Here is a 57671-nt window from a genome sequence, read left to right as displayed (position 1 = left end):
GGGGCCTTCTACGGCACCCGCACCCTGCTCCAGCTACTCGCCCGGAGCGACCGCGTCCCGGCCGGGCGCACCGTCGACGTGCCGCGCTACAAGGAGCGCGGCGTCGGAGTCTGCGCCTGCTACATCAACATCTCCACGCCGTGGCTGGAGAACCTGGTGCGCGACATGGCGTATCGGAAGCAGAACCAGCTGCTCCTCGAGCTGAAGGTGAAGAGCGAGCGGCACCCCGAGGCCAACTCCTGGGGCTACTACACCAAGAGCGAGATGCGCCGGCTCGTCGCGCTCGGCGAGAAGTACCACGTGACGATCGTTCCGGAGATCAACTCCCCGGGCCATATGGACCCTTGGCTGGAGAAGCGGCCCGATCTCCAGCTCACCGACTCCGACGGCAAGCCCCAGCCCTCGCGCCTCGACGTCACCAAGGACGCCGCCTTCGCCTACTACACGAGCCTCGTCGACGAGTACGCCGAGGTCTTCCCCGCGACGTCCTGGCACATGGGCGCCGACGAGTACATGCTCGGCTCCGACTTCGCCAAGTACCCGCACATCCTGGAGTACGCGAAGAAGAAGTACGGCGAGAACGCCACCCCGCAGGACGCCTTCATCGACTTCGTGAACCGCGTGCACGCCTACGCGCGGAGCAAGGGCAAGGACCTGCGCATCTGGAACGACGGTCTCACCGGCGACCACACCGTCCCCGTCGCCCCCGGCGCCACCGTCGAGCACTGGCTGAACGTGAAGACCAAGCCCAGCCGACTCATCGCGCAGGGCCATCCGTTGATGAACGCCGCCTACTCCCTCTACCTCGTGCGCGGCGGCTTCCACACCGACACCGAGAAGCTGTACGACCAGCGGTGGGACCCGCGCAGCTTCGAGGGCGAGAAGCTCGCCACCGGCGACGGCATCACCGGCGCGAAGATCAGTCTGTGGCCCGACAACGGCCGCGGCGAGACGGAGAACGAGGTCGCGGCCTCCATGGCGCTGCCGCTCGCCCACATCGCACAGGTCACCTGGGGCAACGCCCACCCCGACACGACGTACACGGAGTTCACGGAGCGCGCGAAGTCCGTTGGTCACGCGCCCGGTTGGCGTGACCTGACGAAGATCCCCGTCGCCGAAGGGGCGTACATCCTGCGCGACACCAAGGGCCGTGCCGAGCCCCTCGACGTCGAGGTGAAGCGCACCGCCGACGGATACGTGACGCTCGCGTCCGCGGCGAACGGCACCTGCCTGGAGACCCGCAGCGGCAGGCTCACCCTCAACGTGCCGCTCCAGCCCGGCACGGCCGTCACCGAGGAGACCTGCGACGCCGCGAACACGCTGCAGCGCTGGCAGCTGACGAAGGTGCCCGGCGGCCACCGGCTCACCAACGCCATCACGCGCATGGCCGCGCACGTGACGCGGGGCGGGCGGATCGTGCAGTACCCGCAGGACCAACGCGCGCCAGCGGTATGGACGTTGACCGCCTCCTGACCCCGACCACCCGGCCTCCTCGCCCTGACCGCCTCCTGACCCCGACCACCGGGCCTCCTCGCCCTGACCGACTTCTGGCCCCGACCCGAGGGAGACAGAACCCCCATGACCGTCAGCAGGCGCCTCTTCATGGTCGCCGCCGTCACCACGGCCGTCGCCGCGTCGAGCACCTCGCTCGCCGCGGCCGCCCCGACCGCCGTCGGTACCGGCGGCACCCAGCCGCCCCACCGCATCCCCATCGGTCCGGGCGACTCGCCCGAGACCCTGGTCACGAAAGCCTCCCAAGTCAGGCCCACCGCACGGCAGATCGCCTGGCAGAAGCTGGAGCAGACCGCGTTCCTGCACTTCGGCGTGAACACCTTCACCGGCCTCGAATGGGGTACGGGTGACGAGGACCCGGACGTCTTCCAGCCGTCCGGCCTCGACACCGACCAGTGGGCGCGCGCCCTGCGCGACGGCGGCTTCAAGCTGGCCATCCTCACCGTCAAGCACCACGACGGCTTCGTCCTCTATCCCTCCCGCTACACCAAGCACAGTGTGGCGAGCGGCAGTTGGCAGGCGGGCGAGGGCGACGTCCTGCGCTCCTTCGCCGACTCGATGCGGCGCCACGACATCAAGGTGGGCGTGTACATCTCACCCGCTGACGAGAACCAGTACCTCGACGGCGTCTACGCCAACGGCAGCAAGCGTGCCCCGCGCACCGTCCCCACCCTCGTGCCGGGCGACGACCGGGCGGGCGGGAAACCGCGCTCCTTCACGCTCGACGCCACCGACTACGGCGCCCACATGCTCAACCAGCTCTACGAAGTCCTCACCGAGTACGGGCCCGTCGACGAGGTGTGGTTCGACGGAGCGCAGGGCCGTATCCCGCCGGACAAGGTGGAGACGTACGACTGGGACAGCTGGTACATGCTGATCCGCGCGCTCGCTCCGGACGCCACGATGGCCGTGCGCGGCCCGGATGTGCGCTGGGTCGGCAACGAGGGCGGCCTGGCGCGCGAGAACGAGTGGAGCGTCGTCCCGGTCAAGGACTCCGGCAACGGCAGCATCGACTACGCCCTCAAGTACGACGCCCCCGACCAGGGCAGCCGCGAGGCGCTCGTCGAGGCCCGCTCCGCCGCCCAGTACCTGCAGTGGTGGCCCGCCGAGTGCGACGTGTCGATCAGGCCTGGCTGGTTCTACCACGAGGACCAACAGCCCAAGTCCGTCGAGGAGTTGACGGACATCTGGTTCCGGTCGGTCGGGCGCAACTCGGTGCTGCTGCTCAACATCCCGCCGGACGAGCGGGGCCTGTTGCCCGACGCGGACGTGGCCCGGCTGCGGGAGTTCCGCGAGCGCATCCGCAAGGAGCTGCCGAGGGACCTCGCGCGCGGCGCACGGACCCGGCACGACCGCGCCGCCGGCACCGTCACCGTCGACCTCGGCAAGCCGCGCGAGGTCGACCGGATCCGCCTCGCCGAGGACATCAGGCGCGGCCAGCAGCTGGAGCACGCGGTGATCGAAGTGCGGGCCGAAGGGCAGACCGGCGACGGCTGGCGGACGGTGGCCGAGGTCGACACGGTGGGCGCGAGCCGCGTGCTGGCCCTGGCCGCCCCGGTCACGGCGCGGGTGTGGCGGCTGCGGGTGACGCGGTCGCGGCGGACCGTGCGGATCGCGGAGTTCGGTCTGTACCGCTCCAGGGTGTGAGAGCGGCCCCGCGTTGACATCCGGGGGAGTGGGTGACTGTAATGGTGCTCGTGCCGCGTGGCGCCGACCAAAGAGCAGTGGGCAGGTCGGCGATCGGGCGAGCACCTTCACTCAAGGACGACGCCGATGAACACGTCGTGAGTTCACACCACAGGGCTTCCGCCTGATCCGCGCGCCTTCGCGCGCTCCCGCCATGCCTCTCTCGCGTGGCGCTCCCTCACCGTCACCGCGCCCGGCGCGGTCCCGAACACCTTGTACGGAGATTGCACACCGTCATGCCCACGCCTTCCACGCCCACGCCTTCCACGCCCACAGACCCCACGTCCTCCACGCCGACCACCTTCAACCAGTCCGTGATCGACGAGTTCCGCGCCAACGCGGGCAAGGTCGGCGGCCCCTTCGAAGGCGGCGACCTCCTCCTGCTCACCACCACCGGCGCGAAGTCCGGCAAGGAGCACACCACCCCGCTCGGCTACGTGCGCGACGGCGACCTGCTGCTTGTCGTCGGTTCGAACCTCGGCGCGCCGCGGCATCCCGACTGGTACCACAACGTCCTGGCCCGCCCCGCGGTCCGTGTGGAGCTCGGTGCCGAGGAGTTCCAGGCGATCGCCGTCCCCGCGGAGGGGGAGCGGCGCGACCGCCTCTTCGAGGGCGTGGTGGCCGCCGAGCCCGGATACAGCGACTACCAGGCGCGGACCAGCCGCGTGTTGCCGGTCGTCGTCCTGGAACGCCCCGCGCACGAGGCCGACATCCCCGCCGAGACAGGCAACTTCGCGGACAAGATGGTGCAGGTGCACCTCTGGCTGCGCGGCCAGCTGCGGCATGTGCGGGACGAGACCGAGGCGCACTTCGCGGCGCTCGCCGCACACCAGGGGTCGGGGGTGCCGCCCGCCCCGGGGCTCGGTCTGCAGATCCGGCAGCACTGTCTGGCGTTCTGCGACGCCCTGGAGTTCCATCACACCAGCGAGGACGTGCACCTCTTCCCGGCGATGGCGGGCTACCACCCCGAGCTGCGCGAGACCTTCGACCGGCTCGCCGACGAGCACCGGACGGTGGCCCGCATCCAGGGCGAACTCGCCGCGCTCCTCGCCGACATCGGGAGCGCGGACCCCGACCGGTTCCGCACCGAACTCGCCCGCATGTCACAAGAGTTGACGGCCCACCTCGACTACGAGGAGGAGTCGCTGCTCCCGATTCTCGCGGAGCTCCCGTGGCCTCCGGGACCCCCCGGTGGCGCGGGCGGTGCAAAGGACTGACCCCGTACCATCCCCGTACTCTCCCGCTCGATGAGCCGCGGCAACGGCACCTGCACCGTCGCCGCCGGCCCGTCGTCCAGGAGGGCGAGCAGTTCCCGGGCCGCGGTGCGGCCGAACGCCACCGTGTCCCGGGACAGGGCCGTCAGCCACGGGTGCACCATGCGGCACAGCGCCGAGTCCTCCCAGGCGACGACCGAGACGTCGCCCGGGACCGCGAAGCCCAGGGATCTCGCGGCGGCGACACCGGCCACGGCCATCACGTCGTTGTCGTACACGAGAGCCGTCGGCGGCTCCGCGGACTCCAGGACCCGCCGGGTCACGGCGGCGCCCTCCGCGTCCGAGTAGTCCGTCGGCACCGAACGCACCCCGGACAGACCGCGGCTGTCCGCCTCCGCGCGCAGGGTGCGGATGCGGCGCTCGGTGTGCGCGAGGCCTTCGAGGCCCGCGATGTGCACGATGCGGCGGTGTCCGAGCGCGTGCAGATGGCCCACGACCGACGCCATGGCGCCCGCGTCGTCCGCCCACACCGTGGACAGGCCCGGATGCTCCGCGTCCGGATCCGGCACGCCGCCCGTCACCACGGCGGGCAGGCCCAGCTCGTCCAGGAGCGCGGGCCGTGGGTCGTCCGTGCGCGGGTCCACCACCAGGACGCCGTCCACCCGGTGCTCGGCCCACCAGCGGCGGTAGACCGCGCACTCGGCGTCCACGTCCTCCACCACCTGGAAGAGCAGCCCCAAGTGCCGCTCCGCGAGGACCTCCTGGATGCCCGAGATCAGCTGCAGGAAGAACGAGTCGACGCCCAGCGTCGCCGCGGGGCGCGCCACCACCAGGCCCACCGTCGCCGAGCCCTCGCCGGACAGGGCGCGCGCCGCCGTGCTGGGCCACCAGCCCAGCTGCTCGGCGACCCTGCGCACCCGGTCACGGGTGATGTCGGAGACGCCGGGCCGGTCGTTGAGCGCGAAGGAGACGGCGCTCTCGGAGACCCCGGCGCGGCGCGCGATGTCCTTCATGGTCGGCCGGCGCGCCGGTGACCGCTTGCCTTGCACCCGTTGCCCCTTTCCTGGCTGTCCCGGCTCTCCTGGTCGCCGGTTTCCTGGCTCCCGGATACTAATGCGCTTGAGCTGCCTGACTCTAAAGCGCATTAGTCGCTTGCCGCAAGGACCTCAATGCACCCTTCTGACCTGGGCAGTTGTGGCCCCTTGACAGGGATCATCGCAAGGGATCACGGAAATTCGCCCGCCCGAATCCATTGACTTCTCCCGGCCGTTCCATGCAGGGTCTGCCTCGGCGTGGATTGCCCGGCTTCGACGGCGGCGGTCACCGCCGTCTCACGCTGGGCCGAGCAAAGGAGCCGTTTCACCGTGCGTATCTCCCGTATCCCCCGCAGAGCGGTCGCCGCAGGCGCCGTCCTCGCCGTCCTGCTGCCGTTGAGCGCCTGTGGCGACGGAGACGGCGGCGGCTCCACGGACGCGTCGGGGAAGATCGAAGGCAAGATCACCTTCCAGACCTGGAACCTGAAGGCCAACTTCAAGCCCTACTTCGAGGGCCTCGTCGACGAGTTCGAGAAGAAGTACCCCGGCACGGAGGTCAACTGGGTCGACCAGCCCGGCGAGGGCTACGCCGACAAGATCAGCGCCGACGCCGCCGCGGGCACGCTCCCCGACGTCGTGAACGTCTCGCCCGACCTCGTCGCCCCGCTCGCCAAGGCGGGCATCGCCCTCGACCTCGACAAGGCCGCGGGCAAGTACGAGAAGGAGTACCTCCCCGGAGCCTGGAAGAGCCACCAGATACCGGGCACCGAGGGAACGTACGCCTTCCCCTGGTACCTGAACACCGGACCGCTCTTCTACAACAAGCGGCTGTTCAAGGACGCGGGCCTCGACGAGAGCAAGCCCCCGAAGACCTACGAAGAACTCTTCGACCAGGCACTGCAGTTGTCGAAGAAGAGCGACGGAAAGATCGCCACGCTCGCCAACGTCCCCACCATCGAGGACTTCGGCCGCTACGGCGTCCCCCTGATGAACGAGGAGGGCACCGGCTTCAGCTTCAACGACGCGAAGGGCGTCGAACTCCTCACCGAGTACAAGAAGTTGTACGACGCCAAGGCGCTCGACGGTCAGGCCCTGACCGCCACGCCGGAGTCGACGGGCAAGAAGTTCCTCACCGAGGCCGTCGCCATGAACCCGGGCAGCGCGCTCGACCTGGAGAAGTTCAAGAAGGAAGCGCCGAAGCTCTACAAGAACATCGGCATCACCCCGCAGATCAGCAGCACCGGCAAGGACAACATGTACGTGATGGGCGTGATGGTGAACGCCCGTACCAAGCAGACCCCGGCCGCCGTCGCCTTCGCGCACTTCGTCACCGACGCCGAGCACCAGATGGAGTTCGCCAAGCAGGTCGCGATCTTCCCGAGCACCGAAGGCTCCCTGGACGACCCGTACTTCACCAAGCAGGACGGCAAGGAGGAGACCCGGGTCCGTGTCGCCGCCGCCAAGTCCATCAAGACCGCGGTGAACTACACGCCCGTGCTCTTCAGCGAGCAGATGAAGGTCGAGCTGCGCAACTCCGTGGCCAAGGCCCTGCAGGGCAAGGAGAGCCCCAAGGAAGCACTTGACAACGCTGTCAAGAACTGTGACCGGCTGCTGAAGCAGAGCTGAGCTGCGGCGCCGTGCCGAGCCATGACCAGGGAACGTCAGCCATGAAGACCCGTACTGCCCCAAGCCCTCCGGACGCGAGCCGCGCCGCCGCGGAAGCCGCGGACGGCGGCCGGCCCGCCGACCGGGGCCCCGCCAAGATCAGGCGTCAACTGCCCACCAGTCCCTGGCTGTTCGCCGCACCCGGGCTCGCGATCGTCGCCGTCTTCATCCTCTATCCGTTCATCAGCACGCTCAACAACTCCTTCACCGACAAACGGACGTTGATGCCGGGCGAGTACGTGGGCCTCGCGAACTTCCGTGAGCTGCTGCACGACGACATGTTCTGGATCGGCCTGCGCAACAGCACGCTGTACGTCCTCGTGGTCGTCCCCGCGCTCGTCCTGCTGCCCCTGCTGCTCGCGATGCTCGTCCAGAAGCACCTCCCCGGCATCACCTTCTTCCGGTCCGCCTTCTACACGCCGGTGGTCGCGTCCATCGTCGTCGTGGGCCTGATCTGGGTGTGGATGCTCGATGAACGCGGCCTGGTCAACGCGGTGTTGGAAGCGGTGGGCGTCGGCAGGGTCGGCTTCCTCAGCGACCAGTGGCTGCTCCTGTTCAGCGCCATGGCCGTCACGGTCTGGAAGGGCCTCGGCTACTACATGATCATTTATCTGGCGGCGCTCGCCAACGTGCCGCGCGAGCTCCACGAGGCGGCGGCTGTCGACGGCGCGGGGGCCGTGCGCCGCTTCTTCAGCGTCACCGTGCCCGCCGTGCGCTCCACCATGGTCCTGGTCGGCGCGCTCTCCTCGGTCGCCGCCTTCAAGGTGTTCTCCGAGGTGTATCTGATGGCAGGCCCCACCGGAGGACCCGCGGGCGAGGACACCACCCTGGTGATGCTGGTGCAGCGCGTCGGCACCGGCCTGACCGGACGGGTCGGCTACGCCTCGGCGATCTCGGTCGTCGTCTTCGTCGTCACCGTCGCGCTGATGCTGCTCGTGCTGCGGGCGGACCGGAAGGAGGACGCGTGAGCATCGCCGAGAACGAGACGCGCCCGAGGCCCCGCCGCCGACCGCGCGTCACCGACGAGAACGGCCGCCGGATGCCCGTGTGGGAGATCGTCCTGCGCTATGTACTCCTGCTCGCCGTACTGGCGTTGATGATCGGGCCGTTCCTCTGGCAGCTGTCCACCTCGCTGAAGGGACCGCACGAGGACATCTTCAGCTCACCGCCGAAGTTCCTGCCCTCCGACCCGACCTTCCACAACTACGAGCGGGTCTCCGAGACCATCCCCGTCTGGGACTACGCGCTCAACTCCCTGAAGGTCGCCACCGCCAACGTCGTCACCAACTGCGTGGGTGCCGCCCTCGCCGGCTACGCCCTGGCGCGTCTGCGCTACCGCGGCCGCAGAGCCGCCACGCTCGTCTTCGTCCTGGCCATGCTGGTGCCCGTCGAAGGCATCATCATCGCCCAGTTCACGACCATGCGTGAGCTCGGCCTCAACAACACCCTCGTCGGTGTGCTGCTGCCCGGCTGCGTCTCCGCACTCAACGTCCTGCTGATGCGCAACGCCTTCCTCAACGTGCCCTACGAGATCGAGGAAGCCGCGTTCGTGGACGGAGCCAACGTCTGGCAGCGGTTCCTGCGCATCGCGCTGCCCGCGGTCAAGGGCACCCTCGCCGTCGTCGCGATCTTCGCGTTCATGGGCGCCTGGGACGACTTCCTGTGGCCGCTGATCGTGCTGAGCGACCCGGACCGGTTCACGCTCACCATCGGCCTGAACTACCTCCACGGCACCTTCGCCAACGACGAACGCCTCGTCGCCGCGGGCACGGTCATCGCCGTGCTCCCGCTGATCGTCCTCTTCGCCTGCCTGCAGCGGTACTTCTTCCGCGGCGTCGGCGAAGGCGGGGTCAAGGGCTGAGCGCCGCCTCGACCTCTCCGGGTCCTCCAGAACTCTGCGGGTTCCCCAACTCTCCGGGGCCCCAGAACCCTCCAGGGCCACCCCCGAACCCTCCAGAACCAGGATTCGACTTGCCTTCTGCATCGCCCTCCTCGGCGCCGTCCGGCGCGCCGCGCTTCGGCGCCAACTACACGCCCAGCCACGGGTGGTTCCACCACTGGCTCGACTTCGACATCGACGCCGTCCGCGCCGACCTCGACTCCCTCGCCGCGCTCGGTCTCGACCACATCCGGGTCTTCCCGATCTGGCCGTACTTCCAGCCCAACCGCACCCTGGTCCGGCCGCGCGCCGTCGAGCAGCTGGTCCAGCTCGCCGACGCCGCCGCCGAGCGGGGTCTGGACGTCAACGTCGACGGTCTCCAGGGGCATCTGTCCAGCTTCGACTTCCTGCCCGCGTGGACGCAGACCTGGCACCGGCGGAACATCTTCACCGACCCCGAGGTGGTGTCCGGACAGGCCGAGTATCTGCGCACCCTCGCCGCCGCGCTCGCCGACCGGCCGAACTTCATCGGCATGACCATCGGCAACGAGATCAACCAGTTCTCGGCGGGACCGCACCCCGACCCCGACCGCATCACCGAGGAGCAGGCGGACAGCTGGCTGCGGACCGTCCTCGCCGCCTGCGAGGAGGGCGCCCCCGGCAAGCTGCACGTGCACGCCGAGTACGACGCCGCCTGGTACCAGGACGACCAGCCGTTCACCCCGGCGCAGGCGGCGCGGCTCGGTGGGGCGACCGCCGTGCACTCGTGGGTGTTCAACGGCACGGCCCAGCGGCACGGGCGCACGGGGACGGCCACGCGCACCCATGCCGCGTACATGATCGAGCTCTCCAAGGCCTGGGCGGACGATCCGCGCCGGCCCGTGTGGCTGCAGGAGGTCGGGGCGCCCGCGCCGCTGATCCCCGCGGAGCACGCCGGGCGGTTCACCGAGGAGACGATCGCCGCCGCGCTCGACTGCCAGGACGTGTGGGGCGTGACGTGGTGGTGCTCCCACGACGTGTCGCGGGACCTCGCGGACTTTCCCGAACTGGAGTACAGCCTCGGTCTGTTGACCAATGAGGGCGAGGTCAAGCCGACGGGTGCGGCGATCGCCCGGATCGCGAAGGAGTGGCGGGGGCGTGCGTACGTGCCCGCGCCGCGGACGACCGCGGTGGTGGTGGACGAGGACGTGGCGCGGCGTTCGGAGTGCGGGCCCGGGGGAGCGGTGTTCGAGGCGTACGCGCGGCTTGTGGCGGACGGGGTGCGCCCCGCGGTGGTCCTCGCCGGACGGGCGGCCGACGCGGGGCATCTCGCCGCGCGGGGCATCACGGAGGTCGTGCGGCCGGGGGAGGTCCGCTAGCCCCAAACGCGCTTCCCTCCCCAACCCCGCCCCTTCCCGAACCTGGGGCTCCGCCCCGGACCCCGCTCCTCAAACGCCGGAGGGGCTGAAAGAAATCAGTGCCGGACGGGCTGGAAAATTCGCCCCGTCCGGTGTTTGAGGACGAGCGCGGAGCGCGATCTACCGAGCCCCGGGCGGCGGAGCCGCGACTTTCGGGAAGGGGCGGGCTCGGGGAAGAGAACCCGCCCTACCGCACCCCACCCCACCCCGCCCCACACGACCCGTACAGAAGAACCCCCTTGGAGACCCCTCATGCATGACGACCGCACCCTCGTCGAAGCCCGGCTCAAGCGCGTTCTGGACGAGCGCATCAGGCCCGCCGTGTACCCCACCTCCGTGCCGCTCGACGTCGCCGTGTGGAACGCCCCGGACGAACCCGTCCCCGTCGCCGAAGGACTCGCCGCCGACGCCTCCCCGACCGCTGTCGGGGAGAAGTGGGGCGTGCCGTGGGGCACCAGCTGGTTCCGCGTGACCGGGACCGTACCGAAGGAGTGGGCGGGTAAGACGGTCGAGGCCGTCCTCGACCTCGGCTTCGACGAGAACATGCCGGGCTTCCAGTGCGAGGGCCTGGTCTACCGCCCCGACGGGACCCCGGTGAAGGGTCTCAACCCCCGCAACCAGTGGGTGCGGATCGCGGCCCCCGCCGAGGGCGGCGAGGAGGTGCGGCTGCACATCGAGGCCGCCTCCAACCCCGTCATCCTCGATTACCACCCCTTCCTGCCCACGCAGCTGGGCGACAAGGAGACCGCGGGCAGCGAGCTCCAGTACACGCTGGAGCGGATGGACCTCGCCGTCTTCGACGAGACGGTGTGGCAGCTCGTCCTCGACCTGGAGGTGCTCGGCGAGCTGATGCGGGAGCTGCCGCAGGACTCCGGCCGACGCTACGACATCGTGCGCGCGGTCGGCCGTGCGCTCGACACCGTCGACCTGCAGGACGTGAACGGCTCGGCCGCCGCAGCCCGCGCCCGGCTCGAAGGCGTGCTGACCACCCCCGCCGAGCCCTCCGCGCACCGCATCAGCGCCGTGGGCCACGCGCACATCGACTCCGCCTGGCTGTGGCCGCTGCGTGAGACGGTGCGCAAGGTGGCGCGTACGACGTCCAACATGACCGCGCTCCTGGAGGACGAGCCGGACTTCGTGTTCGCCATGTCCCAGGCGCAGCAGTGGGCGTGGATCAAGGAACACCGGCCCGAGGTATGGGCGAAGGTCAAGAAGGCCGTCGCCGACGGGCGGTTCGTGCCGACGGGCGGCATGTGGGTCGAGTCGGACACGAACATGCCGGGCTCGGAGGCGATGGCCCGTCAGTTCGTGCACGGCAAGCGGTTCTTCCTCGACGAGTTCGGCGTCGAGAACGACGAGGCGTGGCTGCCCGACACCTTCGGTTTCGCGGCCGGGCTTCCGCAGATCATCAAGGCCGCCGGATCCAAGTGGCTGCTCACACAGAAGATCTCCTGGTCGCAGACCAACCGCTTCCCGCACCACACCTTCAACTGGGAGGGCATCGACGGGACGCGGATCTTCACGCACTTCCCGCCCGTCGACACCTACAACTGCTCCATGAAGGGCAGCGAGATCGCCCACGCGGCGAAGAACTTCAAGGACAAGGGCGTCGCCCGGCACTCCCTGGCACCCACCGGCTGGGGCGACGGAGGCGGCGGCACCACCCGCGAGATGATCGCCAAGGCGGCGCGGCTCAAGGACCTCGAAGGCTCGGCGACCGTCCAGTGGGAGACGCCCGAGCAGTTCTTCGAGAAGGCCGAGGCCGAGTACCCGAACCCGCCGGTCTGGGTCGGCGAGCTCTACCTGGAGCTGCACCGCGCCACGCTCACCAGCCAGGCGGGCACCAAGCAGGGCAACCGGCGCAGTGAGCACCTGCTGCGCGAGGCGGAGCTGTGGGCGGCCACCGCGGCCGTCCGGTCCGATGAATTCTCGTACCCCTACGAGCAGTTGGACCGGATCTGGAAGACGGTGCTGCTCCACCAGTTCCACGACATCCTGCCCGGCTCGTCGATCGCCTGGGTGCACCGCGAGGCCCGCGCCACCTACGCGGCGCTCGCCCAGGAGCTGAACGGCATCATCGACAAAGCGCAGCGCGCGCTCGCCGGCGAGGGCACCGGCACGCTGGTCTTCAACTCCACCCCGCACACCCGCGACGGCGTGCCCGCGGGCGGCGCGCGGCCCGCAGCGATCGACGGCCAGTCGGCGATCGCCTCACGTGCGGAGGGCGGCTTCGTCCTCGACAACGGGCTGCTGCGGGTGGAGATCGACGCGCGCGGTCTGATCGTCTCCGCGTACGACCTCGTGGCCGACCGGGAGACCGTCGCGCCCGGACAGGCGGCGAACCTGCCGCAGCTCCACGCCGACTTCCCGAACATGTGGGACGCGTGGGACGTCGACGAGTTCTACCGCAACACCGTCACCGACCTCGTCGACGCGGACGAGGTCGAGCCGGGCGAGGGCGCGTCGGTGCGGGTCGTGCGCACCTTCGGCGGCTCGCGGCTCACCCAGGTGCTCTCGCTGGCCCCCGGCATCGGCCGCCTCGACATCGATACGGAGGTCGACTGGCACGAGACGGAGAAGTTCCTCAAGCTCGCCTTCCCTCTGGACGTCCACGCGGAGCGGTACGCCTCGGAGACGCAGTTCGGCCACTTCTACCGCGCCACGCACACCAACACCAGCTGGGAGGCCGCCAAGTTCGAGGCCTGCAACCACCGCTTCGTGCACATCGAGGAGCCGGGCTGGGGCGTCGCCCTTGTCAACGACTCGACGTACGGCCACGACGTGACCCGCACGGTCCGCGCCGAGGACTCCGGCACGACCACCACGCTGCGCGCCTCGCTCCTGCGCGCCCCGCGCTTCCCCGACCCCGAGACGGACCAGGGCGTGCACCGCTTCCGGCACGCGCTGGTGCCGGGCGCGGCGATCGGCGACGCGGTGCGCGAGGGTTACCGGATCAACCTGCCCGAGCGGCGCCTGACCGGCGGCTCCGAGGTGGCACCGCTGGTGACGGTCGACGACGACGCCGTGGTCGTCACCGCGGTCAAGCTCGCCGACGACGGCAGCGGCGACGTGGTCGTCCGCTTCCACGAGTCGCGCGGCGGCCGGGCGAAGGCCAGGCTGATGGCCGGGTTCACTGCGGGGTCGGTCGCGGTGACCGACCTCCTGGAGCGGCCGCTCGACGGGGTGGCGGCGCCGGAGCTCGCGGACGACGCGGTCACCGTGTCGCTGCGGCCCTTCGAGCTGGTGACCCTGCGGTTCACGCGCGGCTGACTCCGGCGCCCGGCGCCCGGCGTTCAGCCGTTCCCGTCGGTCCGCAGCCATACGCGCAGCGGGCCGACGGGGGCGAAGCCCTGGCGGAGCGCGGCCGCCAGGTCGTCGCCGTGCTCGTACCCGACGAGAGCGACGTCCGGCCACAGGCGGGCCGCGGCCGCGAGGCAGGAGCGCCAGGCGGTGTCCAGGTCGTCGTCGGCGGCGAAGAGGTTCGAGATGCCGATGACATCGGCTGCGGGGTAGGCGACGGCGCCCGCGGTGATGCGTCCCGCCTCGGTTCGCGCGAGGAAGACGGCGCCGTCGTCGAGCAGCCGAGGAAGGAAGATCCGCTCGCCGCCCTCGCCGCCCTCGCCGCCCTCGCCGCCCTCGGTGTCACCGGCCCAGGCGGCTTCCCAGGCGGGCAACTCGGCGGCGCCCACGAGCGGTTCCCAGCGGGGCCCCGGCGCGTCCTGCTCCCCGGCGGCTCTGTGGATCCACTGGGCCTCGAACAGCACCTCGAAGCCGTCCCCGGAGAGGTCCAGCGTCGCGAAGCTGTCCTTGACGGAGGCGCCGGGGGAGGCGACGTCGATACGCGCCACCACGTCTTTAGGCGCCACGTCCGGGAAGAGCGTCACGGCGTCGGGATACAGCGGGGGAGTGCGCCGGGGACTTGCCCACACGCCTTCTTCGACCGCCCCCGCCACGTGCTGGGACGCGCCCTCTCCCACCGCCCCCGCCACGTGGTGCGCGTGGCAGACGGCGTCGCACCACTGGGCGTTGTTGCGTACGGCGGCGGTCAGGTACGAGGTGGTGCGCGGGTCAGTGATCACGTGGGGATGGTGCCAGAGCCGTCCGGCCCCCGTCGCCCGTATTTCTCCCCTGCCCAGGTGCGTCGGGCTTCAACTGGCTGACGCAGCGGCCCAGCCTCTGCCACGCTGGTGGACAGACCCTCACACCGGGGAGTCCCCATGGCCCAGCGGCGCTCGGTTTCGCCTCAGTGGCGAGAAGACCGATTCAGGCAACTCCACGGATATGTCGGACAGTTGGTCGCTTGCCTCATCGGAAGGGCCCTTGAGGAGCACCGCGACCACATGGCGGATCCCCGGCTGCCGCTGCTCACCCGCAGGGGCTGGATCCCGCGCGAACCGCTTCCGCTCGACAACATCGAACTGCGCTACTCCGCGCCCCGTGCGGATCGCTTCGACGCGGCCAAGAGGCTGCTTGCGCCCTACTGGCCGACGGCCGAGGGGACGGCCGTTCCCACGTATTCCGCTGCCGTCGACGCGTACGTGTCGCCGCCGCTGTTCTTCAACGCCCCTTCGTTCCGGCTACTGGGTCTGGACCCCTCGGTTCCGGACACGTCCCTGCACATGACCATGGGGTCGTACTTCGACTGGTACGACACCGGCGAGGCGCTCGGATACGAAGCCGCGAAGCGGTACGCGGAGACCGGAGGAGCCACGATCGCCGGCCCCTATCGACAGTGGTTGGCGGACCCCTTCAACTTCGTCGGCCGCTGTGCGACACCCGGCGTGAACACCCTCACCATCCGTACGTCACGGCGTGGAGCCGTCTTCTACTTGCACCGACGCACCAAGGTCGCCACCGCCCGCGGCACCGTCCACGTGGTCCCGGCGGGCGAGTTCCAGCCGTCCGGCGGGCCCAGCAGCGGGCACGCCACCGGAGGCGAGGACCTCGACCTGCGCTCGACCATCATCCGCGAGTACGCCGAGGAACTCCTCGGAGCCTCGGACGTGAACAACCCGACGGAACGCGTCACGCCGGTCGACTTCATGGCGGATCCGCTCAACGCCGCCGTGGCGTCCGCGCTGCGCGGCGGTGGTGCCCGCAGTCACTACATCGGGACCGGGCTCTACCCGCTGACCTGGAAGCCGGAGATCCTCACGGTCTGCGTCTTCGAGGAGCGCCTCTTCGACCGGGTCTTCGCCACCATGAAACGGACCGTGATCGAGGGCGAATTGGAGGGCAGGGGCGGCCGTCCGCTGAGTGAGGACGATCGTCTGCCGGGGATGCTCGACGACTTTCTGTTCGGCCACAAGAAGCGCCCCTACCAAGGGCTTCCGTTCGACGAGGAGACGGTGCAGACCTACGCGAGCGATCCGACCACCCTGCCTGCCGCACGCGCCTGCCTGGCCCTGGCCTGGCGGCACAGGGAAGCTCTCGGAATCCGCACGGGCTGAAGGGGATTCATGAGGAACGCGTCCGAGCCGGATCACCCCGTCTGGCTGCTCAGCGACTTCGCGGGTGTACTGGGCCGGCACCAGTCGGAGGCGGACCGCCGCCGCATGGCCGCCCTCGCCGACGCCGAGTTCGGCGCGTTCTGGACCGCCTACTGGGCCGAACGCGTTGCCTACGACGCAGGGAGTGTCTCCCGCGACACGTACTGGACGAAGGTCGCTGCCCGGCTCGGCGCACGGTGGTCTCCCGGCCTGATCGCGACCTTGGACAGGCTGGACGTGGACAGCTGGTTGTACCCCGACCACGAGACGCTGTCCGTCGCCGCGGACGCGGTCGCGGCGGGGATGCGGCTTGCCGTGTTGTCCAACGCGCCGCTGTCGCTGGCCGCCGCTTTGCGGGGCCTGACCTGGCTGGCACCGTTCGAGCACGTGATCTGCAGCAGCGAGATCCGCGCGGCGAAGCCGGACGCGGGCTGCTTCAGGACGGCACTCGGCGTCTTGGACGCAGCTCCGGGAGACGTCGTCTTCGTCGATGACCGTGAGGTCAATGTGGCGGGCGCCAGAACGCTGGGAATCAGGTCCGTGCTCTTCTGCGGCGCGAGCGTTCTGGGCCGCGATCTGTTCGGGTGAACGGCCACGGGAACGGATGATCGCCCAGGGAGCGTTGTGGAGCGTTCCTCAACTCTCTGGTCCGCACCAGGAGTTCAGGGTCGCCCGCCAGGTGGCGCGGTGGCGTCGAACGTTCCAGGAAGCAGGCCTCCAGGAGCTGTTCCAGGACCAGCCCCCGACTGCTCTCCAGATTCACGTCCCGCAGCCACGCCCGGGTGAGAACGGCGTCACAGAACCACGCATGATCCTGTGTCGCCTGGTTGAACCAGGAGTCGGTGAGTACTGTCTCCTGACAGTTGGTGCGGTCCAGTGACGCCTCGTCAAGTCTCGTGGCCACCAGTGTCGCCCTCGTCAGGTTGGTCTCCCGCAGCGTCGCACCGCTGAGCCAGGCGCCGGAGAGGTCCGCGCCCGTGAGGTCGGCCCGTGTGAGATCGGTACCGGCCAGCCACGCGTCCTTGAGATCAGCGCCGGGCATACGGGCTCCGGTCAACCACGTTCCGCACAGGTCGGCCCAGCGGAGACGAGGGCTGTTGCCGCTCCGGTCGGGGAGAAGTTCCAGCCCGGTGAGGTCGGTGTGGCGCAGGTCGATCCGGTTCTTCTCGGTGCGTGCGGGCCTGCGGGCCAGTACGGTCACGGCCGCCGCCACGTCTTCCCGCATCACCGACGAGGCAGGTCGGCCGGGACTGACCGGGGACTCCGCGCGGACGAACGCCGCCAAGACCGCGACCACGGTCTCGTGGTCCCGTTCCGACTCCCGCATCACGTGCTCGAGCGAGTACACGCCGCCCAGCCGCTCCACCAGGTTCTCCGAGGCCAGCTGTGCCACGGCCCTGCCGTAGCGATCGGTCACCTGGCCGCGGCGGGAGAGGTAGTACGTGCGGATCGTGTACCCCAGGCCCGCCAATCCGGCGACGGCTGTCGCGACGGTGAGTACGGTGCGGCGGACCTCTTCGAGCGCCTGGGGCCGCTGCTGGGCCGGCAGGTCCCGCACCGTGTCGCCCGCGAGCAGCCATGAGATCGGACCGAGGAGAAGCAGGCACGTGCCCAGCGATACGACGATGGTGAGCGCGTACCTGAGCGCTCGTGGTCGCCAGTCGTAGCTCCGGTCCATGAGTGCATGACACCGCAACTGTCCGTGTCCACACCAGAGTTCGGGTTCACCTCCGTGGAGAGCCGGGTCGGGTGGCCGTCCGGGAGGGAGGCTCCGCTAGCCCTCCAGTTGACCCCGCAGCCACTCCTCCACCTCGCCCACGTGCGCCGCCGCTGCCGCCCGCGCGGCCTCCGGGTCGCGGGCCACCAGTGCCCGGTGGATGCGGGCGTGTTCGCGGCGGGTGCGTTCGAAGGCGCCCTCCTCCTGGTAGCCGCGCCAGACCCGCGCGCGGAACGTGCGCGAGGAAAGGCCCTCCAGGATCGCCGCCATCGTGTCGTTTCCCGCGGCCAGGGCGATCGTGCGGTGGAAGGCGAGGTCGTGCGCGAGGATCTCCTCCGGGTCGTCCGTCGCGTTCATCGCCTCCAAGTGTTTTTCGACATCCGCCAGTTGGTCCGGTGAGATGCGGGCGGCGGCCAGCGCCGTCGCCGTCGACTCCAGGACCCGGCGCACCTCCAGGAGCTCCACGAGCCGCGGGCCGCGCGAGAGATCGGCGACGACCCCGAAGGTCTCCAGGAGGTCCCCGGCCTCCAGTCGGGTGACGTAGATGCCGGAACCGTGCCGGGCCTCCAGGACGCCGAGCACGGTCAGGGCCCGGATCGCCTCCCGCATCGAACTGCGGGATATGCCCAGCTGGGCCGCCAAGTCCCGCTCGGTGGGCAGGCGTTGTCCCGGCTCCAGGCGACCCTCGCCGATCATCGCCTTGATCTGCTCGATGGCCCGCTGCGTCACGGTGCCCTTCTGCGGGGCGGACGGTTCTGGCTGGTCCACGTAGCGCTCCTCAACTGGCCGGGTGCGGCGCAGTCTAGCCAGAGATGTGGTCGGACCACTACGGCCGGAAACCGCGAAAAGTTGGCGACGAGGGGTGTTGAGGGCCCCAAGTGGTCTGATAAATATTCGCGTCATCCCGCTCTTTCTCGTTCGACCCCACTTCGACCCCACTCGGTGAGGAGCCGTCAGATGGCCGGCAGAACAGTGCGCAACAGGCCCAGCAGGACGGGCACTTCGCGGACGGTGCGCGCCGCGGCCGCGGCCGCCTGCGCGTCCCTCGTACTCGCGGCGTGCGGCAGTACGAAGGACGCCGCGTCGCCCGGCGGTGGGGGCGGCGGGGAGGGGAAGGTCGGTGTGATCCTCCCCTTGCTCACCTCGCCGTTCTGGCAGTCGTACAACGACTACGTGCCGAAGATGGCGAAGTCCGAGGACGTCGAGGCGCTGAAGACCGTCAACTCCAACAGCGACCCCTCGCAGCAGATCACCGACATCAACAACGAGCTGAACCAGGGCGTCAAGGGCCTCGTCGTCGCGCCGCTCGACAGCGCCGCGATATCGGCGGGCCTCGATCAGGCCGAACGCAAGGGCGTGCCCGTGGTCGCCGTGGACGTCGCGCCCGAGAAGGGCAAGGTCGCCATGGTCGTCCGCGCGAACAACGTCGCGTACGGCGAGAAGGCCTGCGACTACCTGGGCAAGCAGGTGAAGGCCGGCAAAGTCGTGCAGATCATGGGCGATCTGGCGTCCGTCAACGGCCGGGAGCGGTCGAAGGCCTTCCGTGACTGCGTGAAAAGGAAGTACCCGAAGCTGAAGGTCCTGGAGATCCCCGCCAAGTGGGAGTCCGACACGGCGGCCTCCAAGCTCGACACGCTGCTCAACTCCAACCCGGACATCAAGGGCATCTACATGCAGGCGGGCGGCGTCTACCTCGCGCCCACCCTCCAGACCCTCAAGTCCAAGGGAATGCTGAAGAAGGCGGGGGAGAAGGGGCACATCACCGTCGTCTCCAACGACGGCATCCCGCAGGAGTTCGACGCGATCCGCAAGGGCCGGATCGACGCCACCGTCTCGCAGCCCGCCGACGCCTACGCCAAGTACGGCATGTACTACATCAAGGCCGCGATGAACGGGAAGACGTTCAAGCCGGGCCCGACCGACCACGACTCCGAGATCGTCGAGCTGCCCAGCGGCATCCTCGAGGACCAGCTGCCCGCGCCCTTGGTCACCAAGGAGAACGTCGACGACTCCAAGCTGTGGGGCAATACCGTCAAATGACGACGACTCAGCCCCCCACGGACCGGCCGCCCGCCCCGACCCCCCTCGTCGAGGCGACCGGCATCGTCAAGCGGTACGGACCCACCGTCGCGCTGCGGGACGGTCGTCTGACCGTCCTGCCCGGCGAGTCCCACGCCCTCGTCGGCCGCAACGGCGCGGGCAAGTCCACCCTCGTCACCGTCCTCACCGGGCTCCAGGCCCCCGACGCGGGCGCCGTCCTCTTCGACGGCGAGCCCGCGCCGCCGCTCACCGACCGCGACGCGTGGCGCCGCAAGGTGGCCTGCGTCTACCAGAAGCCCACCGTCGTCCCCGAGTTGACCGTCGCGGAGAACCTCTTCATCAACCGGCAGCCCGAGGGCCGCGGCGGCTTCATCAGCTGGCGCAGGCTGCGGGCCGAGGCGGCGGAGGTACTCGGCACCTGGGACGTGCGCGTCGACCCCGAGGCCCGCACCGCCGACCTCAAGGTCGAGGACCGCCAAATGGTGGAGATCGCGCGGGCGTTGAGTATCGGCGCGCGCTTCATCGTCCTCGACGAGCCGACCGCGCAGCTCGACAACCGGGAGATCGAGCGCCTCTTCACACGCATGCGCGCCCTTCAGGAGTCCGGCGTCACCTTCCTCTTCATCTCGCACCACCTCCAGGAGGTCTACGAGGTGTGCCAGACCGTCACCGTGCTCCGCGACGCCCGCTGGATCACCAGCGCCCCCGTCGCCGAACTGCCCCACGGCGCACTGGTGGAGGCCATGGCGGGCGAGGTCGTCGCCGAACAGGCCGGTGCGGAGGAGGCCGTTGTCCGGTCCGAGGTGCCCGCCGACGCCCCGGTCGTGCTCGACGTGCGAGGGCTCACCAGCGACTCGTACGCCGACATCGACCTGACCGTCCGCCGCGGCGAGGTCGTCGGCCTCGCGGGATCCAGCGGCAGCGGCAAGATCAACCTCGCGGAGAGCTTCGCGGGGCTGCACACGCCGACCTCCGGCACGGCCCAACTCGACGGCAAGAAGCTGCCGTTCGGCGACGTGACCGCGGCTCTGCGCGCCGGAGTCGGCTGCGTCCCGCGCGACCGACACGACCAGGGCCTGGTCTTCGGCATGTCCATCGGCGACAACGCCACGATGAGCGTCCTGGACCGGCTCGGCCGACACGGCTTCATCGGCACCGACACCAGGCGCCGCTTCGCCGACGAGCTCATCGACCGGCTCGACATCCACGCGGAGGGCCCCGACCAGCCGGTCTCCGACCTCTCCGGCGGCAACGCCCAGAAGGTCGTCATGGCCCGCGCCCTGGCCTCCGAACCACGCCTGCTCGTCCTCGTCAACCCCACCGCCGGGGTGGACGTGAAGTCCAAGGAATCCCTGCTCGCCCGCGTCGACAACGCCCGCGAGGACGGCACGGCGGTGCTCGTGGTCTCCGACGAACTGGACGACCTGCGCCGCTGCGACCGCGTCCTGGTCCTGTTCCACGGCCGCGTCGTGGCGGAGCACGCGGCGGGCTTCGCCGACCACGACGTGATCGCGTCGATCGAGGGGGTGGGCGCCACGAGCCCCGATAGGGGCGCGGGGAACTGCGCGACCAGCCACGACGGGCCCGCAGCCGAAAACCAAGGAGACCACCATGGCTGACCTCAAGGCCGCGCCCGCGGAAGCGACCCCCGCGCCGAAGCGCACCGCCGAAGCCCACGCGGCGAAGAGCATCATCCTCCGCCGGGCACGTGAACTCGCCCTCGTTCCCGCCCTGTTGATCCTCGCGCTCCTGGGTGCCCTGCTCAACGACTCCTTCCTGACGGAGCGAAACCTCATCTCGATCCTCGGCGCATCCGCCGCCCTCGCGATGGTCGTCCTCGCCGAGTCCCTCGTCCTGATCACCGGCAAGTTCGACCTGTCGCTCGAGTCCGTCGTCGGCATCGCGCCGGCCGTCGGCGCGCTCCTCGTGCTGCCCGCCGCCCAGGCCGGGTTCGGCACGGAACTGCCCGCCGCCGTCGGGCTTCTCGTGATCCTGCTCGTCGGCGCGGTCATCGGTGCCTTCAACGGCGTACTCGTGGTGAAACTCAAGCTCAACGCGTTCATCGTGACGCTCGCCATGCTGATCGTGCTGCGCGGCCTGCTCGTCGGTGCGACCGAGGGCAAGACGCTCTTCGGCATGTCCGACACGTTCTACACCCTTGCCACCTCCACCTTCCTGACCATCCCGCTCTCCGTCTGGCTCGCGGCGGTCGCCTTCGGCGTCGCGGGCTTCGTGCTCAAGTACCACCGGGTGGGGCGCGCGCTGTACGCGATCGGCGGCAACCCGGCAGCGGCACGCACCGCCGGCATCCGCGTGGAGCGCGTCATGCTCGGCGTGTTCGTCGTCGCGGGCGCCCTGGCCGCGATCGGCGGGCTCATGCAGACCGGCTACGTCGGCGCGATCAACGCCAACCAGGGCCAGAACATGATCTTCACGGTGTTCGCCGCCGCGGTCATCGGAGGCATCAGCCTCGACGGCGGCAAGGGCACCATGTTCGGCGCCCTCACCGGCGTCCTGCTGCTCGGCGTCGTACAGAACCTGCTCACCCTCGCCCAAGTGCCGTCCTTCTGGATCCAGGCCATCTACGGCGGAATCATCCTGGTCGCGCTGATGATCGCGCGGGTCACGACCGGCCGCGCGCAGGACTGACCCGCGCAGGACTGACCCCACGCAGGACAGACCCCGCGCCGGTCCGCCGCTTCCCCGCCCCTTTCCGGAAAGGCCTCCTGTGTCCCCGACCCCCGCCCGCATCACCGCGGTTGCCACCTATGACATACGGTTTCCGACCTCCCGGGAACTGGACGGGTCCGACGCGATGAACCCCGACCCCGACTACTCCGCCGCCTACGTGGTGCTGCGCACCGACGCGGGCGACGGCCTGGAGGGACACGGCTTCACCTTCACCATCGGGCGCGGCAACGACGTGCAGGTCGCCGCGATCGAGTCGCTGCGCCACCACGTCGTCGGGCGCCCCGTGGACGAGCTGTGCGCCGACCCCGGCACCGTCAACCGCGACCTGATCGGCGACAGCCAGCTGCGCTGGCTCGGCCCCGAGAAGGGCGTGATGCACATGGCGATCGGCGCGGTCGTCAACGCCGTCTGGGACCTCGCCGCCAAGCGCGCGCACAAGCCCCTGTGGCAGCTCCTGGCCGATGCCACGCCCGAATGGCTCGTCTCCCAGGTCGACTTCCGCTACATCGCCGACGCCCTCACCCCCGAGGACGCGCTCGCCCTGCTGCGGGCCGGGCGCGAGGGGGCCGCCGGGCGCGAGAGCGCCCTGCGGGAGCGGGGCTTCCCCGGCTACACCACCTCGCCCGGCTGGCTCGGTTACAGCGACGAGAAGCTCACCCGCCTCGCCCGGCAGGCCGTCGTTGACGGCTTCACCCAGATCAAGCTGAAGGTCGGCGCGGACCTCGCCGACGACGTCCGGCGCTGCCGCACCGCCCGCGAGGCGATCGGCCCGGACATCCGCATGGCGATCGACGCGAACCAGCGCTGGAACCTCGACGAGGCGGTCCGCTGGACGCGCGCGCTCGCCGAGTTCGACCCCTACTGGGTCGAGGAACCGACCAGCCCCGACGACATCCTCGGGCACGCCGCGATCCGCGAGGCCGTCGCCCCGGTCAAGGTCGCCACCGGCGAGCACGTGCAGAACCGCATCGTCTTCAAACAGCTCCTCCAGGCGGGCGCCATCGACGTCCTCCAGATCGACGCGGCCCGCGTCGGCGGCGTCAACGAGAACCTCGCGATCCTGCTGCTCGCCGCCAAGTTCGGCGTGCCCGTCTGCCCGCACGCGGGCGGCGTCGGCCTGTGCGAGCTGGTCCAGCACCTGTCGATGTTCGACTACGTGGCGCTCGCTGGCACCACCGAGGACCGCGTCATCGAGTACGTCGACCATCTGCACGAACACTTCATCGACCCGGTCGTGATGCGAGCGGGCCACTACACGGCCCCGACCGCGCCGGGCTTCTCGGCGACGATGCGCGCCGAGTCCGTCGCCGAATTCACCTATCCGGGCGGCACGTTCTGGGCCGCCGACCTCGCTCGGGACCCCGCACCGGGTCTCGCACGGAACAAGGGAGCAGCCGCATGACCGACTTCCAGGGGCTCAAGGCCCTGGTCACCGGCGGGGCCTCCGGCATCGGCCGGGCCACCGCAGAGCTCCTCGCCGCGCGCGGCGCCGAGGTGGCCGTCCTCGACCTCGACCCGAGCGGTGTGGACAAGCCCCTGCGGGCCTACGCCGCCGACGTCGGCGACGACGCGTCCGTACGGGAGGCGGTCGCGTCGGCCGCGGCCGACCTCGGCGGCCTGGACGTCCTGGTCAACAACGCGGGCATCGGCGCGCAGGGCACCGTCGAGGACAACGACGACGCCCAGTGGCACACCGTCCTGGACGTCAACGTCCTCGGCGTCGTGCGCACCACCCGCGCGGCCCTGCCCCATCTGCGCGCCTCGTCGCGGGCGGCGATCGTCAACACTTGTTCCATCGCCGCGACCGCGGGCCTGCCGCAGCGCGCCCTGTACTCGGCGTCGAAGGGAGCGGTGCTCTCCCTCACCCTCGCGATGGCCGCCGACCACGTACGCGATGGGGTGCGCGTCAACTGCGTGAACCCCGGCACCGTCGACACCCCGTGGGTCGGCCGTCTCCTGGACGCCGCGCCCGACCCGGCCGCCGAGCGGGCCGCGCTCGAAGCCCGCCAGCCCACCGGACGCCTGGTCGCCGCGGACGAAGTCGCGGGCGCCATCGCCTACTTGGCGAGCCCCCTGTCCGGCGCCACCACCGGCACCGCGCTCGCCGTCGACGGCGGCATGCAGGGCCTGCGGCTTCGGCCGGCGGGCCGGTGAACGCCCTGGCGCGGCGCCCCCTGGGACCCGGCGGCGTCGAGGTGACCGAGCTGTCCTTCGGCGCCGCCGGCATCGGCAACCTGTACGCGCCGATCACCGACGAAGCGGCCGCCACCGCCCTCGACCATGCCTGGAACGCGGGCATCCGCTACTACGACACCGCCCCGCACTACGGCCTCGGCCTGTCCGAGCGCCGCCTGGGCGAGGCCCTGCGCGGCCGGGACCGCTCCTCGTACGTCATCTCGACGAAGGTGGGACGGATCCTGGAGCCCGCCGACGAGGTGACCGGCGACGACCTGGCCGACGGCGGCTTCGCGGTGCCGCGGACGCACCGCAGGGTCTGGGACTTCAGCGCGGACGGGATACGCCGCTCGATCGAGTCCAGCCTCACGCGCCTTCGCACCGACCGCGTCGACGTCGTCTTCCTGCACGACCCCGACAACCACGCCGAGGAAGCCTTCCGCGAGGGCTATCCGGCCCTGGAGGAGCTGCGCTCCGAAGGCGTCGTCGGTGCGATCGGCGCGGGCATGAACCAGGCCGAGATGCTCACCCGCTTCGTCCGCGACACGGACGTCGACGCCGTGCTGTGCGCGGGCCGCTACACCCTCCTCGACCACCGGGCGCTCGCCGAACTCCTGCCGGCCGCGAGCGAGCGGGGCGCCTCGATCGTCATCGGCGGCGTCTACAACTCCGGTCTGCTCGCCGACCCCAAGCCGGGGGCACGCTTCGACTACGTTCAGGCGCCGCCCGAACTCCTCGCGCGCGCCCGCGCGCTGGCGGGCCTGGCCGAGCGGCACGGCACCACGCTGCGGGCCGCCGCGCTCGCCTTCCCCTTCGGGCACCCGGCCGTCGCCAGCGTGCTGGTCGGCGTCCGCGCGCCGGAGCAAGTCACCGACGCCGCGGCCCAGTTCGCCTCCCGGGTGCCGGACGACTTCTGGCGCGAGGCGCGCGCGGAGGGGATGCTGCCTGCGGAGGTTCCCGTACCCGTGTCCGCATCCGTACCCCTCACAGGAGAGGAGCGCCCGTGAGGATCGTCCTGCACACCAAGGTCCGCGCCGACCGCATCGAGGAGTACGAGGCCGCGCACCGCGAGGTCCCCGCCGAACTCGCCGCGGCGATCCGTGCCGCCGGCGCCTCGTCCTGGACGATCTGGCGCAGCGGCACAGAACTCTTCCACGTCCTGGAGTGCGAGGACTACGGCCGTATGCTCGCCGAGCTGGAGAAGCTGCCGGTCAACACCGCCTGGCAGGCCCGCATGGCCGAGCTCCTCGACGTCGTCCACGACTACTCCGCCGAGGGCGCGCGGGCCGGTCTTCCCGTCGTCTGGGAGCTGCCGTGACGGGCTCCGGGGGCGGCCTGGTCGATGCCCACCACCATGTGTGGGACCTCTCCGTGCGGGACCAGGAGTGGATCACAGGCGATGCCCTCGCGCCGATCCGCAGGGACTTCTCGCTGGCCGACCTCGCCCCCGAGGCCCGCGCGGCCGGCGTGACCGCCACGGTGCTCGTCCAGACGGTCACCGTCGCCGAGGAGACCCCCGAGTTCCTGGCCCTCGCGGCGGACAGCGACCTCGTCGCGGGAGTCGTCGGCTGGCTCGACCTCACACGACCGGACGTCGCCGACACCCTGGCCGCGCTCCGTGAACTGCCGGGCGGACGGCACTTGGTGGGCATCCGCCACCAGGTGCAGGGCGAGCAGGACCCGGAGTGGCTGCTGCGCCCGGACGTCCGCAAAGGCCTTGCCGCGCTCGCCGACGCGGGGCTCGCCTACGACCTCGTCGTCCTGCCCCACCAGCTCCCCGCCTGCGCCAGGGCGGCATCGGACCTGCCCGGACTCACGTTCGTCCTCGACCACTTGGGCAAGCCGCCGATCGCCACGGGGGCGCTCGAACCCTGGGCGTCGGCGGTCCGGGCGCTCGCCCACCGCCCCAACACCGTGTGCAAGCTGTCCGGCATGGTGACCGAGGCCGACCACCGAACCTGGACGGTGGACGACCTGCGGCCCTACGCGGACACCGTCCTGGAGGCCTTCGGGCCCGAGCGGGTCATGTTCGGCTCCGACTGGCCGGTCAGCACGCTCGCGGCGTCGTACGTCGAAGTCCTGGACGCGGCACGGCTGTTGACTCGGTCACTGGATGTCATGGATCGGGGCGAGGTGTTCGGCGGCACGGCCCGCCGGGTCTACGGTTTCTGATCCGGTACGGCCCGCCGCGTCCACCGCTTCCGAACGGGCCCGCTCACTCCTTCCTCGCCGGCGGGGCGAGCCGCGTCGGCGCGAGGAACTCACGGACGTAGGTGCGCTCCCAGCAGGCCCCCGTCGCGCGCAGCTCGCGCCAGGTCGTGTACCGGTAGCGGTAGAGCCGGGCGCGGATGTACGTCGGCGGGGCCCCGGGAGGGAACGGCGAGGACCGCAGCAGCCGCAGCGTGTCGCGGTCGCCGTCGAGCAGGCGCTCCACCAGCGGTCCGAACCACGACCGCGCGTACGCGGGGGAGAGCCCGGCGAACCACATCATCCAGTCGAGCCGCAGATGGTGGGGCGCGAACTGGCGCGGCCACCGCCGTACGTCACCGGGCTTGCCCTTGAACTCGTAGGCGCGCCAGTCGGAGTCCTCGCGCGGCACCGGATCGGCCGTGCCCTCGACGACGACCTCCTGGCGGACCCGGCTGACGCTGCCGAACGCGCCGTACGCGTTGACGAGGTGCAGCGGGTCGAACGAGCAGTTCATGACCTGCCGCCGGGACAGCAGATTGCGGACCGGGCGGTGGCTCAACGCCAGGAGCAGCGCGGTGACGGCGATGACCACCACCTCGTACCAGAGGGGAGCGCTCGCGGCGTCGGGCGGCGTGTGCCGGGCGGAGAGGTCCAGGGCGGACACCGCGAGCACGATGGTCAGCCAGTTCAGCCAGCAGAAGTTGCCGGACAGGACCAGCCACAGCTGCGTCGCGATCATCAGGGCGGCCGCGCCCGTCGCGATCGGTTGCGGGGTGAACAGGAGGAAGGGCACGACGAGTTGGGTGACGTGGTTGGCCGCCGCCTCGATCCGGTGCGCGGGTCCGGGAAGGTGGTGGAAGAACCAGCTCAGCGGCCCCGGCATCGGCTGCGTCTCGTGGTGGAAGTACAGGCAGGTGAGCTTGCGCCAGCAGGCGTCCCCGCGCATCTTGATCAGCCCGGCGCCGAACTCCACGCGGAAGAGCACCCACCGCAGCAGGAAGAGCACGAGGACGGGCGGTGCGACCCGGTCGTTGCCCAGGAACACCGCGAGGAAGCCCACTTCGAGGAGCAGCGACTCCCAGCCGAAGCCGTACCAGGTCTGCCCCACGTTCACGACGGAGACATACAGCGCCCAGGGCACCAGCCACAGCGCCATCGCGCCCCACAGCGGCAGATGGCCGTCCGCGCCGAGGAGCAGCGCCACCCCGACCGCGCAGCCCGTCCAGGCGCAGAGCGCGAAGAAGCGGTCCGAGTAATGGAGTTGGAAGAGGCTGGGCGCCCGCTTGAACGGCACCCGTGCCACGTACCGCGGCACGGGCAGCATGCCGCGCTCCCCGATCAGCGCCCTGAACTGCAGGGCGGCCCCCAGGAACGCCACGACGTAGATGGCGGCGAGGGCCCGCTGGAAGATCAGCCGACTGAGCCAGTACGCGTCCGCCGTGAACCACTGCACGCCTCCATTGTGACGCTGGGTGAGCCCATCGGCCTGCGAGTCCGTGACCCGGGGCAGGCCCCTTCGGCCTGCGAGTCCGTGCCCCGGGGTGAGCCCCTTCGGCTTGCGAGCCCGTCGGAGCCCTCGCAGACAATGGCGGGACACCTCCTGGCATAGGGGGCAAACGGCACGGCAACGGCGGGAGAACCGGTGCGCGCATCCACCAGGACCCATGCGGCGGCCTTCGCGACCTTCGTGGTCTGCGCGGCCCTCGCGGTCGCGGGCTGTTCCGGCGACGGCGACAAGAACGCGGCCGACGGTGGCCGGGAACTGTTCATGCAGCCCGTCGCCGCGCAGGGCCCGGATCCGTTCACCGACTCCACCGCGAAGACGTCCGCGAGCCCGCCGCCCGTCACCCGTTCGCCGCAGCCGTCGCCCACCGGGTCCGCGACGCCGCAGGGCACCCGCTCCATCTCGGGCGGGACCCCCGGTCTGTACGGCGGCACGCACTCCATCGGGAGCTGCGACGTCGACCAGCAGGTGCGCTTCCTCACCGCGGACCAGGCCAAGGCCCGAGCCTTCGCGCAGGCTTCCGGCATCGACCAGGCGGCCGTGCCGAGCTTCCTGCGGGGGCTCACGCCGGTCGTGCTGCGAGCGGACACACGCGTGACGAACCACGGCTTCCGGGGCGGCTCCGCGACGAGCTTCCAGTCGGTCCTGCAGGCGGGCACGGCCGTCCTGGTCGACGAGCGGGGCCTGCCCCGGGTGCGCTGCGCGTGCGGGAATCCGCTGAAGCCGCCGGTCGCCTTCCAGGGCACGCCCCGCCACAACGGACAGCCGTGGAGCGGCTATCAGCCGACGCGGGTCGTGGTGGTGACGCCCGCGCCGCAGCCGATCACCAACATCACCATCGTGAACATCGTCAACAACACCTGGATCGAGCGGAAGATCGGCGACGAGGACGCCGACCAGGACCGCGCGGCGAAGCCGCCGGTGACGCGGCCCCCGACGCAGACGCCGACCCCCACCACGCAGACGCCGAGCGAGTCGTCCACGGACCAGGACGCGGACCCGAACGAGGACCCGAACGAGGACCCGAACGAGGACCCGGACCGCGGCGACACTCCGGCGCGGCCCACGGGCCCCGACCAGGACCCGGACGAGGACCCGACGCAGGACCCGGACGAGAACCCGAGCCGGGACCCCGGCGACTCCTCGACCCCCTGCCCCACCGTCGCCCCGACGGACCCGGCGTCCCCGCTGCCGCCCAACTGCCCGTCGCCGCCCCTGCCCCCGGACGCCCCGTCGATCCCGGACGGCCTCACCGACGCGCCCACCGACCAGCAGGAGCCGGACAGCCTCGTGCCCGACGACCCCTACCTGTCCGAGAACCCCCTCACCGACGGCGATCCCGGCACCTTCGACAGCTGACGAGCCGAACCAGTCAGACGGCGGGCGAAGGAGCCACGCGGAACGGGCCAATCATTCCCCGGCCCTCGTGTCGCTGTGGCCCCTTTCGCCTCTGCCGTCTTTACCGCCGACTCGCAACCGCGTTCTGAAATTCCGTTGAGTTCACTCATCAGGCAAATACGCAAGAGTTTACGAACGATATGGAGCGAGGCCGTCCGATTCTGCGCACGGTGGCGCGTTCGCGACGGTAATAAGGCGGCATTGAGTCAAATACCGCTGGTGGTTGATTTTCATATATGGCAGAGTCGACGCACGGGTGGCCGGTCAAGTCGAAGGAATTGATCCAGCCGGTCTTTCGGGTCGCTCAAGGATCAGCCGTCAGGCGCGGGGGAGAAGTCGGCTCATGAACTTGGTGGAACGTGGTGAAGAATTCTCGATCATGGAAAACATGCTCGACGCGTGTGCGGCCGGGCATGGCGGAGTCGTTCTGGTAAGCGGTCCCGTGGCCAGCGGCAAGACCGCGCTGCTCCGGGCCTTCGGCGCCCGCGCGACCGCTGCGGGCGCACTGTATCTGCAGGCCACAGCGTCGGACGCGGAGAGCGATCTGCCCCTTGGGGTCATGGGTCAGCTGCTGCTCGGCGCCGGTCTGCCCGGCGCCGACGCACGGCGCGCGGCGCGGCTCGTGGATCTGATCGCGGGCTCGGCGCAGTCGCGCAGGGCGGCCGGGGAACTGCCCGCCGTCGCGATGGACGAGATTCCCGAGCTCTGCGGGATTGTCCTCGAAAAATCCAGGGAAAGGCCAGTGGTGCTCAGCATCGACGATGTGCACCACGCCGACGGACACTCCCTGGAATGCCTCCTCTACCTGGCGCGCCGCCTCGACGTGAGCCGCATTCTGGTCGTCCTCGGCGAGAACAGCGGCTTCCTGGCCGGTAATACGCGATTGCGCGTTGATTTGCTGCGACTGCCGGGCTGTCGAAATATCAGGCTCGGTCCGCTGCAACGGCACGGAGTCGCAGAGATGATCTCCGTATTCGGCGATCAGGGGTGGCGGACGCGCAAGCTCGTCTCGGAACTGCACGAGATGGGCGGCGGCAGCCCCCTTCTGACGCGGGCACTGATCGACGACCACCACCGGGCCTTGCGCGCACGCGCCGACCACCGTGTCGCCGACGCGAGCGACGACCACCGCGTCGCCGACGCGAGCGACGACCACCGTGCCGTCGGCGCCACAACCGCCCCGTCCGCCGGCCTCGTGCCGGGCGAGGCCTTCGTGCAGGCCGTCGCGACCTGCCTCTACCGCAGCGACCTCGCCACCCGGCGCAGCGCCTGGGCCCTCGCGGTGGCGGGACCCGACGTCTCCCTCGCCGAACTGATGGAGATCCTCGGCAACAGCAGAGAGTCGCTCCACCGCAGCCTGCGTGCCCTGAACGAGGCGGGGCTGCTCGACGGCGGCTGGTTCCGCCATGCGGCCGGGCGCACCGCGGTGCTCAGGAGCCTGGAGCCCGCGGACCGCGCCCGCGTCGAGGCCCGCTGCGCCCAGGTCCTGCACGAGCACGGCGCGGCGGCGACCGTCGTCGTGCAGCACCTGATCGCCGCGGGCACGGTCGACGCGCCCTGGGCGCTGCGCACCCTGATCGACGCGGCCGAGCGCGCCCTCGCCGACGACGAGGTCGAGCTGGCCCTCACATGCCTGCGGGTCGCCCGCGACACCGGCACGGACGCGCGCCAGGCCCTGGAGATCAAGGCCGCGCTGACCCGGGCGGGCTGGCGTGTCAACCCGTCCAGCGTCGCCCAGCACCTGCCCGAGCTCACGGCCGCGGCGCTCGACGGCAGGCTCGGCACCCGGGACGCCGACGAACTGGTCGGACACCTCCTCTGGTTCGGCCAGGTGGACCGGGCCCTCGACGTGCTGTGCGCCTCCGAGCGGCACGGCTCCGAGCCCTGGGCGCAGCCGGGGCCCGGCACCCCGGCCCGGCACGACTGCCCGCGCCGCTGGATGGCGTACGCCTATCCGGGCCTGCCCGACACCGCCCGCACCTGCCTCGGCGCGACCCCGGAGCACACGACCCCGGAACATGCGATACCCCAGCACGCGGAGTCCTGCGCGCGCAGCCCCCACCAGCGGGCCGTGAGCCTGATGAGGGCCCTCCTCGACGGCGACGACGAGGACGTCGTGGTCAGGGCCGAGCAGATCCTGCAGAGCAGCCGCCTGGACGACGGCACCCTGACGGCGCTCCTCGTCGCGCTCAACTCCCTCGTCCTCGCCGACCGTCTGGAGACGGCGGCGTTCTGGTGCGAGACCCTGATCGAGGAGGCCGCCGAGCGGCGCGCCCCCATGTGGCAGGCGCTGCTCGCCTCCGCCAAGGCCCGCATCGAGCTGAGGGCGGGAGCTCTCGTCGCCGCCCAGGAGTCGGCGCGCTCGGCGCTCGCCCAGGTCCCCGTCGACGGCTGGGGAGTGGCCGTCGCCTCTCCGGTCGCCTCCGCCGTGTTCGCCAAGACCGCCATGGGCCGGCTCGACGAGGCGGCCGCCCACCTCAGCGTCCCCGTCCCCGACGCGGCGTTCCAGACCCCCGACGGGCTGCTCTACCTGCGGGCCCGCGGCCACTACTACCTCGCGGCGGGACGCCCCTACGCGGCGCTGGACGACTTCCTCACCTGTGGGGACCTCATGACGCGCTGGGAGTTCGACCTGCCCGCCCTCGTGCCCTGGCGTACCGACGCCGCCGAGGCCCATCTGTCGCTGGGCGACGACGACCGCGCCCGTGCCCTGGCAGAGGAGCAACTCGCCCTGATCGGCCGGGACAAGGGCTGGGTGCGCGCCGTCTCGCTGCGTGTCCTCGCGGGCGCGCTCGGCGCGGCACACCGCCTCCCTCTGCTCGGCGAGGCCGTCGAGATCCTGCGGGACCGCGGTCATCGGCTCGAACTGGTCCGCGCCACCGACGAGTTGGCCCGTGCCCAGCGCGAGCTCGGGAAGGTCGGTCAGGCGCGGGCCCTGGCCCGCAAGGCACAACAGCTGGCGGGGGAGTGCGGGGTGCCCGTGCCCCGGGTGCCGCCCGCCGCGGAGGCCGGCAGCCCGCACCCGGCGGAACAGCCCTGGTCGTCCGGGAACCGCCGACATCCCGACGAACTCAGCAACGCCGAACTGCGTGTGGCCACGCTCGCCGTCCGCGGCCACACCAACCGTCAGATCGCCGACAAGCTCTGCATCACCATCAGCACCGTCGAACAGCATCTGACCCGCGCCTACCGCAAGCTCGCCGTCCAGCGGCGTGCGGACCTCGCGGCCAAGCTGAGTCCGCTCGCGGGCCCCGGGGGTCGCGACGGGCCCGCGACGCACGACGCCTGCGACCGGATGCACGTGGGCTAGGCGGTGGAGGAGCACCGCCCCGGCGAGACCGAGGATCAGGAGGACGTCGGTCATGTGTCCGTCTCCCCGTTGGTGACCACGGCCGGCATCTCCTTGTCGCGAGGCCCTGTGCGGCAGTTGCGGTGGCGGTTCCGTTTCTACGCCGGGGACGGTCACACCGCGGTCCGAAGATCTGTGACCGATGCACAGGAATGTCCATGAGCGCGGCGTCACGTGCCACGAACCCGGGGAGACTGTGACCGGTATGTGACAGGGGATCGGGCAACGTGATTGTCCATGATCAGTCCGAGCGGCCCGATCCCTCGGCCCGTGACGTGTCCGGGGAGGGGTGGGCGATGAGGGTACTGGTGGTCGAGGACCACGCCGAACTCGCACAGTCGGTGGCGCGGGTGCTGCGCCGCGAAGGCATGGCGGTCGATGTCGTCTACGACGGCTCGGACGCCCTGGAGCGCACCTGTGTGGTCGACTACGACGTGGTCGTGCTCGACCGCGACCTGCCCGGTGTGCACGGCGACGAGGTCTGCAGCAAACTGGCCGAACAGCCCATGCACGCAAGGGTGTTGATGCTCACCGCGTCCGGCACGATCGCCCACCGCGTGGAGGGCTTCAGCCTGGGCGCGGACGACTACCTCCCCAAGCCGTTCGCGTACGCCGAACTGGTCGCCCGCATCCGGGCGCTCGCCCGGCGCTCGCAGCCCGCGCTGCCGCCCGTGCTCGTCCGCGGCGACCTGAGACTGGACCCGGCACAGCGGATCGCCTCGCGCGCCGGGGAGCGACTGCCGCTCACCCCCAAGGAGTTCGCGGTCCTGGAGTACCTCCTCGCGGCCCAGGGCCGGGTCGTGTCCGCCGAGGAACTCCTGGAGCGGGTGTGGGACGAGGCGACGGACCCGTTCACCACCACTGTCAAGGCGACGATCAACCGCTTGCGGCCCAAGCTCGGCAACCCCCCCGTCATCGAGACCATCCCTCGGGGCGGCTACCGGATTTGAGGGACCCATGCGCCTGCCCTCGCTCGCCACCGCGGCCCCGGCGCTGACGCGCCGCCTGGTGCCCCGACGGGTGGGCGTACGCCTCACGCTGCTGTACGGAGTGCTGTTCGCCGTCTCGGGCGCGGTCCTGCTCGGGATCACCTATCTGCTGGTCGCAGGGGGCTCGGGCGACCGCGTGCTCGTCGAGGACGCCGGCGGCTCGATCCCCCTGCCGGACAGCGGCATGCTGCCCCACCCGGGACTACCGGGCATCGGCACCACCGCACGGCCCGGCGACACCACCCGGCAACTCGCCGAACAGGCGGCCCGCCAGCACGAGGCCAACCTCCGTGAACTCCTGGTCCAGTCCGGGATCGCGCTGGCCGTCATGGTGGTGATCTCGGTGGCGCTCGGCTGGCTGACCGCACGGCGGGTACTGCGCCCGCTGCGCACGATGACCGGCACCATCCAGCGGATCTCGGCGCACAACATCCACGAGCGGCTCGCCGTCACGGGTCCCGCCGACGAGCTCAAGGACCTCGCCGACACCGTCGACGGACTCCTCGGCCGCCTGGAGAGCGCGCTGGACTCCCACCGGCGCTTCGTCGCCAACGCCGCGCACGAGCTGCGCACCCCGCTCACCCTGGAACACGCGCTCCTGGAGGAGTCGTTGATCGACAGCGACGCCACCGCGGAGTCGTTCCGGGCGAACTTCGAGCGGCTCCTGGAGATCAGCGAGCAGCAGGCCCGCCTCCTGGAGTCGCTGCTCACGCTCTCCAGCAGCCAACGGGGCCTGGACCACAGGGAACCCCTCGACCTCGCGCTCGTCGTCCAGCAGGTCCTGGACTCCGCGCGCCCGGAGATCGCCCGACGGGACCTGCGGACCGAGACCAGGATCGGCCCGGCGGCGACGGTCGGCGACCCTGGCCTCGCGCAGCGCCTGGTGTCCCACCTCGTCGACAACGCCGTACGCCACAACGTCCCCGGGGGCCTGGTCGAGATCGGCACCGGCACCAAGGACGGACGCGCCGTCCTCGCCGTGGCCAACACCGGTCCCCCGGTGCCCCCGGAGCACGTGGAGCGGCTCTTCGAACCCTTCCAGCGGCTCGGCCGCACGGCGGCCGAGGGCCACCACGGTCTCGGGCTCTCGATCGTCCAGGCCATCGCCGCCGCCCACGACGCCGCGATCGGCGCACGCGCCCGCCCCGGCGGCGGACTCGCGGTGGAAGTCGTCTTTCCATCGCGCATCGGACTTCCCGGTGGACACGGAATTGATATTGCGCAGTTGGACAAGGCCGCCGGACTTCGTTGAGGAAAATTCAGGGCACTTCTACGGTGGTCGCCTGATGGTGCGGTCAAATCGTCGATGAACCGCTTGCGGCCGCTCGGCGAATTCCCTCGACCTGTGCGAAGCGGTCGATGATCCATACCCGGTGACCACCGTGAACGTCCCGGTGGGGCAGGCCAATAGGGGTGGCTAGGGGTAGCGGAAGCCGGCGCGCGCTATTAGTGAGGGGTACCAGCGCGGAAAGCGCGTTGTTAGGGTGAGCGTGTTCGGTTTGCTGTGAGTTGAATTCTGTGATCCGGCGAGACGCTCGGCTCGGATTCATAGCGGTGGTTGAAGACGGCGAAGGTGCACATCTGCGCGCTGCACCCTTCGCCGTTCCGGGAGAACACGTCTGCGCAGCGCGCAACGCATTCACTTCAGGGGCCCTCGACCAAGGGCGAACGCGTACGTGGCGCACTCCATCGACGTACTCCTCAGGGAGTCGCCGCCGGGCCGGAGCCGCCCGGTGGCCGCGGCAGGGGCGCGGCGGTGTGGCGTGAGCCGTTCGGTGTGCCGGGACGCACCCGCACGGGGGACGACAGAGCTTGAGGGGGAGTTGAGTTGGCAACACCTGGGCACGCACAGATCGACCAACTTATGGTCGTCGAGGTCGAGATCGGCTCGCTGTCGACGGCCGACTCACCGAGAACCGCCGGAGTCGATCCGGAACACGTGGAGGCGCTCGCGGTCGTCCAGACGCCGCTGCCGCCCATCACCGTGCACCGGCCGACGATGCGCGTCATCGACGGTCTGCACCGCCTGCGCGCCGCCGAACTGCGCGGGCACACGAAGATCGCGGTGAAGTACTTCGACGGCCCCGAGGACGACGCCTTCGTGCTCGCCGTCGAGTCGAACGTCACGCACGGCCTGCCGTTGACCGCGGCGGACCGCAAGCGCGCGGCCGCGCGGATCGTGGCCTCGCACCCGCAGTGGTCGGACCGGATGATCGCCTCGGTCAGCGGGATCGCCCCGGGCACCGTCGCGGACATCCGCAGACGGGCACCGGGCACCGAGAGCGGCACGGCGAGCCGGATCGGCCACGACGGGCGGGTCAGGCCGATCAACGGCGCCGAAGGCCGCAGGCTCGCGAGCGAGCTGATCGCACAGAATCCGGGCCTGTCGCTGCGGCAGGTCGCCCGCGTCGCGTCCATCTCGCCGGAGACGGTGCGGGACGTGCGCAACCGCATGATGCGGGGCGAGGACCCGGTGCCACGGCGCGGTAGGCAGGGGAACCGTGACGACCACCGCGCCCCCGCCCCGCGCATGGCCCGTCCCTCGGCCGTGCCCGACCGGGACGCGGCCCAGGACAGGGCCGCTGCCGTCCAGCGCCTCAAGGCCGACCCCGCGCTGCGCTTCAGCGAGATCGGCCGCACGCTGCTGCGGCTGCTCACCATCCACACGATCAGCATGGAGGAGTGGGACCAGATCATCGACAAGGTGCCGCCGCACTGCCGGGGCATCGTGGCCTACCTGGCGGGCGAGAGCGCCGAGATGTGGACGGAGGTGGCCGTGCGGGTGCAGAGCAAGGTCGCCGAGACGGCATAGCGCGCGGGCCGGGCACCGGGGCCGCACGGCCCCGGTGCCCGGCCGTCCAAGTGCGCACCTGCGCGGTTGGACGGCAGAGCCCCGTCGGGCGGCCCCCACATGCGCGCACAGGGGCATCCGCCTAGCGTGGGCCCATGGAGCACGACCCTCCGGGGCACTGCCGCCGCGGACAGCAGGACGGGGAGCCGACGGGCTGTTTCCTGGAGCTGTACGGGGCCGCGCTGCGCATGGGCTGCTTCGACTGGGACCTCGACACGGGCCTCATGCACATGGACGCCACCGCCCACGAGGTCTTCGACGTACGCCCCGATGAGTACGACAACCGGCCCGAGACCCTCGCCATACGCGTCCCGACCGTGGAGGGCCACCGCCTGGACCAGATCGTCTCGCAGGCCCTCAAGGACGGCAGCGAGGCGTACGGAGCGTACTTCCGGGTGCGCTGCCGCAGCGGCACGCTGCGCTGGACGCACACCCAGGCCGTCATCCGGCGGGACGCCGCCGGCCGCCCGCACCGCATCCTGGGCATCGTCAGGGACGCCACCCGCGAGCTCGGCGACAGCCCGACGGCACCGCGCGTGCGGGCCGACGAGGAGGCCGAGCGGCGCCGCACCACCAGCATCGTCCAGGGCGTCACGGCGGCCCTCGCACACGCCCGCACGGTGCGGGACGTCATCGACGTACTCAAGGACACCCACGGACTCGCGCACCTGGGGGCGGCGAACCTGGTCATGGGCCTCGTCGAGGCCGGGCGGATCCGGCTGGTCGCCGAGGGGCCCACGGGCAGCTTCGTGCCCGGCACCCGCTTCACGCGCGTCGACGAGGCGTACCCGATGAGCGAGGTCGTCCGCACCCTCGCGCCGCGCTACATCGAGACGGCCGACGACTTCGCGGAGTCCTACCCCCTGCTGTGGCCGCACATCGACGAGCTGGGCATCACCGCGGCCGCCTATCTGCCGCTGATCGCACAGGGCCGCGTCATCGGCGTCCTCGGCCTGCTCTACCAGGCCAAGACCGGCTTCACCGCCGAGGAGCGCAACGTCCTGGTCGCGCTCAGCAGCAGCATCGCGCAGAGCCTGCAGCGCGCCATGTTCTACGAGCAGGAGAAGGACCTCGCCCAGGGCCTCCAGCAGGCCATGCTGCCGCGCACCATCCCCGGCGTGCCCGGTGCGGAGATCGCCGTGCGGTACCGCTCCGCGGCGCTCGGCAGGGACATCGGCGGCGACTGGTACGACGTGATCCCGCTGCCCGGCGGCCGCGTCGGCGCCGTCATCGGCGACGTCCAGGGCCACGACACGCACGCGGCCGCCGTCATGGGCCAGCTCCGCATCGTGCTGCGCGCCTACGCCGCCGAGGGGCACACGCCCGCGACCGTCATGGCCCGCGCCTCCACCTTCCTGCACGAACTGGACACCGAGCGCTTCGCGACCTGCCTGTACGCGGAGGCCGACCTCTCTACCGGCGTCGTGCAGTTCGTCAGGGCCGGGCACATCGACCCCCTGCTCCAGCTCACCGACGGCTCCTGCCGCAGGGTGCCCGTCGACGGCGGCCTGCCGCTCGGCCTTTCCGCCGAGTTCGGGCGGCTCGACTACCCCGTCACCACCCTCGAACTCGACCCGGGCCAGACCCTGTTGCTCTGCACCGACGGCCTCGTCGAGGAGCCGGGCACCGACCTCGACGACGGCATGCAGACCCTCGCCGAACTCGCCGCCACCGGGCCGCGCGATCTGCAGCGGCTCGCCGACCGGCTCTGCGGCGCCGTCGACGACCGGGACGGGGACGACGACGCCGCGCTGCTCCTGATGCGCCGCCGCTTGATCGACGCGCCGCAGTCCGGCGGCCGCCTCCAGCAGCACGTCGCGCCGAGCGACCCGGAGGCGCTCGCCGAGGCCCGGCACATGATCAGGGCCGCAGTGCGCGCCTGGGGCGCGGGCGAACGCGCCGACGAGATCGAGCTGGTCGCCGACGAGATGATCACCAACGCCCTGATGCACACCGACGGCTCCGCGATCGTGACCCTGCGGGTCCTGAGCGGCGTCGACCGGCGGCTGCGCGTGGACGTCGAGGACTCCTCCAGCGCGCTGCCGCGCCGCAGGGACGCGGGCGAGTCCGGCGTATCGGGCCGCGGGCTGCTCCTGGTGGACCGGCTCGCGGACGTCTGGGGCGTGGACGCGCGGGGCAGCGGCAAGTGCGTGTGGTGCGAGTTCGTCGTGCCCGCGAGGGACGCCCGGAGCTGAGGGGAAGCCATGCCTGAACTGCCCGAAGTGGAGGCTCTGCGCGCCTTTCTGACGGAGCATCTGGTCGGCCGCGGCATCGCGCGGGTCCTGCCCGCCGCGGTGAGCGTCCTCAAGACGTACGACCCTCCGCTCACCGCCCTGGAGGGCCGCACCGTCACGGCCGTGGCGCGGCACGGCAAGTTCCTGGACGTCGATGCCGACGGGCTGCACCTGGTCACGCACCTCGCCCGCGCGGGCTGGCTGCAGTGGAAGGACCGGCTCCCGGACGGCGCCCCCCGGCCGGGCAAGGGCCCGCTCGCGCTGCGCGTCGCCCTGGAGACGGGGGAGGGCTTCGACCTCACCGAGGCGGGGACACAGAAGCGCCTCGCCGTGTACGTCACCGAGAAGCCGGAGGAGATCCCGGGCATCGCCCGTCTGGGCCCCGACCCGCTGGCGCCCGACTTCGACGAGGCGCGCCTCGCGGAGCTCCTGGCGGGCGAACGGCGGCAGATCAAGGGGGCGTTGCGCGACCAGAGCCTGATCGCGGGCATCGGCAACGCGTACAGCGACGAGATCCTGCACGCGGCCCGCATGTCCCCGTTCCGGCTCACGTCGAGTCTCACGAAGGAGGAAGTCCATGGGCTGCATGTGGCGCTGCTGGCTACGTTGAACGAGGCGGTGGAGCGCTCGCGCGGTGTCGCGGCGGGCCGTCTCAAGGCGGAGAAGAGGAGCGGCCTGCGCGTGCACGGCCGCACCGGCGAGCCGTGCCCGGTGTGCGGCGACACGATCAGGGAGGTGTCCTTCGCCGACTCCTCGCTGCAGTACTGCCCGACGTGCCAGACGGGCGGCAAGCCGCTCGCCGACCGCAGGATGTCGCGGCTGCTGAAGTAGGCGAGGTCTGTCCGGAGCGGACGAGGTCGGTGCGGTGGTGACCTCCCCGCTCGGCACCGCCCGGTCTACGGGCGCGGCAGCGTGAGCAGCCGCTCCCCGTCGGCCGTCCGCACCTCGTAGCGGTCGGTCCGCTCCGGGGGCAGGGCCGTGGCGCCGTGGGTCTGGACGGTCCGCGGTGGGACCCGCCACGCCATGACGGTCTGCTCGGATCCGTCGGTGCCGACGGCCACCAGCTCGCAGACGCGTCCCGTGGTGTCCGGATCCCGCGCCGTGAGGCCGATCTCCGTGCCCCAGGGGCGGTCGCGGGCCGTCAGCGAGGCGAACGCTCCACTGCGCGCGTCCCGAGCGCTGATCCGCACCGGCGCGGAACCCTCTCCCGTCACGACCGCTCCCGTCATCACCGACACGGCGGGCGCCCCGACGGCCAGCACGACCGCCGCGGCGACCGCGCACAGCCACCGCCTGCGCCGCGCCCCGCCCAGCCGCCGGGCCTCCCGCAGCAGGCGGTCGAGCAGGGCGGGACCGGGCGCGGCGGCCGGAGGGACGCGCCCGTACCGTGTCAACTGCCGTGCCGTCGCCTCCAGTTCGTCGAGGGCGAGCAGGCAGGCGGGGCATCCGGTGAGGTGGTCCTCGAAACGGAACGCGTCCGCCCTGTCGAGGACGCCGAGCGCATAGGCGCCTGCGTCGCGATGCCGCTCCTGGGACCTCATGGCGTTCCTTGTCGGTGAGTTTCACTTGCCCACCGGTACGGAGCGGGCCGCCGAATCGCTCAAGGAGCGGCGGCGCCGATCAGAACGGAAGGATCGCCTGCCGGAACGGTTGGAGCGTCGGCCGGAACTGTTGGATCACCCGCCGGAACGGTTGGACTGCCCGTCAGAGCAGTTGGACCGCCCGTCAGAACAGATGGATCGCCAGATGCCCGAGCGGCAGGCCGAGCCGCCACGCAGGCATCCACACCTTCGGCCCGTCCTCCTCGCCCGGCACGGGACCACCGCCGGGCACGGCGTCCAGGTCGGGCGCGAGCAGCTCGGTCTCCTCCAGCCAGCGCCACGCGAGGTCGGCGAGTTCCAGGTCGGGCGAGGGGGTGCCGGCGGCGACGGCGTCCTCCGTGAGCAGTTCCATCCGCTCGCGGACCCAGTCCTGCCACGCCTGGTCGTGGGCCGTCAGCGACCGCCAGGCGTCCAGCTGGGAAACCACGCGGATGCCGGACAGCTCGCCCCTGCTGTCCGAGAGGAAGATCGTCAGGGCGAGGGCGTCGCGCCCCGCGCGGTACTCGAACGACGTCGGCGGCATCAGGTCGCCGGTGCGCAGCAACTCGTCCGCGATGTACTCGGCGTACAACCACGCCATCGGTACGGTCAGTTCGCCGCCCTGGGGGTTGTTCGTGTTTCCTCTGCTCTCGTGCCGCATCCCGTTCCGCCTTCCTCAGGTCCGTGCGCGTCGCCGGCCTCTGGCCCCCCACTCCGGCACACGGATGAGGACAGCCGATTACCCAATGGGGGTGCTGAGCAAGGCGCTTTACGGAGCCTTGACCCGGCCCACGGTTTCACCGCAGGTCGGCGGGGGCGTGTTGTTCGCGTCACAGGGGCACTCCGTTTGACTCCGTTTCAGGGACTGCGGCGGCATTGATCCTTGATTTGCCGTTACATCCGCATGTGGATTCGTCTGGCCGAATACGCCCCATCCATGGAGCCCGATCGATGACGCAGCGCGCACGGTTTTCACGGCACACACGGACCACATCCACCCCAGGAACCCCAGGTCGGACCGCACGTCCGGCGACCGCAGCGGCGGCGGCCCTCGTGCTCGTCGGCCTCGCGGCGACGACCGCCTGCACGGCCGCTCCGGAGTCGGCGCCGCCGCAGAAGCAGAAGGCGCAGCAGCAGAAGGGGTCCGGGGGCGGGGCCGCCCCGCGTCGCCCCGCCCCCGCCCACTCCCCGGCGGGCGGCGGCGCCGCCGAGAAGCGCGGCTTCACGCTCGCGGCGTCCGGTGACGTCCTGCCGCACTCCTCGATCATCCGCAAGGCCAACGCCGACGCGGGCGGCGAAGGCTACGACTTCGCGCCGATGCTCGCGGGCGCCAAGCCGGTGATCTCCAAGGCGGACCTGGCGATCTGTCACATGGAGACGGTGTACGGCGCGGACGGGGACTACACCGGGTACCCCAGCTTCAAGTCCCCGCCCCAGGTGGCCCGCGCCCTCAGGGTCACGGGGTACGACTCGTGCTCCACCGCCTCCAACCACACCCTGGACGCCGGCGCGGCGGGCGTGCGCCGCACCCTGGACGCGCTCGACAAGGCGGGAGTCAAGCACGCGGGCTCGGCGCGTTCGGCCACGGAGGACAAGAGTCCGGCGTGGCTGCGGGCGGGCGGCGCGAAGGTCGCGCAGCTGGCGTACACCTACGGCACGAACGGCTACCCGCTGCCGAAGGGCAAGCCGTGGTCGGTCGACCTGATCGACCGCGGCAAGATCATCGCGGACGCCCGCGCGGCACGGAAGGCGGGCGCCGACGTGGTGGTGGTCAGCCTGCACTGGGGAACGGAGTGGCAGGACTCCCCGGACCGCCAGCAGCTGCGACTCGGCAAGCAGCTCACGGCGTCCCGCACGAACGGCCGCCTCGACATCGACCTGATCCTCGGCACCCACGCCCACGTCCCGCAGGCCTACGAGAAGGTGGGCGGCCGCTCAGGTACGTGGGTCATCTACGGCATGGGCGACCAGATCGCCGGCGACATGATCAACCATGCGGGCGCACACGACCCGCGCGGCAACCAGGGCACCATCGGCCGCTTCACCTTCGCTCCTCCGGCACGCCCCGGCGCCCGCTGGGAGGTGACGAAGGCGGAGTTCATCCCGATGTGGTTCAACACGGACACCGGCCGCGTGGTCAACCTCAACAGAGCCCTGGACCGGGGCGCGGCCGTGAACGACATCCGCGACCGCATCCGCAGGGTGGTGCTGAGCAGAGGGGCGGGAGCGAGCGGCCTGACGATGGCCAAGTAGCCACGAGGTGGCCCGATCCCCGCGGGGAACGGGCCACCGACTCGCCCGATCCCGCGCCCCCTTCCCTCACCGCTCAGGCCAGGGCGGAGCCTCGGCCCTCGCCCCCTGTCCGCAGCAACCAGCCCCGGCCCGGCTCCACCGGGACGGGCTCGCCCGCGGTGAAGGTCCGCTCGGGCTGGAAGCCTGCGATCGGGGGTGCGTACGCCGCCACGGGGGTGCCCTTCACGGTGAGGGGTACCTCCACCGCGGTGGGCGCCCAGGACGCCAGTGCCGTCGCCGTGCCGCCGGGGCCCTGCCATGTCGTCGCGAGGACGTCGGCACGGCCCGTCCGCACCGGTGGGTCCTCCGCCCACCAGCCCGTCATCTGCGCCTCCGGCAGGCCCAGTTGGTCGAAGGCCCGCCACAGCGGTCGTACGTCCGTCATCGGGGCCCGTGCCGTCATGCCGAAGACCAGGCCGCGCCACGGGTTGCCGCCGCCCTCCAGCATCTCGCCCATCAGGCCGAAGGGGATGCCGGAGATCTCCACGAGCCAGTAGGCCGGATCGGCCCCGGCTCCGCCGCCCTCCCCACCGGCCTGGCCGTCGTAGTCGAAGAGTTCGCCGAGCCAGAGGCGGTCGACGTACGGCAGCAGCTCCGCGTACAGATTGGCGCTGGACGCGAAGCCGTCCGGCGCGCGGAACTGGTTGCACGAGTGAAGGTCGACCAGGGGCGCCGACGTCCCGGAGCGCGCCAGCGCCTTGCGGACCCGCTTCATCGTGGCCCTGTCGTACGCCACGTCGTCCAGGTAGAGACCGTCCACGCCCACGACCCGCCGCAGCCGTTCGACGCCGCACACATAGGAGTTGTGCCAGCGCGAGTCGCCGGATGTGACGACCGCGACGTCGCCGACGTCCGGCGCCACCCAGCCCGGGACGTAACTGCCGCCCATGTGTTCCTGCAGCCAGGCGTGCCCGCCGGCCGGTCCCGGCGCGAAGATCTCGTCGCCGAGCGCGGCGAGCACCGGCAACTCCGGTGTGTGGCGCGTCAGTTCGCGCACGGTGGCGTACACCTTCACGCGGACGCCGAGCCGGTGCGCCTCGTCGGTGTAGGCCCGCAGCGTCTCCGCGGCGAGCAGCGGATCGTTGATGTACGGGTTGGGTGGCGTCGCATGGTGCAGGTTCACCACGTTCGCGCCGTACGCCGCGACCTCCTTGGGTGAGGCGTGCGCGTGGAAGTACCGCTCGGTGAGCTGCCGCGCCGGGTCCAGCGGTTTGAACGGCGTGAGCAGCAGCCGGAACTCGAAGCGCCGGCTCTCGCCCGCCCGCAGCCGCAGCGGCCCGCTGTACGCGACGAGCGCACGCACCCCGCCGCCCGTCCGCAGCCGTACCCCGCCCTCCCCGTCACCCGCCCAGGAGCGGGGCGTGACCAGTGGCTTCTCCCGGTAGTAGTTGGTGTTGAGGGGGCGGGAGTAGTGCTCGTCGCGCAGCGAGAGCTGGAGCCCCGCGGCCGGATCGCCGAGCCAGAAGGCATCCTGGTTGCGGGTGGGGGTGTCCCACGTCCAGTCGTACGTCTCCGGGCACACCCGGCCCGTCAGGCCGAGCCCCATCGCGTACCGCGCGACGTCCTCGCGCACCGGCAGGTCGAGCGTGACGTCGAGCTCGGTGTCGGCGATGGCCTCGACCGTGGCGCGCACGACGAGGAACCCGTCGGCCTCCAACTCGCCCTCGGTGAAAAGGAGTACGTCCGGTCCGGCGGCCCGCGTGGACCAGCGCACGCGCGCAGGACCCGGCTGGTCGAGGGTGAGCGGCTCGTGCTCCACGGGCCTGCCGATGTCCAACGCGCAGGCGGCGGCGAGCAGTTCGCGCTCGGGTCCGTCCGCGCGCGTCACGGACGGAGTGAAGGTGGAGGCGATCCGGTGGGGGAGTCCGTCGGCGCCGATCTCGACGGTGCGGCCGAGGATCGCGAGCCGATGCCCGTCGACCTTCACGGGAGCGAACGGCGGAACCGTCTCGTCGTCCTGCGCCAGCGTCGAGTCCAGCCAGCGGAGCCGGGCGAGCCGCGTCGGTTCCCCCGCCCCGTGCCCGGCGACGACGGCCTCGCCGACCGTGAGCCGCAGCGGAAGCACCCGCTCGGGCGTGCCCTCCGCGCGGACGGCGATCTCCCCCTCGTACACCCCGGCCCTGGCCCGCTCGGAGACGTCGACGCCCAGCCAGAGCGCGGTCACCCCGCCCGCGGCGACGTCGACGCGGCGCTCGAAGGCATGCCCGCGCGCGTCGATCCCGCCGGTGCTGAGGCACCGTACGGGAAAGGGCAGCCCCCGCACCTCGGCCCGCACATCCGCGAGGTCGGCGAGCGCGTACACGCCGACCTGCACCGCGTAGAACTCGCCGCGGTCCGCCGTCCCCGCGAAGGGCGCCCCCGGGGTGGCGTGCGCCCAGCGCGCGGGCAGCTTGCCGTACCGGCCGAGCGGATACGCCCTGTCCTCGGCGAAGAGCAGGAACTCCTCGCCCTCGTGGGCCTGTTGGAGCGCCGTGCACTCCTTCGAGGTCGCCGCGAAGCCCATCGGCGCGAACGAGTCGACCGCGCTCGCCGCCTCATATCGGAACGCCTCGGCGCGGGGGAGCCCCGCCCAGGTGTCGTCGGCCCGGTCGAGCCCGCAGCGGTGCACCCAGCCGGGGTCCGCGGTCCTGGTCGGCGGGCGGTAGACGGCCTGCGGGTAGTACGGCTTGCCGGTGTGCGCGTACGGCAGATAGTGCACCGCGTAGGCCCCCGGGCCCTCCGAGGGCTCGAAGGCGATGCGGCCGCGCTCCTCGGTCACCTCGACCGCCACCGTGTTGTGCACGCGCAGCCCGGACGGGGCGAGGACGATCACGTCCACGTCACCCGTCACGGAGCGTACGCTCAAGTCCTGGCGGCGCCACGGGAGTTCGGCGGCGACGGCGGGGGCCGCAGCCATGACGTCCACCAGCAGGCGATGATTTCCGTAGACGTCCTGATCCCAGAGGCCGACGCCGCACTCCAGCTCGGGATGGCCGGCCTGCGGTTCTGTCCCACCCATCTGTGCTCCCCAAGGGCGCTGTTTATTAGGTAAGTTTCTCAATCGCTCCGGGTCACCCTGAGAGCAACCGATCTTGCTGTCAAGGGGGAGGGGCTCATGAAAGAACCCATTGGCGGACCCGCGAGCGGCGATCCTTCACTGCTGCGACGGCTGAACGCGGCGGCGGCCCTGCGCGTCCTGCGCGAGCGTGACGAGATCACCGTGCCCGAGCTGGCCTCGCTGATCGGCGTCTCCCGGCCCACGGCCCAGGACCTGACCGCCCAACTCCTGCGCGAGGGGCGGCTGGTCGAGCTGACCCCCGGCAGCGGCAGCGTCGGCCGCCCCGCCCGCAGGTTCCGCTTCCGCGCCGAGGCGGGCCATGTCCTCGGCGTGGACATCGGCGCGCACAAGGTCCTGGTGCTCGCCGCCGACCTGCTCGGCCGCACGGTCGCCGCCCAGCGCGTCGCCGTCACCCCCGAACTGCCCGCGCACGAACGGCTGGAGGCCGTGCGCGCCGCCATCGCGGGCTGCCTCGCCAAGCCGGAGGCGGCCGATGTACGCCCGCTCGCCACCGGTGTCGGCACCAGCGGCATGGTCGACACCGAGGGGCGCGTCGCGGTCAGCGACTCGCTGCCCGAGTGGACCGGGCTCGACCTCGCCCGCGAGCTCTCCGACACCGCTCGCGGCCCCGTCGTCGTCGGCAACGACATCCAGCTGGCCACCCTCGCCGAGTGCACCGGCGGGGTCAGCGTGGGCGTACGCGACTGCGTCTACCTGTACGTCGGCAACCGCCTCGGCATCGGCCTGTGGCTCGGCGGCGAACTGCACCGCGGCCACCACTCGGCCGCCGGCGAGATGGTCGCCGGGGACGGCTGGGAGCTCTCCTACCAGCGGCTTCTCGACTGGTTCGCGGGGCATCAGGGCGCGGACCGGCCGACCAGGGAGAACGCGGCCCGAGCAGTGGTGACCGCCGCCGCGGCGGGCGACGGCGGGGCCAAGTACACCCTGCGTGCCTTCGCGGAGGCCCTCGCCGACAGCCTGGCCCGCCATGTCGCGGTCCTCGACCCGCAGTCGGTGGTGCTCGGCGGCGGCATCTCCCGGGCGGGCGCCCTGCTCGCCGAGCCGTTCGCCGAGCGGCTCGGCGCGCTCTGCCCGTATGCGCCGACGGTGCAAACGTCGGTACTCGGCGAGGAATCCACCGCAATCGGGGCAGCCCGCCTCGCACTGGAACACATCGATCACGCCGCGCAGAAAAGTCCAACTCCTTGAGGCCGCGAGGTGGTTGACGGACGGGAGTCGCACTTCGATGATGTGGCTCTCTTTCGGAAAGTTGGCTTCTTAATTAGCCGGCTGCCGGATTCCCTATTCCGTCGTGCCGCCAGGCCAGGGAGTACGTGTGACATCCCAAGGAACGCTGCGCAGGCCCAAGGCCGCGTCGCCACCGACCGCGTCCGCCGTGACACCGCAGGGCCCGCCGCGCCTTCGCCGAGTCCCGCTCCGCGTCCGATTGCGGAACAACTGGGTGATGCTCGCGCTCATGGCCCCGGGCGTGCTGTTCTTCATCGGCTTCTTCTACGTGCCGATGCTGGGCAACGTCATCGCCTTCCAGGATTACCAGCCCTTCATCGGCTTCAAGGACAGCCCGCTGGTCGGCCTCGCCAACTTCCAGGAGCTGTTCGCCGATCCGGCGTTCTGGGAGTCGGTGCGCAACACGCTGGCCTTCGCCGCGCTCCAGCTGATCTTCTTCTTCCCGGCCCCGCTGGCTCTCGCGCTGCTGATCAACAGCCTGGTCAGCCCGCGCATCAAGAAGTTCGTGCAGAGCATCGTGTATCTGCCGCACTTCATCTCATGGGTCCTGGTCGTCGCGCTCTTCCAGCAAGTCCTCGGCGGAGCGGGCCTGTTCAGCAACTACCTGCGCGACCACGGCATGTCGCCGCTCGACGTGATGAGCGACCCCAGCACCTTCCCGCTGCTCATCACGGGGCAGGTGATCTGGAAGGACATCGGCTGGGGAATGATCATTTACCTGGCCGCCCTCGCCAACGTCGACCAGAGCCTGTACGAGTCGGCGGCCGTCGACGGCGCCGGGCGCTGGCGCCGCATGTGGCACGTCACGCTGCCCGCGGTCCGCGGCGTCACGATCATGCTGCTCGTGCTCCGCCTCGGCGACGTGCTCTCCGTCGGCTTCGAACAGTTCCTGCTCCAACGCGACGCGGTCGGCGCACGCGCGGCGGAAGTCCTGGACACGTACATCTACTACCACGGCGTCGTCTACGGCGACTGGGGCGTCGGCGCCGCGGCCGGACTGGTCAAGGGAGTCGTCGGGGCCTTGATGATCTGGGGTGCCAACAAGGTCGCCCACGCCTTCGGAGAGCACGGGGTGTACAGCAAATGAGCAGCTTCGGATTTCCCCTGCGCACCAAGAGCGAACGGCAGCGGACACGCGAGGAGCGGCCCGTCTGGGAGGAGCCGCCGACGAAGATCGGCTCCACCGCCAAGGCCGTCGTCATCACGGTCATCTGCGCCGTGATGGTCCTGCCCTTCCTCACGGTCCTCTCCACCAGCCTCGCCTCCCGCAAGGAGATCACCGAGTCCGGCGGCTTCGTGCTCTTCCCCACGGAGCCGACCCTGGAGGCGTACCGCACGATCCTGTCCGGCGGGATCGTCTCGCGCGCCGTGGTGGTGAGCGTCCTGATCACCGCGGTCGGCACGGCGCTCTCGCTCCTGACGACGATCGCCCTCGCGTACGCCCTGAGCAAGCGCGGCGTCCCCGGCAGCAAGCCGATCCTCCTGATGGTCCTGTTCACGCTGCTCTTCGCGCCGGGCATGGTCCCGATGTACGTGGTCGTCAAGGAGCTCGGACTCCTGGACTCCTACTGGTCGTTGATCCTGCCCGTCCTGATCAACGCGTTCAATCTCGTCGTCCTGCGGGCGTTCTTCATGAACATCCCCGACGAGCTCTACCAGGCGGCCCGTATCGACGGCGCGGGCGACTGGCGCATCCTGACCCGCATCGTGCTTCCGCTCTCCAAGGGCGTCGTCGCCGTCGTCGGCCTCTTCTACGCGGTGACGTACTGGAACGCCTTCTTCAACGCGATGCTCTACCTCAACGACTCCGGCAAGTGGCCCATCCAACTGGTCCTGCGCACCTACGTCGTACAGAACAAGTCCATGACGGCGGACCAGCTCGGCATCACGAACATGCCGCCGCAGCAGTCCCTCTCCATGGCCGTCGTGATGCTCGCGCTGCTGCCGATCCTGGCGCTCTTCCCCTTCCTGCAGAAGTACTTCACCAAGGGCGTGCTCACCGGCGCCATCAAGGGCTGACCCCGCTCACTCCGACCTCCCCCGCGTCTCATCCCGACCTCACCCGCGGAGAATCCCCATGCCTGGTATGTCCCGACGCACCTTCCTCAGCCTCTCCACCGCCGTCGCGGCGGGCGCGGCCGCCACCTCCCTGACGGGCTGCGGCTCGGCCGCGAAGAAGACCGGCGAAGCGGCCTCGTCGAAGGTGAAGCTCCCTTCGTACGTCCCCTTCACCAAGGTCGAGCCGGACCTCGCGCCGAACTCCAAGGGCCTGTCGGCCGGCTTCCTCTCCTACCCGAAGGAGCTGGTGCGCAGCGTCGCCAAGACTCCGGGCGACGGCTCGAAGATCACCATGCTCACGGAGATCTGGACCCAGCCGCCGACCCCCAAGGACTCCAACGCGTACTGGGAGAAGCTCGACAAGGAACTCGGCGTCGAGCTGACCGCCATCCTCGGCACCGACCCCGGCTACGAGGAGAAGTTCTCCGCGACGGTCGCGGGCGGCGACCTTCCCGACCTGCTCTGGATACCGCCCAACCAGGGCATCCAGCACATCGCCGAACTGCTGGAGGCCAAGTGCGCGGACATCACCGAGTACGTGTCGGGCGACGCGGTGAAGAAGTATCCGAACCTCGCCGCGATGACCCCGGCGCACTGGAAGACCGCGGTCGTCAACGGCAAGATCTGGGGCGCGCCCGTCCCCTACCCGGCGCTCGGCCAGGTCTACGGCGGCAACCCGAAGGTCTGGGAGAAGGCGGACGGCCTCCAGGCATCGGGTCCCGAGGAGTTCCTCGCCAAGTGCAAGGAGGTCACCGGCGGCAGGACCTGGGCCCTTGAGCCGATCTACGTCAACGCGGCCAGCGTGCTGAGCCAGTGCTTCGGCGCCCCCAACAAGTGGCGTCAGAACAAGGACGGCTCGCTGACCTGGTTCCAGGACACCGACGAGTACGAGGAGACCCTGAACTTCGTCCTGAAGCTGAAGAAGGCGGGCGTCTTCTACCCGGGCAACCCCAAGATGGCCGACGCCTACACCAAGATGGCGCAGGGCGCGATCGGCGCCTGCGTCTTCGCGAACCCCTTCAACGCCCGCAAGGACACCCGCGTCCAGGACCCGGGCATCGCCGCCGAGATCCTCATCCCCTTCGCGGCGGGCGGGAACAAGCCCAACCACCACTACCACCTGGGCACCATCGGCTACACCGCCATCAAGAAGGGCGACGAGAAGCGGGTGCGGATGCTGCTGCGCGTCCTCGACTACCTGGCGGCGCCGTTCGGCAGCAAGGAGCGCGAGTTCCTGGAGTACGGCACCGAGGGCGAGGACTTCACCTACGACAAGAACGGCTTCCCCACCCGCACCAAGCAGGGCAAGCAGCAGGTCGAGGGCCTCTACAGCGGCCTGATGACGTCGACGACCTCGCCCTTCGCGATCATCGCGTCCAGCTTCCCGGGCACCGAACGCGTCCAGGACGTCAAGGACGTCTACGCGGCCGAGCAGAGGCTCCTGGAGACGGCCGTCCGCAACCCCACGGTCGGTCACTACTCGGACGCGTACACGCAGCACTACGGGCGCATGTCCACCGAGGCGACCGATCTGGTCAACGACATCGTCAGCGGGCGCAAGAAGCTGAGCGAGTGGAAGCCGTTCTGGGCGGAGTGGAAGAACAAGGGCCTGGAGCAGATGGCCCGTGAGTTCCAGAAGTCGATCGAGAAGAGCGCCTGACGCCTACGGGGCCCGGTCCGCCTACGGGGCCTTGTCGCGCGGCTCCGAAAGGGCCGTATCCGCCTTCGCCAGCTCCGACTTGCGGTACGAGTACCCGAAGTACACGAGGAGGCCGACCGCGAACCAGACGGCGAACCGCACCCAGGTCTGCCACTGCAGGAACGTGATCAGCCAGATGGAGAAGACGACCCCGAGCGCCGGGACCACCGGCATTCCGGGGCAGCGGAAGGTGCGCGGCAGATCGGGCTGCTTGTAGCGCAGCACGATCACCGCGACGCACACCACGACGAACGCCAACAGGATCCCGATGTTGGTGAGTTCGGCCGCCTCGCCGATCGGCAGGAACCCGGCGATGGCGGCCGACGCGAACCCGACGATCCACGTGACGCGCGTCGGTACGTGACGCGTCTCGTGGGTCTTCGCGAACCACTTGGGCAGCAGCCCGTCGCGGCTCATCGAGAACCACACGCGCGTGACGCCCAGCATGAAGGTGAACATCACGGTGAGGATGCCGATGATGGCGCCGACGGCGATGACGTCGGCGAGCCCGCCGAGCCCCACGGACTTGAACGCGCTGGAGAACCCGCTCTCCGGGTCGATGTCCTTGTAGTCCTGCATGCCGGTGAGGACCAGACAGGCGAGGACGTACAGCACCATCGAGATGGCGAGGGAGTAGAGGATCGCCTTCGGCATGTGGCGCTGGGCGTCCTTGGACTCCTCGGCGGCGGTGCTCATCGCGTCGTACCCGAACACCGCGAAGAAGACGGTCGCCGCACCCGTGAACGCGCCGCTGACCCCGAAGGGGAAGAACGGCTCGTAATTGCCGGTGTTGATGTGGAAGAACCCCACGCCGATCACCACGAGGACGACGAGCACCTTCAGGACCACGACGACCATCTCGAAGCGCGCCGCGTTCTTGATGCCGAGCGTGAGCAGATACGCGATGAGCAGGCACAGGAGCGCCGCGAAGAGGTCGACCTTGTGCCCGTCGCCCGTGCCGGGCGCGCCCAGCATCCACGCGGGCAGCTCGGCACCCATGTCGCCCAGGAGAAAGTTGAAGTACCCGGAGATCCCGATGGCGACCACCGCCACGATCGCCGTGTACTCCAGGAGCAGATCCCAGCCGATGAACCAGCCCGCGAGCTCGCCGAGCACCACATAGCCGTAGGTGTACGCGGATCCGGCCTTCGGGATGAGGCCCGCGAACTCGGCGTACGAGAACGCCGCCGCGGCGCTCGCGATGCCCGCGATCAGGAATGAGATCAGGACCGCGGGCCCCGCCTTCTCGTTGGCGACGGTGCCCGCGAGCGTGAAGATGCCGGCGCCGATGATGCCGCCGACGCCGATCGCGGTGAGCTGCCAGAGCCCGAGCGAGCGGGCGAGTCCGCCGCCCGCCTCGGACTCCTCGATGCGTTCGATGGGCTTGCGGCGCAGTACGCCCTGCCCCTTTTGGAGTCCCGCCATGAGGTCCACCTCTTCGCTGACGGCCGTCGGCTGATGGCGGATCATGATGGCCCAGCCGTGCCCTCGAAGGAAGGCGCCACTCCCGTCATGGAGCACGTGGAGTTCTACTTGGTGGCTCCTTGGGCGAAACCGTTGTAAAGGAAGCGCTGGAGGAACAGGAAGACGAGCAGGGTCGGCAGGATGACGAGGATCGCCCCCGGCGGAGATGTTCTCCCAGTGAGCACCGAACGCACGCCGAAGGGACCGTGTGGTGTGCGGCGGCGCTGGTCGCATGGAATACGGGTCGCCCTCCGGGCGGCATGCCGCGCGTCCCGAGGTCACGGGAAGCGCAGGGCGGTTCGCAACGTCCGGGACGAGGCGCGCGCCGACTCTCTGCGCGGGCACCTGGAGGCGGTCGCGCGGTCCGTCGCCGAGGGCGTCGGCGTGCGCGGCTACGACGTGTGGTCGCTGATGGACAACTTCGAGTGGACCCACGGCTACAGCAAGCGCTTCGGGCTCGTCCACGTCGACTACACCACGCTGCGCCGGACCCCTAAGGACAGCTACCACTGGTACAAGCACCGCATCACCGCGCACCGAGGTGCCGCCCGGAGCCGGACGAGCCCGTCGGCGCGATGAGCCGGTCGAGCACCGCGTAGCCGGTTTCGCCGGGTGGCCGGCTGCGGCACACGATCAGGCCGGGCGCCCGACGCGCCCCGTGCCAGAACGGCCCGAGGGCCAGCAGCGCGACGGAGCGCGTCGGGGACGGAGCGCGTCGCCGCACGCGCGGCCGCGTACGCCTCCACGACGGTCCCCCGGGCGAAGCCGAGTTGCGCGGCGAGGGCGCGGGTGGAGGGCAGCGGGCCGGGATGTGAAGTGAGCCGAATCCAGGGTTCCAACATGACGTCACAGCAAGCGAGTTCATCGGAACCCTCGGCTCGGCGGCGGCAGGCGCGGTCGCTGCGGAACCTGGTCCAGGAGGCGGGCGACAGTCCCACGGCATGGCGGGTCTTCACCGTCGTGGCGCGGCCGGCCCTCGCCGCCGCGTTCCTCTCCGCGGCGACGATGCTCGCCATGGCCTCCAGGGGTCCCTCGTCCTGCGCGTGGACCGACTGGTCACGGCACCACGGTGACCGGCCAGCGGCCCGCCTTCACCAGGCGTACGGCGACCGATCCGATGATGCGGTGGCCCGCCTGCTCCGAGGCGCCGACGACGACGGCGTCGGCCTTCAGCTCGTCGGCGGCGGAGACGAGACCGTTGTAGGGGTCGCCGCGGAACGTGTGGAACTCCCAGCGGACATCGAATATGTCTTTCACCCGCTCGGCCGCGTCCCTGATCTCCGCGATCAGACTCTCGGCGATCTCGTCGGTGGTCTCGGCGACCGGGGCGCCGAGCGCCGCGCCCGCCGCCATCACCGGCTGGATGTACACCACGGCGAGCAGGGCCCGCTGCCGCCGGGCCAGGCCTCCGGCATATGCCGCAGCCCGCAACGAGGAATCGGAGCCATCGACTCCGACCACGATCACCTTGGGCCCGTCAGTGCCGCGTTCGAACTGCTGGGACTGGTCTTCACTCACGCCGAGAGGTTAACGGAGCGGAGCGCTCCGGCAGCAGCCGCCCGCCCCGGCTCGACGAGCGGCGTGGCCGAGCTGTTTCTAGAGTCGTGCCATGACTGTCAGCACGGAGGAGCCCGAGGCCGGCGGACAGGATCCCGAGGCCGACGGACGGATACGCCCGCGTGGCGGATTCCTGTCCCGCGTCCCGGAGGTGTTCGCCGCTTTCTTCGGCACCCTCGGCATCTTCTGCGCGGTCCTCGCGGTCATACCCCCGCTGCGCCGCCTGCTGCTCCCCGTGATCCGCACCCTCGACCTCGTCACGGTCCCGGTCAGCGTCAACCTCGCGTACGCGGTCTTCCTCTTCCTGCTCGCCGCCGCGACCGCCGCCCGCAAGAAGGTCGCGTGGTGGCTCGTCGTCATCTATCTGGGTCTGCTCCTCGCCTTCGACGTGCTCGGCGCGGCCCTCGGCTTCTGGGCGGAGTCGCTGCCGTCCTTCGTTGTCTGCGGCATCGCCTTCGTCCTGCTGATCCTGGCCCGCAAGGAGTTCTCCGCAGACTCCCGCCGCGGCGCCGTCTGGCGGGCCATCGCGGTCCTCGCCGCGGGCCTCGGCATCGCGATCCTGCTCGGCTGGGGCCTGGTCGAGCTCTTCCCCGGCACGCTGCCGCGCGGCGAGCGCCTGCTGTGGGCCGCCAACCGCGTCTGCGGCGGGCTCATCCACGGCCGCGACTACTTCGACGGCTCCCCGCCGCGAGGGCTCTACTTCTGGCTCGGCCTGTTCGGCGCGCTCGCCCTCCTGAACGCCGCCGCCACGCTCTTCCGCTCCCAGCGCATGGAGGCGGCCCTGCACGGCGACGAGGAGCCCCGCATCCGCGCGCTCCTCAAGGCGTACGGGGATCAGGACTCCCTCGGCTACTTCGCCACCCGGCGCGACAAGGCCGTCGTCTTCTCGCCCAGCGGCAAGGCCGCCGTCACCTACCGCGTCGAGGCCGGCGTCTGCCTGGCCAGCGGCGACCCCGTCGGCGACCGCGAGGCCTGGCCGCACGCGATCGGCGCCTGGCTGGACGTGGCCCGGCGGTACGCCTGGCAGCCCGCGGTGATGGGCGCCTCCGAGGACGGCGCCACCGCGTACGCCCGCTCGGGGCTCGGCGCGCTGCAGCTCGGCGACGAGGCGATCCTGCACGTCGCCGACTTCGACCTGGGCGGCCGCGACATGCGGGTGACCCGCCAGGCCGTGAACCGCGTGCGCCGCACCGGCGCCACCGCCCGGATCCGCCGCCACTCCACCCTCACCGACGAGGAGATGGAGGAGATCATCGACAAAGCGGACGCCTGGCGGGACACCGAGACCGAGCGCGGCTTCTCCATGGCGCTCGACCGCCTGGGCGACCCCGAGGACGGCGAGTGCCTCCTGGTCGAGGCCCTGGACGCCGACGGCAGGCTCCTCGCCCTGCTCTCCCTGGTGCCCTGGGGCAAGGACGGCATCTCCCTGGACCTGATGCGCCGCGACCGCAGCGCGCCGAACGGTGTCATGGAGTTCATGGTCGCCGAACTGTGCGCCGCGGCGCCGAAGTTCGGGGTGCGCCGCATCTCCCTCAACTTCGCCGTCTTCCGCTCGGTCTTCGAGGAGGGCGGCAGGATCGGCGCGGGTCCCGTCCTGCGGCTGTGGCGCAAGCTCCTCCTCTTCTTCTCCAAGTGGTGGCAGCTCGAAGCGCTCTACCGCTCCAACGCCAAGTACCACCCCGAGTGGTACCCGCGCTTCATCTGCTACGGCGACAGCGGCGCGCTCGCCCGCATCAGCCTGGCGTCCGGCATCGCCGAGGGCTTCGTCTCCGTGCCCTCGCTGCGCAAGCTCTGGGGCAAGGGTCACAAGCCCCGGGGCGTCACCCAGCCCGCGACCACCGAGGGGCTCCCGTCCATCGCCGCGCTCGGGCTCGCCGGGCAGGGCGACGCGGCCGACGCCGACCCCGCGTCGAAGCTCCCGGAACAGATCCGCATCCGCCACCGCAAACTCGACCGGCTGCGCACCGAGGGCGTCGACCCCTATCCGGTGGGCCTGGCCCCGCGCACCCACGAACTCGCCGCCGTTCAGGCCGACATGACGGGGCAGCAGGTCACGGTCGCGGGCCGTGTCATGCTCGTACGCGACTTCGGCGGCGTCGTCTTCGCCGTCCTGCGCGACTGGTCGGGCGACCGCCAGCTCGCCCTCACCCGCGACATCTCGGGCCCCGACGTCCTTGACCGCTTCACCGCGGGCACCGACATCGGCGACCACATCACGGCCACCGGCACGGTCGGCACCAGCGACAAGGGCGAGCTGACCGTCTTCGTCACCGACTGGCGGCTCACCGGCAAGTGCCTGCGCCCCCTGCCCGACAAACGGCGCGGCCTGACCGACCCCGAGGCCAAGGTGCGCCGCCGCTACCTCGACCTGGTCGCGAGCCCCGACGCCCGCGACGTCGTGCGGGCCCGCTCCACCGCCGTACAGGCCCTGCGCCAGGGCCTGCTCGACCGCGGCTACCTGGAGGTCGAGACGCCGATGCTCCAGCAGATCCACGGCGGCGCCAACGCCCGCCCCTTCACCACCCACATCAACGCCTACGACCTCGACCTGTATCTGCGCATCGCGCCCGAGCTGTACCTCAAGCGGCTCTGCGTCGGCGGCATGGAGAAGGTCTTCGAGATGGGCCGCACCTTCCGCAACGAAGGCGTGAGCTACAAGCACAACCCCGAGTTCACGATGCTGGAGGCGTACCAGGCCTTCGCCGACTACGACGTGATGCTCGACCTCACCCGCGAACTCATCCAGGGCGCGGCGACCGCCGCCTTCGGCAGGGCGGTGGCGTACAAGGACGGCGCGGAGCACGACATCTCCGGGCCCTGGCCGGTCAAGACCGTGTACGGCGCGATCTCCGAGGCACTCGGCGACGAGGTCGACGCGGACACCCCGCTGCGGGCCCTGCACCGGCTGTGCGACCGGGCCGCCGTCCCGTACACGACCGACGACGGACGCGGCGACGTCGTCCTGGAGATGTACGAGCGGCTCGTCGAGGAGAAGACGAAGCTGCCCACCTTTTACAAGGACTTCCCGACCGACGTCTCCCCGCTCACCCGTCAGCACCGCACCGACCCGCGCCTCGCCGAGCGCTGGGACCTCGTCGCCTTCGGTACCGAACTGGGCACCGCCTACTCGGAGTTGACCGACCCGGTCGAGCAGCGCCGCCGCCTCACCGCCCAGTCGCTGCTCGCCGCCGGGGGAGACCCCGAGGCCATGGAGCTCGACGAGGACTTCCTCGACGCCCTGGAGTACGCGATGCCGCCCACCGGCGGCCTCGGTATCGGCGTCGACCGGCTCGTCATGTTCCTCACCGGCCTGACCATCAGGGAGACCCTGCCCTTCCCGCTCGTACGCCGGGTCTGAGGCACGTACGGGGCCGGACCGAGGCTCGTCCGGGGTGGGACCGAGGCCCGTCCGGGGCACGTCTGATCGGGTGCTTTCGGGGGCTGCCCCAGTGTTGGTGTTCCGCGCGGGCCTTCGGCCATGCGACGGATTAGTCATGAAAGACGATCAGCTGACTCCAGGGCGTCGGGTCCTGCTCCGCGCCGCCGCGGTCCTCGGCCTGACCGCGACTGCCGGATGCGTGGGCGCGGAACGACCGTCCACCCCGGGACCCACCGTCACCGGCGGCGCGCCCGCCGCGGGCCCGCAGGCCGCCCGCGCCCTCAAGCCCTCCGCGTACCGCCTCCAGCCCATGGCGGGACACGGCCCGCAGCGCGCCGCGCGG

Annotated in this window: 42 protein-coding genes and 2 pseudogenes (2 of these 44 cut by a window edge); 33 read left to right on the top strand and 11 right to left on the bottom strand. The window is 70.9% G+C overall.

The window, feature by feature from the left end:
* The 3 genes from AB0B50_RS37435 to AB0B50_RS37425 form a co-directional block, all read left to right on the top strand.
* On the top strand, window positions 1-1473 hold the 3' portion of the coding sequence (locus AB0B50_RS37435; protein ID WP_362340340.1) for a family 20 glycosylhydrolase. The gene continues 417 nt to the left of window position 1, outside the view; 1473 of the gene's 1890 nt are visible here — the last part of the coding sequence; its start codon lies off the left edge, out of view; it ends in the stop codon at window positions 1471-1473.
* Between the two features lie 105 nt (window positions 1474-1578).
* On the top strand, window positions 1579-3159 hold the full coding sequence (locus tag AB0B50_RS37430) for an alpha-L-fucosidase (protein ID WP_362340338.1): 1581 nt from the start codon (window positions 1579-1581) through the stop codon (window positions 3157-3159).
* A 275-nt stretch (window positions 3160-3434) separates the two neighbouring features.
* Window positions 3435-4415, top strand: a complete 981-nt coding sequence (locus tag AB0B50_RS37425) for a nitroreductase/quinone reductase family protein (protein ID WP_362340337.1) — start codon at window positions 3435-3437, stop codon at window positions 4413-4415.
* Here the strand turns inward: AB0B50_RS37425 and AB0B50_RS37420 are convergent.
* Complete coding sequence (locus AB0B50_RS37420; protein ID WP_362340335.1) at window positions 4328-5461, bottom strand: LacI family DNA-binding transcriptional regulator; 1134 nt, start codon at window positions 5459-5461, stop codon at window positions 4328-4330. The genes AB0B50_RS37425 and AB0B50_RS37420 overlap by 88 nt on opposite strands.
* Before the next feature lie 315 nt (window positions 5462-5776).
* Between AB0B50_RS37420 and AB0B50_RS37415 the strand changes: the two genes are divergently transcribed.
* From AB0B50_RS37415 to AB0B50_RS37395, 5 genes are all read left to right on the top strand, one after another.
* Window positions 5777-7072, top strand: coding sequence for an extracellular solute-binding protein (locus tag AB0B50_RS37415; protein ID WP_362340334.1), 1296 nt, complete (start codon window positions 5777-5779; stop codon window positions 7070-7072).
* Between the two features lie 41 nt (window positions 7073-7113).
* Window positions 7114-8079 (top strand): sugar ABC transporter permease, encoded by a 966-nt coding sequence (locus AB0B50_RS37410; RefSeq protein WP_362340332.1) that lies wholly within the window; start codon window positions 7114-7116, stop codon window positions 8077-8079.
* A gap of 2 nt (window positions 8080-8081) precedes the next feature.
* Complete coding sequence (locus AB0B50_RS37405; protein WP_362340407.1) at window positions 8082-8972, top strand: carbohydrate ABC transporter permease; 891 nt, start codon at window positions 8082-8084, stop codon at window positions 8970-8972.
* Between the two features lie 110 nt (window positions 8973-9082).
* Window positions 9083-10348, top strand: coding sequence for a glycosyl hydrolase (locus AB0B50_RS37400; RefSeq protein ID WP_362340330.1), 1266 nt, complete (start codon window positions 9083-9085; stop codon window positions 10346-10348).
* A gap of 291 nt (window positions 10349-10639) precedes the next feature.
* Window positions 10640-13657 carry a glycoside hydrolase family 38 C-terminal domain-containing protein gene (locus AB0B50_RS37395; protein WP_362340328.1) on the top strand — a complete coding sequence of 1006 codons (3018 nt, stop codon included), beginning with the start codon at window positions 10640-10642 and terminating at the stop codon, window positions 13655-13657.
* A 23-nt stretch (window positions 13658-13680) separates the two neighbouring features.
* Here AB0B50_RS37395 and AB0B50_RS37390 read toward each other — a convergent pair whose 3' ends face one another.
* Window positions 13681-14466 (bottom strand): hypothetical protein, encoded by a 786-nt coding sequence (locus tag AB0B50_RS37390; RefSeq protein ID WP_362340326.1) that lies wholly within the window; start codon window positions 14464-14466, stop codon window positions 13681-13683.
* A gap of 261 nt (window positions 14467-14727) precedes the next feature.
* Between AB0B50_RS37390 and AB0B50_RS37385 the strand changes: the two genes are divergently transcribed.
* Together AB0B50_RS37385 and AB0B50_RS37380 are read left to right on the top strand one after the other, a co-directional pair.
* Window positions 14728-15837 carry a hypothetical protein gene (locus tag AB0B50_RS37385; protein WP_362340324.1) on the top strand — a complete coding sequence of 370 codons (1110 nt, stop codon included), beginning with the start codon at window positions 14728-14730 and terminating at the stop codon, window positions 15835-15837.
* 9 nt (window positions 15838-15846) lie between these two features.
* Window positions 15847-16464, top strand: a complete 618-nt coding sequence (locus AB0B50_RS37380) for an HAD-IA family hydrolase (protein ID WP_362340322.1) — start codon at window positions 15847-15849, stop codon at window positions 16462-16464.
* Here the strand turns inward: AB0B50_RS37380 and AB0B50_RS37375 are convergent.
* Together AB0B50_RS37375 and AB0B50_RS37370 are read right to left on the bottom strand one after the other, a co-directional pair.
* Window positions 16409-17554, bottom strand: a complete 1146-nt coding sequence (locus AB0B50_RS37375; protein WP_362340320.1) for a pentapeptide repeat-containing protein — start codon at window positions 17552-17554, stop codon at window positions 16409-16411. The two genes, AB0B50_RS37380 and AB0B50_RS37375, sit on opposite strands and share 56 nt — an antisense overlap.
* Before the next feature lie 96 nt (window positions 17555-17650).
* Window positions 17651-18361 carry a FadR/GntR family transcriptional regulator gene (locus AB0B50_RS37370; protein WP_362340318.1) on the bottom strand — a complete coding sequence of 237 codons (711 nt, stop codon included), beginning with the start codon at window positions 18359-18361 and terminating at the stop codon, window positions 17651-17653.
* 189 nt (window positions 18362-18550) lie between these two features.
* On the opposite strand from AB0B50_RS37370, the gene AB0B50_RS37365 reads away from it, so the two are divergent.
* From AB0B50_RS37365 to AB0B50_RS37330, 8 genes are all read left to right on the top strand, one after another.
* A complete protein-coding gene (locus AB0B50_RS37365) occupies window positions 18551-19633 on the top strand; it encodes a sugar ABC transporter substrate-binding protein (RefSeq protein ID WP_362340316.1) in 1083 nt (360 codons plus the stop codon).
* Entirely contained in the window at window positions 19630-21252 is a 1623-nt protein-coding gene (locus AB0B50_RS37360) for a sugar ABC transporter ATP-binding protein (RefSeq protein ID WP_362340314.1), read from the top strand. Before AB0B50_RS37365 ends, AB0B50_RS37360 begins: the two co-directional genes overlap by 4 nt.
* A complete protein-coding gene (locus AB0B50_RS37355; protein ID WP_362340313.1) occupies window positions 21245-22282 on the top strand; it encodes an ABC transporter permease in 1038 nt (345 codons plus the stop codon). Before AB0B50_RS37360 ends, AB0B50_RS37355 begins: the two co-directional genes overlap by 8 nt.
* Before the next feature lie 79 nt (window positions 22283-22361).
* Window positions 22362-23726 (top strand): L-fuconate dehydratase, encoded by a 1365-nt coding sequence (locus AB0B50_RS37350; protein ID WP_362340311.1) that lies wholly within the window; start codon window positions 22362-22364, stop codon window positions 23724-23726.
* A complete protein-coding gene (locus AB0B50_RS37345) occupies window positions 23723-24478 on the top strand; it encodes an SDR family oxidoreductase (RefSeq protein WP_362340309.1) in 756 nt (251 codons plus the stop codon). The genes AB0B50_RS37350 and AB0B50_RS37345 overlap by 4 nt, the downstream gene beginning before the upstream one ends.
* Window positions 24475-25506: an aldo/keto reductase gene (locus tag AB0B50_RS37340; protein WP_362340307.1), complete on the top strand. Its 1032-nt coding sequence runs from the start codon at window positions 24475-24477 to the stop codon at window positions 25504-25506. The genes AB0B50_RS37345 and AB0B50_RS37340 overlap by 4 nt, the downstream gene beginning before the upstream one ends.
* A complete protein-coding gene (locus tag AB0B50_RS37335; protein WP_362340306.1) occupies window positions 25503-25817 on the top strand; it encodes an L-rhamnose mutarotase in 315 nt (104 codons plus the stop codon). The genes AB0B50_RS37340 and AB0B50_RS37335 overlap by 4 nt, the downstream gene beginning before the upstream one ends.
* Window positions 25814-26671, top strand: coding sequence for an amidohydrolase family protein (locus AB0B50_RS37330; protein ID WP_362340304.1), 858 nt, complete (start codon window positions 25814-25816; stop codon window positions 26669-26671). Before AB0B50_RS37335 ends, AB0B50_RS37330 begins: the two co-directional genes overlap by 4 nt.
* A gap of 43 nt (window positions 26672-26714) precedes the next feature.
* Here the strand turns inward: AB0B50_RS37330 and AB0B50_RS37325 are convergent, their stop codons facing one another.
* Window positions 26715-28142, bottom strand: a complete 1428-nt coding sequence (locus AB0B50_RS37325) for a lipase maturation factor family protein (RefSeq protein WP_362340302.1) — start codon at window positions 28140-28142, stop codon at window positions 26715-26717.
* Window positions 28143-28331: 189 nt separating this feature from the next.
* Here AB0B50_RS37325 and AB0B50_RS37320 point away from each other — a divergent pair, with 189 nt between their 5' ends.
* The 7 genes from AB0B50_RS37320 (at window position 28332) to AB0B50_RS37290 (ending at window position 39845) form a co-directional block, all read left to right on the top strand.
* Window positions 28332-29552 carry a DUF6777 domain-containing protein gene (locus AB0B50_RS37320; RefSeq protein ID WP_362340300.1) on the top strand — a complete coding sequence of 407 codons (1221 nt, stop codon included), beginning with the start codon at window positions 28332-28334 and terminating at the stop codon, window positions 29550-29552.
* Between the two features lie 382 nt (window positions 29553-29934).
* Complete coding sequence (locus AB0B50_RS37315) at window positions 29935-32901, top strand: AAA family ATPase (RefSeq protein WP_362340298.1); 2967 nt, start codon at window positions 29935-29937, stop codon at window positions 32899-32901.
* A gap of 335 nt (window positions 32902-33236) precedes the next feature.
* Window positions 33237-33890: a response regulator transcription factor gene (locus AB0B50_RS37310; protein WP_362340296.1), complete on the top strand. Its 654-nt coding sequence runs from the start codon at window positions 33237-33239 to the stop codon at window positions 33888-33890.
* A gap of 7 nt (window positions 33891-33897) precedes the next feature.
* Window positions 33898-35181 carry an ATP-binding protein gene (locus tag AB0B50_RS37305; protein WP_362340294.1) on the top strand — a complete coding sequence of 428 codons (1284 nt, stop codon included), beginning with the start codon at window positions 33898-33900 and terminating at the stop codon, window positions 35179-35181.
* 576 nt (window positions 35182-35757) lie between these two features.
* Window positions 35758-36741: a ParB/RepB/Spo0J family partition protein gene (locus tag AB0B50_RS37300; protein WP_362340292.1), complete on the top strand. Its 984-nt coding sequence runs from the start codon at window positions 35758-35760 to the stop codon at window positions 36739-36741.
* 134 nt (window positions 36742-36875) lie between these two features.
* Window positions 36876-38975: a SpoIIE family protein phosphatase gene (locus AB0B50_RS37295; RefSeq protein ID WP_362340290.1), complete on the top strand. Its 2100-nt coding sequence runs from the start codon at window positions 36876-36878 to the stop codon at window positions 38973-38975.
* Window positions 38976-38984: 9 nt separating this feature from the next.
* Window positions 38985-39845 (top strand): DNA-formamidopyrimidine glycosylase family protein, encoded by an 861-nt coding sequence (locus tag AB0B50_RS37290; protein WP_362340289.1) that lies wholly within the window; start codon window positions 38985-38987, stop codon window positions 39843-39845.
* 65 nt (window positions 39846-39910) lie between these two features.
* On the opposite strand, the gene AB0B50_RS37285 is transcribed toward AB0B50_RS37290, so the two are convergent.
* Complete coding sequence (locus AB0B50_RS37285; protein ID WP_362340287.1) at window positions 39911-40555, bottom strand: zf-HC2 domain-containing protein; 645 nt, start codon at window positions 40553-40555, stop codon at window positions 39911-39913.
* 184 nt (window positions 40556-40739) lie between these two features.
* The gene (locus AB0B50_RS37280; RefSeq protein ID WP_362340286.1) at window positions 40740-41255 is read right to left on the bottom strand and encodes a hypothetical protein; all 516 of its coding nucleotides are present in this window, start codon (window positions 41253-41255) and stop codon (window positions 40740-40742) included.
* 392 nt (window positions 41256-41647) lie between these two features.
* Between AB0B50_RS37280 and AB0B50_RS37275 the strand changes: the two genes are divergently transcribed.
* The gene (locus AB0B50_RS37275; protein ID WP_362340284.1) at window positions 41648-42847 is read left to right on the top strand and encodes a CapA family protein; all 1200 of its coding nucleotides are present in this window, start codon (window positions 41648-41650) and stop codon (window positions 42845-42847) included.
* A 73-nt stretch (window positions 42848-42920) separates the two neighbouring features.
* Here AB0B50_RS37275 and AB0B50_RS37270 read toward each other — a convergent pair whose 3' ends face one another.
* Window positions 42921-45884, bottom strand: coding sequence for a glycoside hydrolase domain-containing protein (locus AB0B50_RS37270; protein WP_362340282.1), 2964 nt, complete (start codon window positions 45882-45884; stop codon window positions 42921-42923).
* A gap of 96 nt (window positions 45885-45980) precedes the next feature.
* On the opposite strand from AB0B50_RS37270, the gene AB0B50_RS37265 reads away from it, so the two are divergent.
* The 4 genes from AB0B50_RS37265 to AB0B50_RS37250 all read left to right on the top strand — a co-directional run bounded on the left by AB0B50_RS37265 (window position 45981) and on the right by AB0B50_RS37250 (window position 50889).
* On the top strand, window positions 45981-47132 hold the full coding sequence (locus AB0B50_RS37265; RefSeq protein WP_362340280.1) for an ROK family transcriptional regulator: 1152 nt from the start codon (window positions 45981-45983) through the stop codon (window positions 47130-47132).
* Window positions 47133-47319: 187 nt separating this feature from the next.
* A complete protein-coding gene (locus tag AB0B50_RS37260) occupies window positions 47320-48258 on the top strand; it encodes an ABC transporter permease subunit (protein ID WP_362340405.1) in 939 nt (312 codons plus the stop codon).
* Complete coding sequence (locus AB0B50_RS37255; RefSeq protein WP_362340279.1) at window positions 48255-49190, top strand: carbohydrate ABC transporter permease; 936 nt, start codon at window positions 48255-48257, stop codon at window positions 49188-49190. The genes AB0B50_RS37260 and AB0B50_RS37255 overlap by 4 nt, the downstream gene beginning before the upstream one ends.
* 67 nt (window positions 49191-49257) lie before the next feature.
* A complete protein-coding gene (locus AB0B50_RS37250) occupies window positions 49258-50889 on the top strand; it encodes an extracellular solute-binding protein (protein WP_362340277.1) in 1632 nt (543 codons plus the stop codon).
* A gap of 21 nt (window positions 50890-50910) precedes the next feature.
* On the opposite strand, the gene AB0B50_RS37245 is transcribed toward AB0B50_RS37250, so the two are convergent.
* Both AB0B50_RS37245 and AB0B50_RS37240 read right to left on the bottom strand, forming a co-directional pair.
* Window positions 50911-52353, bottom strand: coding sequence for an amino acid permease (locus AB0B50_RS37245; protein ID WP_362340275.1), 1443 nt, complete (start codon window positions 52351-52353; stop codon window positions 50911-50913).
* A 104-nt stretch (window positions 52354-52457) separates the two neighbouring features.
* Window positions 52458-52581 (bottom strand): annotated as a pseudogene (locus AB0B50_RS37240) (carbohydrate ABC transporter permease); the annotation flags it as partial.
* Between the two features lie 117 nt (window positions 52582-52698).
* On the opposite strand from AB0B50_RS37240, the pseudogene AB0B50_RS37235 reads away from it, so the two are divergent.
* A pseudogene (locus AB0B50_RS37235) lies at window positions 52699-52971 on the top strand (family 1 glycosylhydrolase); the annotation flags it as partial.
* A 477-nt stretch (window positions 52972-53448) separates the two neighbouring features.
* Here the strand turns inward: AB0B50_RS37235 and AB0B50_RS37230 are convergent.
* Window positions 53449-53910, bottom strand: coding sequence for a universal stress protein (locus AB0B50_RS37230; protein ID WP_362340273.1), 462 nt, complete (start codon window positions 53908-53910; stop codon window positions 53449-53451).
* Window positions 53911-54001: 91 nt separating this feature from the next.
* On the opposite strand from AB0B50_RS37230, the gene lysX reads away from it, so the two are divergent.
* Window positions 54002-57307: a bifunctional lysylphosphatidylglycerol synthetase/lysine--tRNA ligase LysX gene (gene lysX, locus AB0B50_RS37225; RefSeq protein ID WP_362340271.1), complete on the top strand. Its 3306-nt coding sequence runs from the start codon at window positions 54002-54004 to the stop codon at window positions 57305-57307.
* A gap of 136 nt (window positions 57308-57443) precedes the next feature.
* Window positions 57444-57671 carry the start of a polysaccharide deacetylase family protein gene (locus tag AB0B50_RS37220; protein ID WP_362340269.1) on the top strand. Its footprint extends 618 nt past the window's final position, so the window shows 228 of its 846 coding nt (coding positions 1-228); the start codon lies at window positions 57444-57446; its stop codon lies beyond the right edge, outside the window.

The sequence above is a fragment of the Streptomyces sp. NPDC041068 genome, from assembly GCF_040647455.1.
GTDB lineage: Bacteria > Actinomycetota > Actinomycetes > Streptomycetales > Streptomycetaceae > Streptomyces.
This window is presented reverse-complemented; position numbering and strand designations above follow the sequence as displayed.

Excerpts from the sequence above, each read along its gene's own strand:
- AB0B50_RS37430 (WP_362340338.1), top strand. The coding sequence starts at position 1,579 with ATGACCGTCAGCAGGCGCCTCTTCATGGTCGCCGCCGTCACCACGGCC.
- AB0B50_RS37425 (WP_362340337.1), top strand. The coding sequence starts at position 3,435 with ATGCCCACGCCTTCCACGCCCACGCCTTCCACGCCCACAGACCCCACG.
- AB0B50_RS37410 (WP_362340332.1), top strand. The coding sequence starts at position 7,114 with ATGAAGACCCGTACTGCCCCAAGCCCTCCGGACGCGAGCCGCGCCGCC.
- AB0B50_RS37395 (WP_362340328.1), top strand. The coding sequence starts at position 10,640 with ATGCATGACGACCGCACCCTCGTCGAAGCCCGGCTCAAGCGCGTTCTG.
- AB0B50_RS37385 (WP_362340324.1), top strand. The coding sequence starts at position 14,728 with ATGGCGGATCCCCGGCTGCCGCTGCTCACCCGCAGGGGCTGGATCCCG.
- AB0B50_RS37380 (WP_362340322.1), top strand. The coding sequence starts at position 15,847 with ATGAGGAACGCGTCCGAGCCGGATCACCCCGTCTGGCTGCTCAGCGAC.
- AB0B50_RS37375 (WP_362340320.1), bottom strand. The coding sequence starts at position 17,554 with ATGGACCGGAGCTACGACTGGCGACCACGAGCGCTCAGGTACGCGCTC.
- AB0B50_RS37365 (WP_362340316.1), top strand. The coding sequence starts at position 18,551 with ATGGCCGGCAGAACAGTGCGCAACAGGCCCAGCAGGACGGGCACTTCG.
- AB0B50_RS37360 (WP_362340314.1), top strand. The coding sequence starts at position 19,630 with ATGACGACGACTCAGCCCCCCACGGACCGGCCGCCCGCCCCGACCCCC.
- AB0B50_RS37355 (WP_362340313.1), top strand. The coding sequence starts at position 21,245 with ATGGCTGACCTCAAGGCCGCGCCCGCGGAAGCGACCCCCGCGCCGAAG.
- AB0B50_RS37345 (WP_362340309.1), top strand. The coding sequence starts at position 23,723 with ATGACCGACTTCCAGGGGCTCAAGGCCCTGGTCACCGGCGGGGCCTCC.
- AB0B50_RS37315 (WP_362340298.1), top strand. The coding sequence starts at position 29,935 with ATGAACTTGGTGGAACGTGGTGAAGAATTCTCGATCATGGAAAACATG.
- AB0B50_RS37310 (WP_362340296.1), top strand. The coding sequence starts at position 33,237 with ATGAGGGTACTGGTGGTCGAGGACCACGCCGAACTCGCACAGTCGGTG.
- AB0B50_RS37305 (WP_362340294.1), top strand. The coding sequence starts at position 33,898 with ATGCGCCTGCCCTCGCTCGCCACCGCGGCCCCGGCGCTGACGCGCCGC.
- AB0B50_RS37295 (WP_362340290.1), top strand. The coding sequence starts at position 36,876 with ATGGAGCACGACCCTCCGGGGCACTGCCGCCGCGGACAGCAGGACGGG.
- AB0B50_RS37290 (WP_362340289.1), top strand. The coding sequence starts at position 38,985 with ATGCCTGAACTGCCCGAAGTGGAGGCTCTGCGCGCCTTTCTGACGGAG.
- AB0B50_RS37285 (WP_362340287.1), bottom strand. The coding sequence starts at position 40,555 with ATGAGGTCCCAGGAGCGGCATCGCGACGCAGGCGCCTATGCGCTCGGC.
- AB0B50_RS37280 (WP_362340286.1), bottom strand. The coding sequence starts at position 41,255 with ATGCGGCACGAGAGCAGAGGAAACACGAACAACCCCCAGGGCGGCGAA.
- AB0B50_RS37270 (WP_362340282.1), bottom strand. The coding sequence starts at position 45,884 with ATGGGTGGGACAGAACCGCAGGCCGGCCATCCCGAGCTGGAGTGCGGC.
- AB0B50_RS37265 (WP_362340280.1), top strand. The coding sequence starts at position 45,981 with ATGAAAGAACCCATTGGCGGACCCGCGAGCGGCGATCCTTCACTGCTG.
- AB0B50_RS37255 (WP_362340279.1), top strand. The coding sequence starts at position 48,255 with ATGAGCAGCTTCGGATTTCCCCTGCGCACCAAGAGCGAACGGCAGCGG.
- AB0B50_RS37250 (WP_362340277.1), top strand. The coding sequence starts at position 49,258 with ATGTCCCGACGCACCTTCCTCAGCCTCTCCACCGCCGTCGCGGCGGGC.
- AB0B50_RS37245 (WP_362340275.1), bottom strand. The coding sequence starts at position 52,353 with ATGGCGGGACTCCAAAAGGGGCAGGGCGTACTGCGCCGCAAGCCCATC.
- lysX (WP_362340271.1), top strand. The coding sequence starts at position 54,002 with ATGACTGTCAGCACGGAGGAGCCCGAGGCCGGCGGACAGGATCCCGAG.